Origin of the sequence: Peribacillus sp. NPDC076916 (genome assembly GCF_050269675.1) — a bacterium.
Taxonomy (GTDB): Bacteria; Bacillota; Bacilli; order Bacillales; family DSM-1321; genus Peribacillus; species Peribacillus aracenensis.
The window spans coordinates 1-57,518 of the sequence record NZ_JBNNIU010000008.1 but is presented as its reverse complement, the minus strand read 5'-3'; the positions used below and the strand labels follow the sequence as shown (position 1 = coordinate 57,518).

Genomic DNA, 57,518 nt, shown 5'->3' with positions numbered 1-57,518 from the left:
CATTTAAAGTAGTAACCGAAAAAACGATAAAAAAATTATTTCCTAAAGCAAAGAAATTAAAAGTCCCTTTGTTGGAAAACATTGATTTGAGAGAGATTTCATATTTGGGATGGGATGATGTCGGTTCCGGGAAGAAATTCATCATTGCACCCCATCATAATAAACTCACCGGATTGCATGGAACCATTAAACCTGCCAACAAAAAAGGGATCTGTGCCATATGCAGCCGCTTTGAAGAAGTAGGAATGTTCATGTCTGAAACAAAAGGAACCGTCCAAGGGACATTTATTAGAAAAGGGAATTATATTTGTCTGGACAGTATGAAATGCAACCAGAACGTAACCACTTTGGATAAAATGACCGACCTAATCGAGCGGCTGAAATAATAAGGAAAAGCAATCCTTCAATGGCGAAGGATTGCTTTTTAGTTCTTGCTAAGCACGAAGCGGTCAGTTTTAAATATTCTCATTTTGTCCCGCTTATGGAATTCAAGAACAACTTCGAATTCTATTGTTCAAGCGGCAGTTATCATCCTCCTGAAATCGAAGAATACTTTAATGAAACGGTACAGCCCCATGTGGAAAATAAAATCTCTTTCCAATCATGGTCATGTTGAATGGGCAACCATGGAAGAGCCGCTGCATATCATAGAGGATTTTGAGAGAACAGTAGATGAAGCTGTTAATCTGCTGTCGTTTCCATTAATTTGTGCGTACAAAGGTGAGAGGATGCCAAACTACCTGAAAACCATATTATTGGAAACACATCCTTATGTCCTAAAAGACGATGATATCATCATCTGTGAACTCCTTTGCATTGATCATGAATCCCACTTGTATTTATACGGCAGCCATTCATCGGTTTTCACCTTGACCGTTTCCCCCATTAACACTCAGTAGGACAAAGCACTCTTTTGCATAATCCGAGATTAATTCCCGACACATCTCGTGAGTTTCTGCGTTTTACTCATGTGTTCGTGCATTTACTCGTGAGTTTTGGCGTTTTACTCGTGAATTTCTGCCTTTTACTCGTGAATTCCAACCATTTACTCGTGAGTTTCTGCGTTTTACTCGTGAATTCCAACCATTTACTCGTGAGTTTCGACGTTTTACTCGTGAATTCCAACCATTTACTCGTGAGTTTCGACGTTTTACTCGTGAATTCCAACCATTTACTCGTGAGTTTCGGCGTTTTACTCGTGAATTCCAACCATTTACTCGTGAGTTCCACTTTTCCCACCACACAAAAAAAGAAGCACCATTATGGCACTTCCTTTTTAAAAAATTAAGGCAAAACCGTTGCACCCATCAAGTAGCGGTCCACTTCTCTCGCTACTTCACGGCCTTCATTGATTGCCCAAACGATGAGGCTTTGCCCTCTCCTTGCATCTCCGGCAGTGAAAACCCCTTCGACATTCGTTTTGTATTCGCCATAGACGGCATCAATTTTTTGATTTACTGTTTCTACGCCAAATTGAGTTAATAGCGGCATTTCGGTTCCTTCAAATCCGATTGCGATGAAAACGAATTGTGCAGGCCATACTTTTTCAGTTCCTGGAACTTCCTTGAAGATGTACATTCCGTCTTCGCTTTTGATTTTTTCCATTGAGATTGTGTGCAGTTCTTTAACGTTGCCATTTTCATCGGCTACGATTTTTTTTGTTTGGATTGAATATTGTCGCGGATCTGCACCGAATTTCGCTTCCGCTTCTTCATACGCATAATCAAGGGAAAATACATTCGGGTAGGCTGGCCACATATTATCGGATGTACGGGCCGTCGGAAGGATTGGGTGCTTCCCGAATTGCACGACGCTCTTACATTCCTGGCGAAGGGCTGTTGCGACACAGTCAGCTCCTGTATCCCCGCCGCCGATGACGATGACGTCCTTCCCCTTTGTGTCTATGAACTTGCCGTCTTCAAAATTGGAGTCCAATAGACTTTTAGTCGAAGTCGTCAAGTAATCCATTGCAAGGTGAATGCCTGATGCCTCGCGTCCTTCAATTACCAGGTCACGCTGCTTTTGGGCGCCTGTGCACAGGATGACCGCATCATATTGATTTTGCAGTTCTTCGGCTGTTATATCTTTGCCTACTTCTGTATTGGTAATGAAATCGATGCCTTCCTGGGTCAATAATTTAATTCGGCGTGCAACGACATCTTTTTCAAGTTTCATGTTCGGGATGCCGTATGTCAACAGCCCCCCTGCACGGTCTGAGCGCTCATAAACCGTGACCGAATGACCTGCCTGATTCAACTGGTCGGCACTCGCCAATCCAGCCGGGCCTGAACCGATGATGGCAATTTTCTTGCCTGTTCTGCTTTCAGGGATGCGAGGCGTGATCCAGCCATTTTCAAATCCTTTGTCGATGATGGTCCTTTCAATGTTCTTGATGGTAACGGCAGGATCGCTTATCGCTACCGTACAAGACCCTTCACAAGGGGCCGGGCAGACGCGCCCGGTGAATTCAGGGAAATTATTCGTTTTCAATAAACGGTCCAATGCTTCTTTCCATCTGCCGCGGTACACCAAATCATTCCACTCCGGGATCAGATTATGAATCGGGCAGCCTGTTGTGACCCGGTTCAATTCCATGCCCATATGGCAGAAAGGGGTGGCGCAGTCCATACACCGCGCTCCCTGTGTACTTAACTTTTCATCAGAGAAAGGAGCTGTATATTCTCTCCAGTCACTTAAACGAGTGAGAGGATTCCGGTCTTTTGGTTTTTCCCGCGGGTAATCCATAAATCCTGTTGCTTTTCCCATCTTTCTCTCCCCTTCCTTACTGCATCACAGCTTGTTTAGTGATTTTTTTATCTTGAACGGCATTTGCTTGGAATGCACTCATGATCGCTTTTTCATCCGTTAGCCCTGCACGCTTCTGCTCATTGATGCTTTTGATCATCCGTTTGTAATCTTTCGGAATGACTTTTACGAATTTCTTGGCAAAATCCGCCCAGTTCTCCAGTACATACGATGCTTTGGCACTTTCAGTATAATGAACGTGGCTGTAAAGCATTTCTTTTACTTCGTTTGCATCATCCATATCATCAAGCGTCTCGAATTCTATCATTTCACCATTGCATAATGCCTTGAATTCTTCTGCATCATCAGCAAGTACATAAGCGATGCCGCCTGACATGCCTGCCGCAAAGTTTTTGCCGACGTTGCCCAGAATGACCACGCGTCCGCCTGTCATATACTCACAGCCATGATCGCCAATTCCTTCAACGACGACGTTGACTCCACTGTTCCGTACTGCAAATCGTTCTCCCGCACGGCCATTCATGTAGGCCTCGCCGCTTGTTCCACCATATAAGGCGATATTTCCGGCAATTACATTGTCCCCAGCCTCAATCTGATTGCCAGCAGGTGCCGTGACAATGATCTTTCCGCCAGATAATCCTTTCCCAACATAGTCATTGACATCACCTGTCAAATACATCGACATCCCTTTTGGAATGAACGCTCCGAAGCTCTGGCCCGCCGATCCCGTAAAACGGAGTGTGATCGTATCTTCAGGCAGCCCTTCTTCCCCATAGCGTTTGGATACTTCACTGCCGACAATCGTTCCGACCACACGGTTCACGTTTGTAATCGGGAAGCTGACGTCCACCTGGGTTTGGTCATCCAAAGCAGGCTCCACAACCGGTAAAATCTCACGGATATCCAGGGATTCATCAATTTTATGATTTTGAGGAAGTTGATACGTACGTATCCCCTCCGGTTGGAAAAGAAGTGTCGTCAAGTCCAGATGCTTCGCTTTCCAATGGTTTTGCGCCCGCTCGCTCACTTGTAAAACATCAGTGCGGCCGACCATTTCTTCCAGTGTTCTAAATCCAAGCTCGGCCATCGTTTCCCGCACTTCCTCAGCGATGAAGCGCATGAAATTAACGACATGATCCGGATCTCCTGTGAATTTGCTGCGAAGCTCAGGGTTTTGAGTAGCTACCCCGACTGGACATGTATCCAAATGGCAAGCACGCATCATGACACAGCCAAGGACCACAAGCGGTGCTGTAGCAAAGCCGAATTCTTCCGCTCCAAGGATAGCTGCCATGACCACATCGCGTCCCGTCATTAACTTTCCATCCGTTTCAAGGACTACACGGCTGCGCAGGCCATTCAGCATCAATGTTTGGTGTGCTTCGGCAAGGCCCAGCTCCCAAGGAAGACCTGTATGTTTGATACTCGTTTTTGGTGATGCCCCTGTACCGCCATCATACCCGCTGATAACGATGACATCTGCGGCTCCTTTGGCCACACCGGCTGCAATCGTGCCTACGCCTGCTTTTGATACAAGTTTGACGCTGATCCTGGCATCACGGTTCGCATTTTTTAAATCGTGAATCAGCTGTGCCAGATCTTCAATCGAATAGATATCATGATGCGGAGGCGGTGAAATCAGGCCGACACCTGGTGTGGAACCACGGACCTCTGCGACCCAAGGGTATACTTTGTTCCCTGGCAGCTGGCCGCCTTCACCCGGCTTTGCACCTTGCGCCATTTTAATTTGAAGTTCATCTGCATTAACAAGGTAATGGCTTTTCACTCCAAAACGACCGGATGCAATTTGTTTAATTCCGCTGCGGCGGTCATCGCCGTTTTCATCCAGTTGGTAACGGCTAGGATGCTCCCCGCCTTCACCGCTATTGCTTTTTCCGCCTAAACGGTTCATCGCAATCGCTAAAGTTTCATGTGCTTCCTGACTCAAAGAACCGAATGACATCGCGCCCGTTTTGAATCGGCTGACGATGGATTCCACGGTTTCCACTTCATCTATGGAAATGCTTTGGCGTTTCTGATCGAACGAGAATAAATTCCGTAAAAACCCGAGTCTCTCTTCATTCGCCATGTTTGAATATTGCTTAAATAAATTATAGTCGCCTTTCCGGCAGGCCCATTGCAGAGTATGGATCGTTTTAGGATTGAAAGCATGATGTTCCCCTGTTTTTCTCCATTGAAAATCACTTCCGCTTTCAAGAGTTCGGTCAAGTGAATCGGCTGCAGCTTTCCTATGGCGAATCAACGCCTCATCTGCGATCGTTTCCAAATCGATCCCACTAAGCTGCGATGCCGTACCGCTGAAATAGCGTTCGATCACTTCAGCACCGATTCCAACCGCTTCGAAAATTTGTGCGCCGCGATAACTTTGAATCGTTGAAATCCCCATTTTCGACATCACTTTTACGATGCCTTCTGTCAACGAGCGTACATATTTCCTTACCGTTTCTTCGTAGCTGATGGACAAACTGCCTTCCAATACCGCCTGCTTATATGTTTCATAAGCAAGGTATGGGTAAATCGCATCCACTCCATACCCGATCAGGGACGCATAATGATGGACTTCCCTTGCTTCCCCCGATTCAACGATAATGCTCACTTTCGTACGGTTCCCATGACGGATCAGCTCTTGATGCAGGGCGCTCGCAGCCAGCAGGGAAGGAATCGCAGCTTTTTCTTTGCTCATATCCTTGTCAGATAATATCAAAAGGCTGACACCATCAGCGATTGCTTGTTCCGCTTCACGGCAGATGCGATCGAGTTCGATATCTAAATCTTCTGAAAATAGAGCGTGAATGACTTTGCTCCTGAATTCAGGATAGGCATTTTCTTTCAACTGCTGCATTTGACCTGGCGTCAATACAGGTGAATCCAATTGAATGCGGCGGCTGTTCGTTTCATCCGGTTTCAGCAAATCTCCTTCCGCACCCAGAAATGTCATCGTTGACGTGACGATCTGTTCACGAAGGGAATCGATTGGCGGGTTGGTTACCTGTGCAAAAGATTGCTTGAAATAGTTGAATAGCGATTGCGGGCGATCTGATAAGACCGCTAATGGAATGTCATTCCCCATGCTGCCAAGTGGATCTTTGCCTTCGTTAATGACCGGCAGTAAATATTTTTGGACATCTTCATACGTGTATCCGAACGCTTTTTGCCTGAATAACAAATCACTCAATGGCTCCCCTTCGAGCACAGGTTCTTCGTCACGCAATTGAACAAGCTGTTCGTCCAGCCATTGCTGGTATGGTTTTTCCTGAGCCATTTCCGACTTGATCTCTTCATTGGAAACAATACGGCCTTCCTCTAAATCGATTAAAAGCATTCTGCCTGGGCTTAAACGATCTTTATATAATACATTCTCCGGCTCCACATCGATCACGCCGACTTCGGATGAGAAAATGATGTAATCATCTTTTGTCACATAATACCTTGCCGGCCTTAAACCATTTCGATCAAGGATGGCACCGATTTGCTTGCCATTCGTAAAGGAAATGGCCGTCGGACCATCCCATGGCTCCATGAGCATGCTATGATATTCGTAAAATGCCTTCTTTTCCTTCGTCATATGCGGATTCTCCGTCCATGGTTCTGGAATGAGCATCATCGCCGCATGTGCCGGCTTACGCCCGGCAAGCACGAAGAATTCAAGTGCATTATCAAGAATCGAGGAATCACTGCCGTCTATATCAAGAATAGGCAGGACCTTTTGCAAGTCATCCCCGAATGCTTCCGACACGAACTGCTGCTCACGCGCTTTCATCCAATTCACATTGCCCCTAAGCGTATTGATTTCGCCATTATGGATCAGGTAACGATTTGGATGTGCCCGTTCCCAACTAGGAAAAGTATTCGTGCTGAAGCGGGAATGCACTAAAGCGAAAGCCGAAACGAAAGACTCCTGTTGAAGGTCAAGATAAAAAGCATCCACCTGCTCTGGCGTCAATAATCCTTTGTATACGATCGTAGCACTTGAAAGGCTGGCAAAATAAAAACGTTTGCCGCGTTCACGGGCCCAGTTTTCAGCTTGTTTTCTGATAATGAACAATTTACGCTCAAAAGCTAAATCATCTGTCAGCCCAACGCTTGCCCCGATGAATACTTGGCGGATCGTCGGACATGTCTCCTTGCCGACCTCCCCGATTTTCGTTGCATCAACAGGAACCGTTCTCCAGCCTAATAGCGTTTGGCCCTCTTGTTCGATAAATGCATTCAAACGAGTTTCGATTTCATTCCGTTCATCATCATTGTTAGAGAAAAAGAGCATGCCTACACCATAGCGTCCTTTTGCCGGCAAGTTCATTTCCGGGCATGCCAGCCTGAAATATTCATCAGGAATCTGCACCATTAATCCTGCGCCATCTCCTGTAAGGGGATCGCTGCCTTGTCCGCCGCGATGATCTAATTGGCACAGCATATCCAGTCCTTGTTTGACGATGTCATGTGTAGCAAGCCCTTTTAAATGAGCGTATAAACCGATCCCACATGCATCATGTTCAAATTCAGGATGGTAGAGCCCTTGTGCTTTTGGTATTTGATTGTATGTCATATTAATCGCCCCCATCGTATTCTTACACCGTTATGTCACTTACATTTATTCTAGGTTTTCAAATCGATATAAACAATATATAATTCTAGTAGAATCTATCTCACTTTGAGATGAATGCCAGGAGGATGAATAAATGGAACTACGACAATTACGTTATTTTGTTGAAGTCGCCGAGAGAGAACACGTCTCTGAAGCCGCAGAGCACCTGCATATTGCACAATCAGCGATCAGCCGGCAAATCTCCAGACTGGAAGATGAGCTTGGCGTTCTTTTATTCGAGAAAATCGGCCGTAATATCCAGTTAACTCCAATCGGTAAAATTTTCTTGATTCATGCAAAAACGGCGATACAGGCGATAGAATATGCCAAATATCAAATTGATGAGTTTTTGGACCCTGAACACGGAAGCATTAAAATCGGGTTCCCGACCAGCCTTTCCACCCATTTACTTCCTACCGTCATTTCCGCTTTTAAAGATGAGCAGCCGAATATCGGCTTCCATTTAAGACAGGGATCTTATTCCTCGTTAAAGGACGCTGTCAAAAATCGCGAAATCGGATTAGCCTTCCTTGGACCGATCCCGACAAACGATCCAGATATCGATGGTCATATCCTGTTCACGGAAAACATTTCCGCTTTACTGCCGATAACGCACCCATTGGCCGAAAGGAAAAGTCTGCGTCTAAGTGACTTGCGAAATGATCCCTTCGTCTTGTTTCCAAAAGGATACATCTTTCACACTATCGCTCTCGAAGCATGCAAAGCAGCCGGTTTCACACCGAACATCGCCTCGGAAGGTGAAGACATGGATTCCATAAAAGGGCTCGTATCTGCCGGAATCGGAGTCAGTCTGCTCCCTGACAGTACCTTTTATGAAGTCATTCCAAGACTGACTGTCAAAATCCCGATCGATTCACCCGAAGTCAAACGGACTGTCGGCATCATAACTTCCAAAAACAGGGAGTTGGCACCATCAGAAAAACTTTTTTACCAATTTACCAAAAAGTTCTTCTCTGTTCTCGAGCAATATCAATAAAAAACGGCGATCCTCCTTCCTAACCTGTGAATGTGAAGGAAGATGGGACAGCCTTTTCCATAAACAAATAACGTAACAAGATTATTCGTTCAGGAGGAATATACAAGAAACACTTGAGCTTCATGAATTGGTCGCCGTCCAATGCTCTTATGAAATTAAAAAAAGCTTATCCGAAAATAAAAGACCCCATTTAAAAAAAGATATATAGGCAAACGATTGATTCCATTACTCAAAACATCATGGATCTGCTGCAATTTTACCCATTGACGCCTAAGACGGGCCGGGATGACGATGTAACAAGGGATGACGCATCAGCGCTGCTGTTAGGGAATTGCTGATCTTTGCGAAATCATTCATCAAAAATTATGCGGGTGCCATTACTGAAACAGCCACCCCTTCCCTTCGAAAAGTATTTAGGAAACATTTAAATGGAGCCATCGATACCCGCACCAAGATATTCCACTACCTTTATGAAAGAAACCTCTATCCTGCATACGACTTGAACCAATTGCTTCGAAATGACGTCGATGTTGCCAATAAGGCTCTTTCCCAACCATTCTAAATCAACAAAAAGGCAAGCATACCGATTGCTTGCCTTTTTGCCGTGTCCTAATTTCACTATAATGTTATAATATACAAGAATTGGTTTTAATTAGGTAAATAGTATACAAGAGGTGAAAATCATGAAAAAGATTTTTTTATCCATCATCCTATCCCTGACCTCATTTTCGTTAGTCGCCTGTAAAGCTGATGAGCCAAAATCCGGGAATGACCTTTCAGTTCCTGAGTTGACTGCAAGGGAAAAAGCCATCCTGGAGAATTCTAGTGAACATTCCTTTCTTATCGATTTCAATGTTGATGATACATACAAGGAGATGTCCGTCTGGGTCGAAAAATATGAATTTGGCAAACTTGTCGAACCTGAAATGGGACGCATGACAACTGCCGTCAGTGATAATGGGACAATTATCTTTACGACCTCCAAAACGGTTGCTGATCAAAATCAATCGATGTTCAACATCAGCATTCAAAACGACGCTGGTACGGATACAGCTACTTATCCTGAAACCATTGGTGAAATGGAGTCCAGCGTATGGGACAGTGCTGATAAACTCAAAATAAACAGCGAAAAAAAGCTTGTATTGGCGAGTATTTGTTATTCAAAGGGAAATGAAGGCATACGTTCACTTTCCACTGATTTTTATGGTGATAGTGATGGCCATATGGACGAGTTGAAGAAATACGATGTCGTCTATCTTCTGAGAAGTGAATTCACTAAATGAGCTGACAAATGATGGGGCAAGATAAATCGAACTTGCCCCTTCATTTTTTTCCATTCCGCCCTATTTACCGCATCGAGACCTCCCCGCCCAGTCATCTCCCTAGCCTTACAGTAATCCCAATTTTCCCATATTCCACATCAAGCTAGAGAAAAACTCATGCTTTAAGAGCAATTCAAGATCGAAGTGGCGGAGTTGGCGGATTCACAAGCAAAAGAGAGTCCGCCTAGGGCTGACTCCCATAATTCACAGCCACTTATTATTCTTATCTATATTATTGAATTTTTCACTTCTAAATGAATACCAGCTACTTTATCTTTGGTCATCTAATGTTCGTCACAATTAATCCACCATCCATAAAAAGGGGGTTGAAGGAATCAGCATTTGGGTGTAATCTTTAAAAATAAAAAAACGGAAAGAAGATATTTAATTGAAGAAAATCATCCTCCTCTTTGCAGCAGTAGTCATCGCGAGCTCTCTCGGACATCAAATAACAGGCGGCTATGTGGACCCTCGGAAATCCCGCCCTAGGTATTTACATTTAAAATAAGGAATCCGCTTTTGTGCTGGATTCCTTATACTTTTGGAAGTATTTTATCCCCTTAAATTAATCACTTTCCTCATTATTTCTCTCTAATATCAGATCACCCTCATTCGATATATAACCATCATTATCTATTTTTTCAATATACACGTTATCGCCATTTTTCAGTTCTATCTCGACTGTTTTTTTCCATTTTCATCAATTTCCCACTGAATGGTTTGCAAACTTTCGGTTTCCTTTTCATCCTTTATATCGACAAACACTCTGATGTTATCGGATGTCCTTGATAGTACATAATTCCCCGCTTGTATTTCTGTACCGACCACATAATAACCAGGATCTTTAAGGATGATTTTTTGACCCATTTTCGCTGCTTTTTCAAATTTAGATGGCATGAATTCAATTTCCCCTTCAATCGAGAGCTTTAATCACATAATAGCCTGGATCGATATCTTTACCGACCATGATATTTTATGATTCACCTCAACTATTGAACTGATTAATGATATAAGAACGGCGAGTACGTGAAGTTTCAGAATTAAAACGTAAAACTCCAGATCCTTACATCATGCAGTGACAATGCACAGATGAATACTCTTAAACAAAGCTTGGCAAAAACACCGCTCATCATCGAGCGGTGTTTTCATTCATTTTCTCACAAAAAAAGCCGTTTAACCTGTAAGTTAAACGGCCTTCACTGCTATTTAGATTTTTTAACGGTTACTTTTGTTGCTTTTCCTGTATTGCCCGCTTTGTCTTTTGCTGAGACGTATAATGCGGACCCAGCTTTTTTCTTGCTGATTTTGATGGAGAAGTTCCCTTTACTATCAGCTTTGGCCGTTCCGATGTTTTTATTGCTGTACTTAACGGTTACGCTTGAACCGATTTCCGCTTTACCAGTTACTTTTGTTGCTTTGTCGTTTACTTCATTCACTTTCGGTGCACCTGGAGCGGTTTTATCTTTAACCGTTACTTTTGCCGCTTTTCCTGTATTGCCCGCTTTGTCTTTTGCTGAGACGTATAATGCGGACCCTGCTTTTTTCTTGCTGATTTTGATGGAGAAGTTCCCCTTACTATCAGCTTTTGCCGTGCCGATGTTTTTATTGCTGTACTTAACGGTTACGCTTGAACCGATTTCCGCTTTACCAGTTACTTTCGTTGCTTTATCGCTTACTTCATTCACTTTCGGTGCATCTGGGGCTGTTTTATCGAGAACAGTCACGGTTGCCGCCTTGCTTTCACGTTTCGCTAAGTCTGTAGCTGTGACCGAAAGTTTAGTGCCAGCCTTTTGCTTGCTGATTTTCACTTTGAAATTCCCTTTGCTGTCCGTGTTTACTGAACCAATCACTTTTTTTGCGCTATTTTTGATCGAGATTTTCATGTCCGCTTGTGATTGACCCGTTACATACGTATCTTTGTCACTTACAGCTTTAACAGTTGGTTTGTTAGGGGTTGCACCCTTATTCACGAATACTTTGATTGAAGATACTGCCAGTTTGGAAGAATCAGAGATATTCACCGTAAGCTGCTGCGCAGCTTTTTGGACCGGAATCGTAACGGTGAACGTTCCGTTAGCTGCCGCCGTTCCTTTACCGAGTGTTTTGTTTCCGCTTTTCACTTCGATTACTGAACCTTTTTTAGCTGAACCAGTCAGTTTTGTTTGCGTGTCCATCACAAGATTGACTTTAGCTTGTAAATCCACGGCACTAAGAGCACTGTACGCATTCAGTCTTCCATATCCAGATACTAAATCTTTTCCGACAGGCAGCTCTTCTTCCGGCATTATGATTTCTCCATCTTCTGGTTGATAGTCCTCATAAGGGTCTACATTATCTTCTTCTTCAAAAGCGACATATTCCGATGTCTCATGAAGGATTTCCCTTACTTCATTCACTTTCAACCCAGGGTTTCCGGATAATAAAAGAGCTGTAGCTGCTGCAACATGGGGAGTTGCCATTGATGTACCATCCATGTAGGTAACATTCCCATTAGGCACAAGGCTCGGGATGCCTGTACCTGGAGCGACCATGTCCAATTTCGATCCATAGTTGGAATAATCGGATACTAAATCAAGGGCATTGGTTGCACCGACGGATATGGCGTATTTAGATGATGCAGGATAAGAAAGGCCCTCCATCCCATCATTTCCGCTTGCTACGACAACCATTACATTCTTGGCAGCGGCATGTTTCAAGGCATATTCAATTGTCCTGCTATATTCTCCGCCCAAGCTAAGGTTTATGACCTTTGCACCATGATCCACGGCATATTTAATACCTAGTGCAATTTTCTCATTGTCTCCATATCCTGAAGAGTCCAAGACCTTCACAGGCATGATTTTAGCTACTGGATTGATTCCTTGCATGGAATATCCATTATCCGCTTTGGCAGCGATGATTCCGGATACATGTGTACCATGGCCATTGTCATCGATCGCTTTTTCTTTCTTATCGATGAAGTTCCTACCTGACTCCATTTTAACGACACCCTGTAGGTCTGCAAGTGAATCATCGACTCCTGTGTCGATGACAGCTACCAATGTATCTTTTAAATTACGTTTCTTAATAAGGTTCTGCAGTTTTTCGTTATCGATGTCCGCTCCTTTTATGCCTTCTTCCCCACCGGCGTTAGCTAAAGACCATTGATACGGTGATTGAATGTCGGCAGAAAATGCTTTGTACGTTTTTACCGGCTCGATATATTCCACTTCTGGAAGTTTTTCGATGGATAGAGCTGCTGTGCTCATTTTAGCTTTGTTCTCTAACTCTACAACATACATATCATCATACAGAACCTCTTGTTGCTTAGGTGCCGCCGATAATTTTCCATATCCTTCTCCGCTTATCTTGGATTGGACAGTGCTTAATGACTTCCCTGGTTTAAGTTTGACAATATATTTATTCTTTATATTCTTCGAAGCTGGAAGTTCGATTCCCGCTTTGCTTGCGATATCGACGATTCTCTCTCCTACTAGATTATCAAGGTTGATTTTCTTTGCTATGCTGTTCATTTCTTTTTTCAAACCAGCAGGTGCTACGTCTGCCGACTTATTGAATAAAGCTTTAATTGATTCTTGCTGTTTCTTGTCAATGACTGCCGTACTGCTTGCTCCATTCTCATTAAGATCCTCAATGAGGGGCTTAATCTCGACTAAGTGTTTATAGACAGCTTCCCTGGCCGTTTTATTACCAGCCAGATGAATGGCCAGGAATGGGGACGCCTTATAGTATAAAGAGGAAAGGGAGCGACCCTCAGACGACTTGGTGAGAACTTCATCTCTAAACACACGGAGTGTTTTTAACATGGATTCTCCCGTTTTCTTATCGTTTACACTCACTTCAACCGGGCATGATTCGAGATCCTCCCCTTCGTCCCCGGCAGATGGCGGCAATGTTACTGAATGCGCATTGATGGAGTATTCAGCTACATTTTCCGCATCCGGGATCGGATTTCCCTCATCATCCGTATCGCCGAAATATTCAACTTTAACATAATATGTGCCTTCCCAAGCATATGGGAAATCGACTACGGCTTCTTCATCAGGATAAGAAGAGACCATATAATTGCTCTCATCTTTTTCTGCTTTTTCTTTATCTTGATATACGGAGATATTCAAGATTTTGTCCGAATTGACTTCGAACTCAATATGGGAGAACTTTTGTATTTCTTCTGTTGTGGGACTGATTTGATACCATTGAACATCCGGTTTTTCAAACTTTCCGTCCAAAGTGTCCCCATTTTTGATCGTTTTTACATTTTCAACGGGTATTGCTGGTGCAGCTTGAGAATTTAGCGGAATCATCAAGCTGAAAATCAGTGAAAAAATTAGTACACACGCCGTAATTCGACTCACATTCTTAAATTTCACGGTTTCCCCTCCAATAATTGGTTAAAAAATAATAGTACTATACCAAACTATCACACTGTAAAATTTTATCAACCAATTTTTTTCCTTTTTTATGTCAAATGCTTGATTTATTTGTCCATCAAGCCGAAAAATGATTCACATGTACCAATTAAGCAAGATATTTGAGTTCCGATGGTCATCTCATGACGATAGTCGTTGCCAATATTCGATAGATTCAAATCGGTGAAAATCCTAACATGACCTATTTCCTATGGCCGGTCAATGACTGCGAAAAAAAGCTGCCCCGCAGTAAAAGTATGCGGGACAGCTTCCAATCATTATTATTTAGTTGGCGACGATATTGACTAATTTGCCTGGTACGGCAATCACTTTACGAATGGTCTTCCCATCGATTTGTTCTTTGATGGAATCATCACCCATCGCGATTTCTTCCAGTTTTTCTTTCGTAGTGTCAGTCGGCACCATTAATTTCGCTTTGACTTTTCCGTTGATTTGGATGACGATTTCGACTTCGTTATCCACTAACTTCGCTTCGTCGAAAGCCGGCCATGTTCCGTACGTGATGCTTTCGGAATGACCCAGTTTAGACCAAATTTCCTCGGCGATGTGCGGTGCAACTGGTGCAAGCAGCTTTACGAAGCCTTCGATATATACTTTAGGCAGCGAATCCGCTTTATAAGCATCATTAATGAATACCATCAATTGTGAAATCGCCGTATTGAATTTCAATTCTTCATAGTTCTCGGTCACTTTTTTAACCGTTTGATGATAGACTTTTTCGAGCTTGCCCGTGTCATCCGTTTCTGTCATCTTATCTGTGATCGTACCGTCATCGTTGACCAATAAACGCCAGATACGGTCAAGGAATCTGCGAGAACCGTCCAATCCGTTTGTGGACCAGGCAATCGAAGCATCCAATGGTCCCATGAACATTTCGTACATGCGAAGTGTATCGGCACCATGGCTTTCAACGATATCATCCGGGTTCACGACATTCCCTTTGGATTTACTCATTTTTTCATTATTCTCGCCAAGGATCATTCCTTGGTTGAATAGGTTTTGGAATGGTTCCTTCGTTGGCACGACACCAATATCATACAGGAATTTATGCCAGAAACGAGCGTAAAGCAAGTGAAGCACCGCATGCTCGGCGCCGCCGATATAAATGTCGACCGGCATCCATTCTTTTAATTTTTCAGGATCCGCAAGTGCTTCCTTGTTGTCAGGATCGATATAACGTAGGAAGTACCAGCTGCTGCCTGCCCACTGTGGCATCGTGTTTGTCTCACGGCGCCCTTTTCGTCCATTTTCATCCGTAACATTCACCCATTCCGATATGTTCGCAAGTGGTGATTCGCCTGTACCTGAAGGCTTGATGTCCGTAGTTTTTGGTAAAATCAACGGAAGATCTTCTTCCTTCACTGGAGACATCGTGCCGTCTTCCCAATGGATGATTGGAATCGGTTCACCCCAGTAACGCTGACGGCTGAATAACCAATCGCGAAGGCGGTATGTTATTTTCTTCGTTCCGATTTCTTTTTCTTCCAGCCATTTGATCATGGTCGAAATGGCTTCTTCTTTATTCAATCCATCAAGGAATTCCGAATTCACATGAAGTCCATCGCCTGTATATGCTTCACTTGTCACGTCTCCGCCAGCTACGACTTCCTTGATCGGCAAGTCGAACTTGACTGCAAACTCATAATCACGCTCATCATGGGCAGGAACGGCCATGATTGCTCCTGTTCCGTAGCTGATCAACACGTAATCGGCAATCCAGATCGGCATTTTTTCGCCGTTTACCGGGTTAATGGCATAAGCCCCCGTGAACACGCCTGATTTATCCTTTGCCAAGTCTGTTCTTTCCAAGTCGCTTTTATGTTTCACTTCATCTAAATAGGCCTCAACTGCCGCCCTTTGATCAGCCGATGTAATTTTATCGACAAACTGATGTTCAGGTGCCAATACGGCATATGTTGCACCGAATAACGTATCCGGACGAGTCGTGAACACCGTGAATGTTTCATCAAAGCCATCGATATTGAATGTAACCTCCGCTCCCTCGGAACGGCCAATCCAGTTACGCTGCATATCCTTGATGTTTTCCGGCCAATCCACATCATTCAGATCGTCGATTAAGCGGTCTGCATACGCCGTGATACGAAGCATCCACTGTTTCATCGGACGGCGCTCCACCGGATGGCCCCCACGCTCACTTTTCCCATCGATGACTTCTTCGTTAGCCAATACCGTACCAAGTGCCGGACACCAGTTAACGGCCACTTCATCAATATATGCAAGGCCCTTTTCATATAATTTCAAGAAGATCCATTGCGTCCATTTGTAATAGTCGGGATCTGTCGTGTTTATTTCGCGATCCCAGTCATAAGAAAAACCAAGGGCTTTGATTTGGCGGCGGAACGTGTTGATGTTGTGCTCCGTGAATTCAGCTGGATCATTTCCCGTATCGATCGCATATTGCTCTGCTGGAAGTCCAAAAGCGTCCCAGCCGATCGGGTGCAATACATTATATCCCTGCGCCCGTTTCATCCGTGCCAGGATATCGCTTGCCGTATAACCTTCCGGGTGCCCTACATGAAGACCGGCCCCTGAAGGATACGGGAACATATCCAGCGCATAGAATTTGCGTTTGCCGCTTTCTTCACCCGTTTTGAATGTCTTATTGCCTTCCCAATACTTTTGCCATTTCGTTTCTATGCTTCTATGATCAAAACTCATATCATTTCCTCCTAATTTCCGTATAAAAAAACAATAAAAAACCCCTCATCCCAAAATAGGGACGAGAGGATTATGTATATCTTCCCGCGGTACCACCCACATTGGCGATAGCTAAAATCCGCCCAGCTTAAAACATCCGTAACATGGATTAAAACGCCAGGCATTACTTTTCACCTTCACACCCGGGACTCCAAGGCGAGTTCACGACCATCCCAGGTTGACTTGCACCACCCGTCAACTCTCTTTATTGGTTTAAACCGCTACTATTCCTCATCACAGTCTTTATGAGAATATTGCATTTTATTTTATTCTAGTCAATTTCACCGACAATTGCAATAGCCGTACATAAACATTATCGACAGGTTTTTCATTATATATGCGATTTAAAGAAAAATTGTGCAAAAAAGGGAGCTATTCATTCATAGCTCCCTTGCTTCCATTTAATGCCGCAGTAAGATCATTTCATTCCTCAATTGATTCAACTGCTGCTTCATCCGCGAAAGCATTTCCCGTTGCTGGTCATTCGAACTGGCATACAATCGCTCCATATCCGTCAAAGCCTCTTCGATATACTTTTGCGAATTTTGAAATTGTTCATCATCATAATGCTCCTGCCGTGAGGCCTCGTTAAATTCATACTCTGCAAAATGGAGAGCCCCTTCACATTGCTCTAAAAAATGATCGACGGATTGTCTGGTTGCCATTTCAAACCCTCTCCTTCGCGTCTCATTTGGATGATTCGGAATCATCTTGTCTAGTTTGAGCAAATAACGGTTGGATTATCATTTTTTTTGAGCATTCAACCTTTATCCCAAAACTTCTCACCTTGATGGGAAATGAACTGCTCGATCCATTCAGCAAAGCCCATATGGAGTTTCTCGCCTTCTTCAAAATCGTCGATATGGCCTTTTACCATTAAATACTCCTTATCGCCTTTAGCGACTGCTTCCCCATCGATGACGATATTATCTTGATAAATGCAGGCCACTTTATAGCATCCCTCGTAGGAATTTTCATATGTGTAATTAATAATATCATCCAGACTGTATAAATCATTTTCCCCACCCGATTCCACATTATCGAACAGACGGCATCCATTGGTTATTTTTAAAAACTCCTTATAATCCTCGGGCAGAAGCAGTCCGGTTTTCTTTTCAAAGGAATGAATTTGTTCATCCGAAGCAGGTGAATTGAAGGTGCAAGTGGCTTTGTAGATGAACCCATCTTCATTTACTTCGATCACCTGATTATTTTCGGCTAATTTCTTTTTCATTTGATTAATCGCTTCTTCAACTTGACCGGTCATGTCCATCAGCTCCCGATTGGATATAGTCATTCAAAGATATACTGGAAATAGCAGCAAAATGTTTAGCCTTCAAGTATACAGTATACGCTTATTTTTCGAAAAAAGACCTAGCTGCGAGAATGTTGTATAATATATGTTGCTCTTTATTTTATTTAGGAGGTTGCTGATTTGAATCAAGCAAACCCATTTATATATGCAACAGATAACAAACGATATCATACATGGAATTACCACCTGAGGGAACATTTTGGACATAAGGTCTTTAAAGTTGCCCTGGATGGCGGTTTTGACTGTCCGAACCGTGATGGCACCGTCGCACATGGCGGCTGTACCTTCTGCAGTGCCTCAGGCTCTGGTGACTTTGCGGGCAACAGGGTTGAACCCCTCGACGTACAGTTCAAGAAGATCAGCGAACGGATGCATCATAAATGGAAAGATGGAAAATATATGGCCTATTTCCAAGCGTTCACGAATACGCACGCACCCGTGGCAGAGCTTCGCGAGAAATACGAAAGTGTATTGACCCAGGAAGGTGTCGTCGGACTCTCGATCGCGACACGCCCGGATTGCCTTCCAGATGATGTAGTCGAGTATTTAGCGGAATTGAACGAACGCACCTACCTTTGGGTGGAGCTTGGTCTCCAGACCGTTCATGAAAAGACCGCAACGATGATCAACCGTGCCCACGACTTCGATTGCTACAAAGAAGGCGTCGATAAACTGCGTAAACACGGCATCCGCGTATGTTCCCATATCATCAATGGCCTACCTCAGGAAGATTACGGCATGATGATGGAAACAGCCCGTGAAGTCGCCAAACTCGATGTGCAGGGGATAAAGATCCATTTACTTCATCTATTAAAAGGGACACCGATGGTCAAACAATATGAAAAAGGCCTGCTCGAATTTCTTGACCGTGACGATTATGTCAGCCTGGTATGTGACCAGCTCGAAATAATCCCTCCAGAAATGATCGTCCATCGCATTACGGGTGACGGTCCGATCGATTTGATGATCGGTCCAATGTGGAGCGTCAATAAATGGGATGTCTTGAATGCCATTGACGCCGAATTGAAACGCCGCAACAGCTGGCAGGGAAAAAATCATCACACGGAGGTACAATCATGAAGCTTGATCGAATTTTGCCATTCGCCAGGATTCTGCTGGAAAAAGCGGTCCGCCCCGGGGATATAACCATGGATGGGACGATGGGCAACGGTTTTGATACGGCCTTTCTTGCAGGGCTTACAGGTGTAAATGGACATGTCTATAGTTTTGATATTCAGAAAGAAGCGATCCAAACCACAGCGGCGAAACTGGACGCCGAGAATTTACAAGAGCGCTGCACCCTCATTCACGATGGGCATGAACATATAAGCAAATACATCAAGAATGAACATTCCGGAAAGATCACAGGTGCCATTTTCAACCTAGGCTACCTTCCTGGCGGAGACAAATCAATCATTACCCAAGCCGATACGACAATATCAGCCATTGAACAGCTGTTCGGACTGATGGCGCCTGAAGGCATCATCATCCTCGTCATTTACCATGGTCATCCGGGGGGATCGGTAGAACGGGATGCATTGATGGATTACGTAGAGAACTTCCCTCAACAGAAAGCCCATATCCTGAAATACGGGTTCATCAACCAAGCAAATAATCCGCCATTCATTGTCGCGATTGAAAAAAGATGATGACTTTTGACACCGTTCGCCACGAACGGTGTTTTTTCAATCCCAACTCGCAGGCAGCAGAATTACCAACCATAACTTTTTGAATTTTTCGTCTATAATGATTATAATGATAGAAAATAGATAAGAGGGTGCAGAGAATGGAACATTTGCCTACTTCATTACTGACGGATATATTGACTGAAAAAATCAAAAGGGATTCAAATGAGCAATACGGGGATTTTGTCAGCTCGCTTAACTCGTTGACAGAAAAACAAAAAACCATGGAGGACCTCAAACAATTCGATCATCATTTTGATAAGTTCCTGCCACAGCTCGATTTAATGATTTCCACCCAAAACCATGAAGCGATCATGAATATGAAAGCGACTCTTTTGGACCTATTCGCCAATGACTTGACCTTCAAATCCATTTATCTTCTATCGACCGCATTATCCAATAAAAAAGAATTTACACATTTAAAACAATTTATGTATCCGGTTACTTTCTGGGCACCGGTCATCAAATCGAATGAAATGCTTAAAAACGCAGGCTGAACCAAATAAAAAAAGCTGCCGAGATTTACATTCGGCAGTTTTTTCATTTATCGTGAAAGTATGTACTGATCAAACGACATACCCTAATATCTTTAAACGGTTTTCAACAAAACTCAGCGCATATTGAAATACATCATCCCGTTCTGGTTCATTGAAGATTTCATGATAAAGCTTCGGCCATTCCTTATATTGCTTTTCACTGGCCAAGTTATAATTAAACCACTCACGAACCGCCTTCTTATTCACGATTCGGTCATCTCCGCCCTGCATGACCAAAAGCGGCACATCCTGAAATTCAGGGATCTCTTCAAAAGCATCCTTCATGGCCTGTGCAAGCTCGCGATACCAGCGGATTGAAACCTTCGTGATATATAATGTATCGTTTCTATCGGATTCACGGATTTCCGCACTTCTCGTCGCCATTTCAGGTGTCAATCCGGAATCTACCCTGAACTGAGGCATCACGATGTTCAAACCATGCGAGATGGTTGTAAGGAACTTCCGCGGCTTCGTTACGAGGCCCAAGCATGGAGAAGAAAGAATCACCCCTGCAATGTCCCATTCCTCTTCCTGAAGAAGGCGTATCGAAATTAAACCACCCATGCTGTGTCCAAGCAAAAAGACCGGCAACGAATATTCGTAAGCCTCTTCTATCCAGCTTTTCACTTCGTCCAAATACTCATCAAAGGAATCGATATGTCCCCGGTAGGCGCGAGTTGTCATACCCTGCCCAGGAAGGTCGCCCATGACGACATGGTATCCAGCTGAAAGCCACATTTGTGTTACCCACTTATAACGTCCGTGATGTTCCATTGCCCCATGAATGATGACAATGACTCCTTTTGCGTCTCCTTCTGTCTCCCATTTCCACATTCGAAATCCCCCTTTCGCTTTTCACTTGTTGTGTACGATTCATGATAGTCAAAATAATATATATAAATTATAACCATATTCGTGATTTTCGACAAAAAAGAAATCTAACAAGTTGTACATTGCTATTATAAATAGCCAAGTGTATTTGCATACGGTATATTAAAATAATACATAAAAACATTCACTTCGGAAAGGAAATGATTGAAATTGATTATTTATCCGTATAAAGGCAAAGAACCTGAAATCGCTGAAAGCGCTTATATCGCTGAGAATGCTGTCGTGACAGGTGATGTCAAAATCGGCGACGAAACATCCATTTGGTTCAATTCCGTCATTCGCGGTGATGTATCCCCAACCATCATCGGGAAAAAAGTCAGTATACAGGATAACAGCGTCCTGCACCAAAGCCCAAATAATCCATTGGTCATCGAGGATGAAGTGACCATTGGCCATCAGGTCATTTTACATAGCTGTAAAATCCGCAAAGGAGCTTTGATCGGCATGGGATCGATCGTGCTAGATGAAGCCGAAATCGGCGAAGGGGCCTTCATCGGTGCCGGCAGTCTAGTTCCCCAAGGTAAAGTCATTCCACCGAACATGCTGGCATTCGGACGTCCAGCTAAAGTCATTCGCGAAATCAACGAAGAAGACCGCCAGGATATGGAACGCATCGTACGTGAATACGCCGAAAAAGGACAATACTATAAAACGGCGGAACGAATAAAGTAACTCACCACCAATTGACTGAAAGTTACGAGTATTATACTGAAACTCACCAGTAAACGTTACAGACTCACGAGTAAACTGCTCTTACTCACGAGTAAAACGCTCTAACTTACGAGTAAATGCTACTAACTCACGAGTAAACTGCTCTAATTCACGAGTAAACTGCTCTTACTCACGAGTAAATGCTACTAACTTACGAGTAAACCGCTCTTACTCACGAGTAAATGCTACTAACTCACGAGTAAATGCTACTAACTCACGAGTAAACTGCTCTAACTCACGAGTAGTTGACCCAAACAAACTTGTAAACGCCCCTGACTCACGCGTATTGCACATAAGTTGAATTTTTTTGGGATTTCTTGAATTATTCCCGCTGACGGCAAAATTAATCCATAAAAAAGGTGCCCCGCTAATTGCGGGACACCTTTTTTTATATGGATTACGCTTGTGCTTTTAATGTTTCTGCTTTGTCCGTGCGTTCCCATGGAAGATCGACATCTGTACGGCCAAAGTGTCCGTAGGCAGCTGTTTGTTTGTAGATCGGGCGACGAAGGTCAAGCATTTTGATGATACCTGCTGGACGAAGGTCGAAGTTAGCGCGAACTAGGTCAACAAGGACTTCTTCGCTAACTGTACCAGTTCCGAACGTATCAATTGAGATAGATACTGGCTCTGCAACACCAATTGCGTAGGCCAATTGAACTTCCGCTTTGTCGGCAAGTCCGGCTGCCACGATGTTTTTCGCAACATAACGAGCAGCGTATGCAGCAGAACGGTCAACTTTAGTAGCATCCTTACCAGAGAATGCACCGCCGCCGTGGCGAGCGTATCCGCCGTAAGTATCAACGATGATTTTACGTCCAGTAAGACCAGCATCCCCTTGAGGTCCGCCAATTACGAAACGGCCAGTCGGGTTGATGAAGTACTTAGTATCGGCATCGATCAATTCAGCTGGAACGACTGCCTCGATCACGTGTTCTTTTAGATCGGCTTGAATTTGTTCAAGCGTAATTTCTGCATCATGCTGTGTAGAGATAACGATCGTATCTACACGAACAGGAACGTTATTTTCATCATATTCCACAGTTACCTGTGTTTTACCATCAGGGCGCAGGTAAGCAAGAGTTTCATCTTTACGGACTTGAGCCAAGCGGAATGAAAGTTTATGCGCCAATGAAATCGGAAGCGGCATAAGCTCTTCTGTTTCATTACAAGCAAATCCGAACATAAGACCTTGGTCCCCTGCACCGATTGCATCGATTTCTTCCTCTGACATGTTTCCTTCACGAGCTTCCAATGCTTTATCGACACCAGCTGCGATATCGGCAGACTGCTCATCAATGGAACTCAACACTGCACAAGTTTCAGCATCGAAACCGTATTTCGCACGTGTGTAGCCAATTCCTTTAATCGTATCACGAACGATACGCGGAATATCTACGTAAGCGGAGGTTGTAATTTCACCGGCAACAAGTACAAGACCTGTAGTTACGCTAGTTTCACACGCAACACGTGCATTTGCATCCTTAGCTAGGATAGCATCTAAAATGGAATCTGAAATCTGATCACAAATTTTGTCCGGATGGCCCTCTGTAACAGATTCAGAAGTAAATAGACGTTTCTTTGACATCGTATTTCCTCCTTGGAAGTTAGTATGTTGCAGGCAAAAGCCTGAATTTTACGGAACTCGTTTCCCTCATTAGTTTCAACTATAGACACAGAATTACTTATTAAAAAACACAAAAACCTTCCCTGGCAAATGAGGAAAGGTTTAACATTCTGTCTTCTATCCTTTCACTCTTATCGTTCAAGGGTTTTTTACCTTGCTCAGGTTAGCACCATCACCACTATTCCTTGAAGACCTTCGCTTTATTTTCGGCGATCGATCTTGGAGTCAAGTTCAATATGGCAGGTTGCTGGGTTTCAAAGGGCCTGTCCCTCCACCAACTCGGGATAAGAGAATCCGTACAATTTAAGATATTATCGTATCTGGCTGGAACTTGTCAATGCTTTTCTAAAAAGATGATATCCATCCAGAATGGCGTTCATTTGAAAAAACATGTTGATGCAGCGTCCTAGAAGGGCTTACAATGCAAAATACGAATAGAAATGTTGTAAATTGCCATTAATAATAAAGTAATGAGCATCCGAAAAGGAACGAAATCCTGACTTTCCCTTTAGTCATATATTGCTTACTTACTTCCTATTAAAATAAAATTATCTTCATGAAAGTTTATGCGGTCATCCTGAATCGGTTCCTGCCGGATTAAAATGATTAATGCAACTAACTGAAAATAATCACAAATTAAAAGAAATAGTATAGACTAATTAAATGAATGTGTTATACTAATTGTAATCTAAAAACTTAAACAAAGGAAGGTACCTCATATATGAATTCTGTAGACGTTTCTAATGAGTTACACCAATTATTAACAGGAAACAATGTGCAAACTCAACTTTCAGTTCCTCAATTGGTCGAAAAAGTATTAAGCAGAAATGAAGGCGTTCTAACATCCACCGGTGCGGTAAAAGCTGAAACTGGCAAATATACAGGTCGTTCACCTAAAGATAAATATATCGTTGAAGAAGCATCAGTTAAAGATAAAATCGATTGGGGTCCAGTGAACCAGCCAATTTCCGAAGATGTATTCAATAAACTATATAATAAAGTAGTTGACTACCTAAAAGCAAAAGAAGAGATTTTTGTTTTTAAAGGTTTCGCTGGTGCAGATGAAACATCACGTCTTCCGATCCGTGTTGTTAATGAATATGCTTGGCATAACCTTTTCGCCCATACTTTGTTCATCCGTCCAAACGAAGAGGAATTGAGAGGTCACGAAGCTGAATTCACAATCCTTTCTGCACCTAACTTCAAAGCAGACCCGGAAGTTGACGGAACTACATCCGAAACTTTCATCATCGTTTCATTTGAACGCCGTACCATCCTGATCGGCGGAACGGAATATGCAGGAGAAATGAAAAAATCGATCTTCTCGATCATGAACTACTTACTTCCAGAGGCTGGAATACTTCCAATGCATTGCTCTGCTAACGTAGGACGTGAAGGGGACGTCGCTTTATTCTTCGGTCTGTCCGGTACAGGCAAAACGACTTTGTCTGCAGACACGAGCCGTAAACTGATTGGCGATGACGAGCACGGCTGGTCTTCTAACGGCGTATTCAACATCGAAGGCGGCTGCTATGCGAAAACGATCAACCTTTCACGTGAAAAAGAACCACAAATTTTCGATGCGATCCGTTTCGGTGCCGTACTGGAAAATGTTGTTGTTGATCCGGATACACGCGAAGCGAACTATGATGACAGTTCATTGACTGAAAACACTCGTGCTGCTTACCAAATGCAAGCGATCGATAACATCGTGAACCCAAGTATTGCAGGACATCCAAATACAATCATTTTCTTGACAGCTGATGCTTCAGGCGTTTTGCCTCCAATCAGCAAGCTTTCCAAAGAACAGGCAATGTTCCACTTCCTAAGCGGATACACTAGTAAATTGGCTGGTACTGAAAGAGGCGTAACTTCACCGGAAGCTACATTCTCCACTTGCTTCGGTTCACCATTCTTACCGCTTCCAGCTACACGCTATGCCGAGATGCTTGGTGATAAAATCGACGAGCACAATGCAAAGGTATACCTTGTCAACACTGGATGGACTGGCGGTGCATATGGAACTGGAAGCCGTATGAAACTGGCTTACACCCGTGCAATGGTACAAGCTGCACTTGAAGGTGAATTAGCGAACATCGAAACGATCAAAGATGATATCTTCGGTTTGGATATCCCGCTTCATGTTCCTGGTGTTCCTGATGAAGTGCTTCAACCAATCAAGACTTGGGCAGATCCTGCAGCTTATAAAGAAGCAGCAACAGACCTTGCCGCTCAATTCCGTGCAAACTTCAAGAAATTCAAAAGCGTTCCAAGTGAAATCGAAGAACTTGGCGGACCGACAGCTTAATAAATTTCACACAAAAGGATCAAGCCCTTGGCTTGGTCCTTTCAGTTTGTCGAAAAGAAAGTATCTCTTCCCGAACCAAGAATATGTTTTCCTTCATGGTTTCTTTATTAAGCAAAATAGGGCGAAAAATGGCGTCTACGGTCGTATATAATGCTGGGCAGGGCGAAAAACGGCGCTTGCAGTCGAATAACTGGCTTCCCTCCCCAGGTGCCCAGTACGAGAGGCTTGGTCAGACACAGACAGTCTCGGCGGAAAGGAATGTTTCTACAATTTGTCTGAAAGGATCAAGCTCTTGCTTGGTCCTTTTCTTCATTGGAAAAAGGGCACTGTCATAGACAGCGCCTCCTTTATCCTTATTCCATTAACGATGTTTGTCCAAGTTTTTAGATGATCGCTTTATTCCTGGCTTTTTTCATGGACATCGTTTTGTATTCATATATATTGCCCAGGTTGGCCACCGGGACTTCTGTTTTAGTTGCATCAATGCAATTGCGTGTATCCAAAATCAATTTATTGCTCATGAGATTCGATAGCTTATCATAGTCCATCTGTTTAAATTCATCATGGTCAGTCAGGACAAGTATCAAGTCGGCATCATTTACTGCGTCTTCGACAGATACGACTGGCATCTTTCCGGATTGGACATGCGGGTCATGCAAGGCTACATCCATGTTGTCCATCCCCATCAAGATATTGACGACATCAATGGCGGGACTTTCTCGAATATCATCTACATTTCCTTTGTATGCAAGACCGAAAACAGCTACTTTTGGATTCCGGATCCCCTCTAGCATCATCCTTACGGAATTAACGATATAATAAGGCATCGATACGTTGGTATCACGGGCCAATTTAATGATTCTCGCATACTCTGGTGCCTTTGCAACGATGAAATATGGATCGACCGCCAAACAATGGCCGCCAACGCCTGGCCCAGGTTGGTGTATATTCACACGAGGGTGTTTGTTTGCCATCGATATGACATCCAAAACATTGATGTCAAGCTCGAAACAGATTTTCGTCAGCTCATTCGCAAGGGCGATATTGACATCCCTGAAGGTGTTTTCCATCAGTTTGGACATTTCAGCCGTTTTCGCATCCGTCTGAATGATTTCCCCTTGAACGAAGGTTTTATAAACAAGACTTCCTTTATATGAGCATGTTTCCGTGATGCCTCCGACGATACGGTTATTATGGACCAACTCTTCAAGAATCCTTCCAGGTAAAACACGTTCCGGACAATGAACGAGGAAAATGTCTTTTCCGATGGTAAGGCCCGTCCTCTCGATCAGCGGTTTAATATGATCATCCATGCTTCTCGGCGCTATCGTCGATTCGATAATGATGACATTCCCTTTTTTGATAAAAGGAAGAATGTTGGAGGTTGCATCCATGACATGAGTTAAATCACAAGATTGATGTATGTCCTTTTTATTTGGTGTAGGCACCGCGATAATGAAAACATCCGCATGTTCCGGGCTTAACGCAGCTCTGAACTTATTGGAAATAAGCACTTCTTGCAATACCTCTCCTAAACCTGGTTCTTCGATATGGAGCCTGCCGCTATTCAAATTGGAAATAATCTCAGGATGGATATCCACGCCGACAACATCGACACCGTGTTTCGCAAACATTAAAGAAGTTGGAAGTCCTATATAACCAAGTCCGATTGTACAAAGTTTCATATAAACCACTCCTATCTATTTTTCTGCTATACTCACATTCGTTAGGCTGTTTGATAGATTTCGATAAAGATTTCCTTCTCTTGTTTCCAATTGTACTTTTGTCGCGCCTCCAGGCAGTTATTACTCATTTCCGCCCTTTTTTCAGGATGTTTCAATAAGTAATTGACGCCTTCGGCAATTGATTTTGGATCATGTGAATCGACACACACACCGATTTTTTCTGTATCGACAACCTTTTGTATTTCAGGAAAGCTGCAGGCAACCACAGGCACACCGCTCATCATGTATTCAAACAATTTATTTGAGGATGCGGAGTAGTGATTAAAGCAGACATTATTCAATATCTGAAAACCTAAATACGCATTTTTTGTATAGTGGAGCAGCTCGTCGACCGGAACCTTCGGCAGGAACTTCACACGATGCTCCAGATTCATGTCTCTTACTTTTTTCATTAATTCGTCCTTGATTCTTCCATCCCCGATAAAAACTACCGTCCCGCCTTCGATCATCGGTACAGCATCAACCAATTGCTCCAATCCTCTTCCCATTTGCACGCCGCCTTGGTATAACAATATCGGTTCACCCTCTGGCAAATCGAGCAGCTCATGCAAATTCACGGCCGTACTTTCCTCAGGATTGGTTGGTATCGGGTAGTTATGGACCACCTTGGGATACAGACCATATAAGTCTTCGTTATACTTAGCTCTCGTATGGTTCTCGGCAATCATTTCATCGACGAACATTAATAGGAATTTCTCCATCAGCCCGTAAATCCGGCTATTATATCCCGTTCTGCTCGTTTGCACCTCATGCGAGTCATAAATCAGCTTTTTTCTTCTCAACCATTTACTGCTGATCGCTCCCTGCATGAGCGTATTCAAGTCATTCGAATGATAAAAGTCATATTTCCTTTTCCGGCCATGATAGATCATTTGACCAAAAATATAGCTCCTTGTTAATAAGGTCGGCAGCTTCGTTTTAGTGATGATCATGGTGCACATCGCAAGGAGTGCAAGGGAACCGAACAGTATTCCCGATCCCAGCCAGCCGTTGATCAAGTTCAAGTTCCACAACGTATTCCAGACCAATAAGGCCAATAGAACGATTTCAAACTTCTTTTTCTTCAATTTGCCTACGATCCTGAGAACCCTATGAAGCCCCTCCCAGCGGTTATTCACCCTAGTGACGGAGAAACCATTTTGGTGTTTCTCCTTTTTGGGCAAGCCCTCGATTTTCCAGTTATGAATGGCAATTAAATCGACTTCATAACCAGCTTCAGTAAGTGCTGTGCACTCTCTTAGAACCCTCGCATCGTTTGTAAAGTGATTCCACACGAACATACATACTTTCTTCGCCATGTTGTCCTCCACTTCCGGATTTTTCAGCCTGACGCTTCCATCACATTGATGAGACCTTTAATATTTTTAGACCATTGAAAATGTTGTTTAGCATACCGATGACCATTTTCTCCCAGTTCTTCGCGAAGGGCTGGATCTGAGGCCATGGTCAAGATATGTTGACAGATTTCATCAACATTCCTGCTCTCTGCCACCAACCCGCATTTCGCCTCTCTGAGCATCTTCTTGGCCCTGCCGTCCACATCACCGACAATCGGTTTTCCGACACACATATAATCGATGATTTTACCAGGCAAAACTTTATTGAATACTTCTTTTTCAACCAAGCTCACATAGGCAATATGGGATGTTGAAACTTCATGAAGGGTCACTCTTCGATTCATCGCATTAATCATCTTAATATTAGTCAGCCCTCTAGAGCTTATCTCTTTCTCCACTTCGGATATCCGATATCCATATCCAATCATCGAGAACTCGATTTGTTTATGTTCCCTTAGCTTTTCAGCCACGGCTATTAGTTTTTTCAAGTCCTGAGCCAGTCCGATATTCCCCGCATAAACGACCTTGATTACGTTTTCCGATACGGGTGTAAGCAAATTCTTTAACGTCAGCTCATCCGCAGTAAGCGAATTAGGGATGAATTGGATGGCCTCTTCCTGGACTCCCTTTGCAACGATATAATCCCTGAAACCAGGACTATTGATGATAATAAAATCCGAATGCCGATATAGCTTCCTTTCCAGGAAGAAGGCGATTTTCAAAACCCACTTATTAGTGAATACCCCAACTCCTATCAACGATTCCGGCCATAAATCCCTGACATCGGTAATGAGTTTCGCCTTCATCTTCTTCTTGGCGATCAATGCCGCAAATGTCGGGAAGATCGGCGGGGTCGTGGCGAACACATAATCATATTTTTTTTCGAGACGGATAATTGTATAAATGAAAAGCCACATTGCTTCAAGATAATGAAGCAACCGCTTCCCCATATTGCTTGTATACCTCTTCACTTTGTCCGGTTTAATCCTGATGACATCTTCTTCAATGCTTTCTTCATCCCAAAACTTTGTATCTTGATATAAACTTTGATTAGGATAACTCGGCTTCAATGTGATGACCGTTACCTCAAATCCGTTTCTTTTCAAATGGAGATATATATTTTTCATTCTATTTCCCGCACTTCCGATTTCCGGATAAAAGTTTTGTACGATCATCAGGACGCTTTTCATATTCGCCTATCACCTCTATTCTGCTGAGCTATGCTTCCTGCTTTATATTGTAAATGCCAGATATTAACTGAAGGTTAAAGAATTATAAAGTCCTCATTAATATTGTAAAAATTCTGTTAATAATTGTTTCATTTTTAAATTTCCCATGAACTTCCCGTTATAATGGGGGAGACATTCAGAAGAGGAGGAAATGAGCATGCCTAATCAACGTATAAAGGTCATGACCGTATTTGGTACAAGACCAGAGGCTATCAAAATGGCACCAGTCGTTTTGGAACTGAAAAAGCATCAAGAAGAAATAGAAACCATCGTGGTGGTCACTGCCCAGCATAGGGAAATGCTCGACCAAGTCTTGCAATGTTTTCAAATAAAGCCAGATCACGATTTGGATATGATGAAGGATAGACAAACATTAGAAGAGATTACGACTCGAGGGCTTGAAAAATTGAGTTCGCTCATGAAAGATATAAAACCGGATATCGTCCTCGTACATGGGGATACAACGACAACTTTCATCGCAAGCTTGGCAGCTTTCTATAATAAGATACAGATTGGCCACGTTGAAGCTGGTCTCCGGACTGGTAATAAGTATTCTCCATATCCTGAAGAAATGAATAGGCAGCTGACGGGCGTCTTGGCTGATTTGCACTTTGCCCCAACTAATCAGGCGGCAGAGAATCTGATTTTGGAAAATAAAAAGAGTGATAGTATCCATATTACTGGAAATACGGCTATCGATGCTTTGAAAACAACAGTACGGAAAGACTATGAACATCCGATTCTATCTGGCTTGAATGGAGATCGTATGTTATTGATGACAGCGCACAGACGAGAAAATATCGGAAAACCAATGGAAGAAATATTCCGTTCCGTCAAACGGCTGCTTGAAGATCACACAGATATCCAAGTCGTTTTCCCGCTTCATAAAAATCCAGTAGTCCGTGAAATTGCTTACCGGATTTTTGGTGAAACGGAAAGACTTCACTTAATAGAGCCGCTTGAGGTGCTTGATTTTCATAATTTTGCGGCGCACGCCCATCTAATATTGACAGATTCTGGAGGCGTGCAGGAAGAAGCCCCATCACTAGGCGTTCCCGTTCTCGTGCTGCGCGATACGACGGAACGTCCGGAAGGAATCGACGCTGGCACTCTCTTATTGGCAGGGATTGAGGAAGATCGAATTTATCAATTAGCCTCAGACCTACTTACAAATGAAGAAACCTATAAAAAAATGGCGACAGCTTCCAACCCATATGGAGATGGATTCGCTTCACAGCGGATTGTCGAAATCCTGTTAAAGCATTGCGGAATGAAATCCCCCCTTCCGTTATGAAAAAGCAGAAGAAAATAATGAGAAAAGCCTGTCACATAAGCGGCAGGCTTTTTCTATTCAGCCAGATTAACAAAGAGTACAAAACTAATCCTAATTTGAATTTGAAAATGTTAGATACCTATGTGATAGTTTGGGTAGATCAATAACTTTACATTGCTTGGAGGTGTTTAGATGTTTGGGGAAGATCCCAAGTGTGTTAAATGTGGTAAAGAAATTAAGGGGGACGAAGTCGTTCTTGTGAAAATGCGTTATCCAAAGCGTAAAGGGATGACTGAAATAAAGGCATATTTAAAAAATGAAGGAAGCTTCATCTGCGAAGTTTGTTTTGATAAAGAGGATAAAATCTCCCTGCCGAATTGATAGTCATGATACGCAACAGGAGGATTACATGAAAAATCAAGCAAGGTCAAGGATCAGTTTGGCGTTCAATGGGACTTGAATTTCACAAAATGAATGTAAAAATGGCCGAAAATACAACTTGTATCTCCGGCCATCTTTTATCTCATCCAAACACATGAAAATAATTCAAGACATTTTTTCCAATCAATAAAATCGTGACGCAAATGAATAATATCCGTACATATGAAGCACCTTTCTTAATTGCGAAGTTCGTTCCGACCAATGCTCCTGCGACCATTGCCAGACCCATCGGAATTCCATAGGCAAAATTGACGGTCCCCATGGATAAGAAAATGATAAGTGCGGCAATATTGCTTCCGAAATTCAATATTCTTGCATTTCCGGCAGCCTGGACAAAATCAAACCCGATGATCAAAAATGAAAATAATAAAAAGGACCCTGTGCCTGGTCCAAGAAAACCATCATAAAAACCAATCGCAAATATTATGAGTATCAAAAGAATCATTTTCTTCCTTTTCAGCCCTTTATACTTTGCATCTTTACCCCAATCCTTTTTTACCAACGTATAAATCGCGACAATGACCAGCAAAATCAAAATGAGGGGCTTCAGTATCTCTGCGGAAACGAAATGTACAACGTATGCTCCTAACGCCGCTCCAATCACAGTAATCGGAAACAGCTTGATGACGAATTTGAAATCCACTTTTCCAGCCCGAATGAATGAAATCGTACTCGTTAAAGATCCCATTGTACCCGCCAGCTTGTTAGTGGCAAGTGCCGCTGAAGGCGAAATCCCCGTGAACAATAATGCCGGAATGGAAATCAATCCGCCCCCGCCCACAACGGAATCGATGAATGCGGCAATAAAACCGGCAAGTACTAAAAATAGCAAAGTATAAAGATTGATATCCTCCATGTATTCCCCTTCTTTCAAAAGCACTATCTATAATGCCTTACTCATTGTCCATCCAGATAATCGAATAACCTTTCCTCTGAAATGACCGTGAATCCATGCCGCCTAAGCAAAGCCGCGGTCACTCCATTCCCGACCTTCTTCTCCCCCTTGAATTCCCCATTATAAATCGTGGCACTTCCACAGGATGGACTATTTTCTTTTAAAACGACTAACGTCGCCCCTAACTCCTGGGCTTTCAATAACGTAAGATTCGCTCCCTTTATGTACAATTCCGTTACATCCCTGCCCGACTTTTCGATGATCTTCGCTTTTCCATCAAGGACATCCCCACCTTCACCGCCAACTATCTCCGCAGGATCCCTCGGTGTCAAAAAACCGCCAAGCAACTCAGGACAAACCGCTATAGCCTTTTTCTCCTTCACCAATTCCATAATTCTTTCATCCAAGCTGTGTGTACCATTGTATCTAACCTCAAGACCCGCTAAACAAGAACTCACCAAAATCATCAAATCACCCAACCTTATGCGCTTTACACCATTTTACCATTTTTTAAATGACAATCATTTCGAAGATTGAATCCACCAGGGATAAGATGTCGGTTGAAATATTGGCGTGTAAGCCGAATGATGTGCGTTTACGGTCCATTTCTTTGGTGCACAGGTCGAATTATGCAACAAATCAAAAAAAGCGCTTGCTGCGAGACGATTCCCGGCAAGCGCTTGTCTATTTAGTTAGTAGAGTTCAGTGATAGTAGTTGGTACGTAATGATGGTCTTTTCACTTGTCCATTCAATTTTTTGAATAACGGCTGTTCCGCTTGAGTCAGATTGAATCGTCTTGCGGACATCGATTGGAATATCGATAGGGTATAACCTGTAACCATCTTTCGACAGCCGAAAAATGTTTTCTTCTTCACGGGTTTCGTTCCCTTTTGTAACGATCATGGTATTTAGCTCCATAGGCATGCCCATGTGTATCTCCTCCTCTTGCCAATATATATTTCATTCTATCATTTTTCGGTTTTACTTTTCATCCAAGATGTTAAATCTTCGACTACTTTTCTGTTCACGGCGGGTGGGAAGTAATGCGTGAATTGAGGGAAATACCAGCTTTCGACCTCTTTGTCGTGCATTTTCAACCTTTTTTCCAACCGGTACGCGTGTTCAATGGCGACATTGTCATCTTTTTCACCATGAATGATCAGAACGGGTACATTCAAATCTTCAATTGCAAACAATGGCGTACGGTATTCATATTGATCGGGGCATTTTTTAGGTGTTCCGCCGATGACCCGCTTCATCATCCGACGCATATCGACACGCTCGACATATGTTAAAAACATATCCGATACACCACCCCAGGTGACGATCGACGCTGCATTCCTGCAGTATATCCCAGTCCAAAGCGCCATGATGCCGCCACGGGAAAATCCGAGGATATGAATGTGATCCTTGTTCACCCGGGGGTGCTGTTCAAGAAGATTGAATCCTGCTATCGCATCGAATCTATCTTCGCCTCCAAAATCCTCATCTCCCTCCCCGCCTTGATTTCCACGGTAGAAAGGGGCAAAAACGATGAAGCCTTCAACAGCATACTGCACGATCCTTGCAGGCCTCACCTTGCCGACATTTTTTATCCCGCCGCGTAAATATAAGAAAGCGTCATGTATTTCACCATCAACCGGTTCAGCTAGCAGCCCCTTTACTTTCAGGCCTTGTGATATGTATGTGACTGAATAAAGATGGATTCGTGGATGCGGTGATGGAAACCGCTGTTTTGAAATAATCGTTCCGTTCTCCAATTTCCACTCTCCTTTCTCTTTATTCTTATTGTAAAACATCCGCTTGTTTTTATCCCCTGAGAGGCATTCACATTTTTTTCATCCGTTCATACGATAAGGTAGGCAAAATACCTATATATCAAGGAGGAAGGAATTTTGAAAAAATGGTGTAAAGCAGGTGTCGTATTTTTACTTCTGTGCATGCTGGTGATCCCGCTTGGAGCATGTGGCAACAAGGAACAGGAAACAACGAAAGTCAGGGTTGCCGAAGTAACCCGCTCCCTTTTCTATACACCGCAATATGTAGCGATTGAAAAAGGATTTTTTAAAGATGAGGGTCTCAGCATTGATTTGAAAACGACGGCAGGCGGCGACAAGACGATGACCACGCTTCTGTCCGGTGGGGCTGATATTGCTCTCGTTGGCTCTGAAACATCGATTTACGTTCGGGCACAAGGTTCGAACGACCCGGTCATCAATTTCGCTCAATTAACACAAACGGATGGGACGTTTCTTGTTTCACGTGAAAAAATTGACAACTTCAATTGGGATATGCTGAAAAACTCTACATTCCTAGGCCAGCGAAAAGGCGGGATGCCGCAAATGGCCGGCGAGTTCGTCTTGAAAAAACATAACATAGACCCGAAAAAAGATTTGAACCTCATACAGAATATTGATTTTGCGAATGTCGCAACTGCGTTCGCTTCCGGTACCGGCGATTTTGTTCAACTGTTCGAACCAACGGCCAGTGTGTTTGAAAAAGAAGGAAAAGGCTATATCGTCGCTTCTTTCGGCTCCGAATCCGGGCATCTTCCTTATACGGTTTATATGGCTAAGGAAAGTTATTTGAAAGAAGACAAAGAGACGGTCAAGAAATTCACGAAAGCATTGAAGAAAGCACAGGATTGGGTTCAGGAAAATGACGCTGCCGAAATCGCCAAAGTCATTCAGCCGTATTTTGAAGATACCAATCTCGAGACGATGGAAACAGTTATCAACCGCTACAAAGAACAAGGTTCATTTGCCACAGATCCCATTCTTGATGAAGAAGAATGGATCAATCTGCAAAACGTCATGGATGAAGCAGGCGAGCTGCCTTCACGTATAAGCCATGATGAGCTGGTCAATACCGATTTTGCTGAAGAAGTCACAAAATAGCATAACTTAAGGTAAGGAGGATGTCCGATGAGCTTTTTAAAGATCCAAGACATTCACCATACTTATTTTTCAAATCAGACGGCAGCGACCGCACTGGCGGACATTTCCCTCGACATTGAAAAAGGTGAATTCGTCTCTTTTCTAGGTCCGAGCGGCTGCGGAAAGACTACCCTGCTTTCCATCATCGCTGGACTATTTTCGCCTACTTCGGGAAAGATCCTGCTCGAAAACAAACCGCTGAAGGCCAACAGTGACCTTTCAATCGGCTATATGCTGCAGCAGGATTATCTATTTCCATGGAAGACGATAGAAGAAAATGTTTTATTAGGATTGAAACTAATTAAAAAGGATGAAGGTCTTGAGAGAATAAAGACGCTGAAACTATTAAGTGACGTTGGATTGGGAGGCACCGGAAAATCATATCCACGCGAACTCTCAGGCGGAATGAGGCAAAGGGCCGCACTGGCACGGACACTGGCGGTCGACCCAAAAATCCTTTTGCTTGATGAACCCTTCTCGGCCCTTGATTACCAAACGAAGTTGAAGCTGGAAGACCTTGTTTTTGAAACCCTGAAATCCTTCGGAAAGACAGCCGTGCTCGTCACCCATGATATCGGTGAAGCCATCGCAATGAGTGACCGCATTTACCTGTTTTCCGCGAACCCGGGAAGCGTGCACAAAACATTCGAGGTACCCGATGAACTGCGTGAACTGACGCCTTTCCATGCACGCAACCACCCACATTATCCAATGCTATTCCAAACGATCTGGAAGGAGCTTGAGAGCCTTGAATATTGAACAGCTTCATAACCAATATAAAACCAAATTAAAAAAGGAAAACAGGCTCATTCGCTTTTATCAGATCCTGATTTTCATCGTTTTCTTCAGCAGTTGGGAACTTTTTTCCCGGATGGAATGGATTGATCCGCTCATCTTCAGCTCCCCAACCAAAGTGTGGCACCTTTTCATTCAAAAATTGGGTGATGGAACACTTCTATCCCATTCCGGAGTGACGCTATTCGAGACCGTTCTCGGCTTTATCATAGGGACATTGCTTGGAACCGTCCTGGCATCCCTGCTTTGGTGGTCACCAAGATTATCCAAAACACTAGACCCCTATCTCGTCATTTTAAATGCCATGCCGAAAGTGGCACTCGGCCCCATCATCATCGTTGCATTCGGTCCTGGCTTTCCATCCATCATCTCGATGGGGGCGATCATCTCCATCATCATCACCACCATCGTCGTCTACACTGCATTTCGCGAAGTGGACCCGAATTACCTGAAGGTACTCCAAACTTTTGGCGCCACAAGAACACAAGCTTTTCGGGAAGTCATCTTACCCGCCTCTTTCCCAACGATCATCTCGACATTGAAAGTGAATGTCGGCCTCTCCTGGGTCGGCGTCATCGTGGGGGAATTCCTAGTTTCGGCCAAAGGACTCGGCTACCTCATCATTTATGGCTTTCAAGTCTTCAACTTCACCCTCGTAATGCTTGCCTTGATGATCATTGCCGTCTTTGCCACAATCATGTATCAACTAGTAGAACTTCTCGAGCGAAAATTAATCAAAGACTAACCAAACTGCCGATAACCCTCGGCAGTTTTTCATTCGTGCTAGAATGAATTGAGTCTTTGGCGGTTTACTCGTGAGTTTCACCCATTTATTCGTGAGTTTCGACCGTTTACTCGTGAAATTTGGCGGTTTACTCGTGAATTCCGCACTTTTACTCGTGAATTTCGGCGGTTTACTCGTGAATTCAACAGATTCACTCGTTTCTCAGCAAAATGGCATCATCCAGTCTTGATAAGCTCAATGGTACAATCTCGTCTTTCATGATGAAGCTAAACTCCTCACCGAGTACATCCGGCAATGCTTCCAAAAAGATCGGGCCTTCCGTTTCCAGGTAATCCTGTTTTTTCTCTACTTCACTTAATGCAGCGTAGTATATTGATTTAACGAATGGCTTCACTGGATCATGTACTTTATATTGTCCCAAAAATCGCAGCTGGCCCACAAAGCCTCCTGTTTCTTCATACACTTCCCTTATGGCCGTTTCTTCAATCGATTCCCCTGCTTCCCGCTTTCCTCCGGGGAACTCCAATCCCCGCTCTTTGTGTTTGGTCAATACCCACCTGCCTTTATATCTGCTGAGCACTAAAACATGCCAAGACTCTCCAAAGACAGGATTCTCGGAGTATTCCACCTTATATCCGTTCTTATCAAGAAAACGCTTCATTTTTCCCCTTCTCTCCGTTTAAGAAATAATGCTATGTCCTTCTTTCATTATATGGGTAAAAGCTAGAATCTGCATCACATCAAAAAAACGATGGACCCTCAATATTCGAGGCCATCGTCAGTTGGTTTTGCCTGTAAAATCCCCATGCTTTCTATATGCCGTTTTCCTTCATCGGTACCTAGAGCATAAATCATCTCGTAAATTTTTTGGAGCGTGATATCCTGTTTATCATTTTCACGGTCAAAATGGTATTGAAGGTATGGGACATGTGAGCGGTAAAAATTTTCTTCGCCTATTGAATAATTATAATCAAATAATTCACGTAACTTGATGATTTCATTATCGGTCGCCTCGATTTCGAAATTCCATGGAGAGCTTTCCCTATCTTGTGTTATCTGCCCATTCGGAAGCCAAATGTAATATTTTTTCCTGTTTTCGGACACATTCATCCACCCTTTCCATATATCCTACGCTTATTTTTCACGTATTTCTCTACTTCATACAATGGAAAATTTTGTTTACAGAAGAACAAAGATGTTAAATAATAGATTAAAGTATCTTTCAAAGGGTAAAACATATAATAAGCCCAAGCATCCCTTAAGATTTTTATATGCACCCAGAGTTTTTTTTGATAACCTACATATAAAGAGATAACGGATTCTAATAAATGTGAGGTGAGAGTTTTGAAGTTAATTGAAGAATTATACAATATGTACCGCGATAAGATGACTGGTGATGAAGAAGATATTGATATGCTCACTTTTGCGGTCCTGGAACAGCTTGACCGTAAGGAAATTTTCGAATTGCTTCAAGAGATGGATGATCAAGAACTGACCAATTTAATGGGCCTTTACATTATTGAAACGTTAAAAGGGAAGTTCGCCCAAAATAGTTTGAACGATACGAAACCTACACATTTTCCGCCTAGGAATATTCATTAATACATACTTTGTCCGGTGTCCCTCTTATGATGGATGCCTTTTTTATTGTTTTAACCTAAAAAAAAGCCCTGCCGAAGCAGGGCTTTTCCTAAATCTTAATGTCCTAAATACGCACGCAGCATCCAAGCATGTTTGTTTAGGCTTTTCTTCATGCCTGTCAGCATATCAGCCGTAACGGGATCTTCTTCTTCGGCAACTTCGATGATTTCCAGGAACTCTTCGGAAAGCTTCTCAAAATCACTGATGACGCTTTGAACCATATCTTCTGTATTTTCATTACCTGTCGCTTCTTCGATCGTCGTTAATTCCATATACTCTTTAAGTGTAGCGACCGGTTTTTCACCAATGGCCAATAACCTTTCAGCCAATTCATCATAGTTGGATGTCACTTCTTTATATAACTCCTCCAATTTTTGGTGAAGTTCAAAGAAGTGCGGTCCATTCACGAACCAGTGGTAATTATGAATTTTCGTATAAAGAACACTGAAGTTTGCAATTTCCTTATTTACTAAAGTTCCCAATTTTTTCTGAACCATGAATATCTACCTCCGTAATTTGGTTATACCTTTATAATTCCCTCTATTCGAAAATTGAAACATTATCTGATACGGTTCTTATGCTAAAATGAATCTAAATTGTGAACGTTAGGAGCTGTGAAGTATGATTACGGTTTTAGTCATCTCCATCATTGTGATTCTGATTGTATTGGCCTTATCGGTCCTAACAATCGGAAAAGGGTACAGCTACAAGCATACAGTGGATCCCATCGATCCTTTGCCTAAGGAAGAGGGGGAAAAAGGAGAACCCGAAAAATGAAAAAAGTTCCTGTCACAATAAGACAGGAACTTTTTTATTAACCGAAAACTTTATGAAGATCTTCTTTATCTTGTGCAAGCCAGAAATTCATTAATTTCTTGGCCCCTTCAAGATCATGCAATTTTGCTTGGCCGCATTGTTTTTCGTTTGCCGCTGGAATTTCAGTAATTGTAACAGCATCCTTGAATGTATCTTCAAGAACATCGATGATTTCCGTCACTGTCGGCTCACCGCTGACAACAAGGTAATATCCTGTTTGACATCCCATTGGCGAAATATCGATAATATCAAAGTGATCGTAGCGCTCGGAATGTTTACGGATATTGAATGCAAGCAAGTGTTCCAGGGTATGGATCGTATCCGGCTTCATCGCTTGTTTATTCGGCTGGCAAAAACGGATATCAAATTTATTAACAAGACCGTCTGTTCCTACCTTATGGACACCGCAATGTCTAACATATGGGGCTTTAACAGCATTATGATCTAATTCAAAGCTTTCAACTGAAGGCATTTAATTCACTCCTTAATTGTATGTCATCTCTATTTTACCTTGAATAACAATATATTTCATCCATTAAAATTAATTCTTATTATATCTATCGGATTACCCCAATGCTTATTCCTTTTTTACCCTTATTGGAAACCTAGAAAATATGCTATAATGAAGGGTAGTGAATATACTCGAAAAGAGATGAAAGCCTTGTGTTGAAAAAAATATTAATGGGAATCATCCGTTTTTACCAAGTTGCCATTTCTCCATTAAAACCGCCTACTTGCCGTTTTTACCCAACTTGTTCCCATTATGGTTTAGAAGCGATCAATCGTTTCGGACCTATAAAAGGAAGCTGGTTAGCACTCATCCGGATTCTTAAATGTCATCCGTTTCATCCAGGGGGCATTGACCTTGTTCCCGAGAAAAAAGAAAAAAGTGAGGGCCAATAGAAAAAAACCTTGCTTTCTATTGCAATTTTTTGTATCATACAGAAGTCAAATCGTAATCATTTCGTTTTTACCACATAACATTCAAATCGTAATCAATACGAATTACAAAGGAGCATTTCATATGAAAATTCGAGCATTGCTCTCACTTTTCCTTGTTACTGCGGTATTTCTGTCAGCCTGCGGCAACTCAAAGGAAGAATCGAGTAAAGATGAAACCAAGGATGCCTTAGATATATATACGACGGTTTACCCTTTACAGTACTTCACGGAGGCCATTGGCGGGGAGTACGTAAATGTCGAGACGGTTTATCCTCCCGGAACGGATGAACACTCATTCGAACCCTCTCAAAAAGATATTGTAAAAATGGCTGAGTCAGACCTATTTTTCTATATTGGCTATAATCTAGAAGGCTTTGTAACCAAGGCTGAACCAATTCTAAGCAAAGAAGGCGTCAGAACGATCGCGGTGGGTGAAACGGTTCATCTTGATGAAGATGAGCATGCACACGAAGAGGAACATTCACATGAAGAAGACGGTCATGATCATGGGGGCGTTAATCCGCATTTGTGGTTAGATCCCATCTATTCCATTGACATGGCTAAAACCATCAAGGACGAATTAACGAAAAAAATGCCGGAACAGGAAGAATATTTCAACAATCATTTCAAGGAGCTTTCCGAAAAGCTTGAGGCACTTGATAAAAATTTCGCGACGACGATCGAGTCGGGCCGTACCAATAAGATCATCGTTTCCCACTCTGCATATGGTTATTGGGAGGAGCGCTATGGATTGAAACAAATCGGCGTCACAGGACTAACGTCTTCAAACGAACCTTCTCAAAAGGAACTGGGAAAAATCGTGACCATGGCTGAAAAAGAAGACTTGAATTACGTCATCTATGAGCAGAATATCAGTTCTAAACTAACCGAGATCATCCAAAAGGAAATGGGAGCGAAATCACTTGAGCTCCATAACCTTTCCGTGTTGACGGACAAGGATATCGAAGCCGGTGAAGATTACTTCAGTTTGATGGAAAAGAATATCAAGACACTTCAAACTGCATTGCAATAGAAAAAAGAGCGGGCCCATTGGGTCCGCTCTTTTTTTGTCCCCTGCTATTTAATGCGTGTTTTCGTTATTCGTTTAAATGCTTATCACGGATCTTTTCCATCTTCATCATCAATTCTGTTCCGATCGTTGATTCGAATTCCGGATAGATGACGGTCATCTCATCCATCCATTCCTTCTTTTCTTCATCTGACAGTGTATAGATGTCGATATTCGATTTTTGCTGGATTTCCTTAAGCTGTTCCTGATTCATTTCATTTGATTTGATCCATAGCCATTTCGTTGTATCATCCATCGCCCGTTGGATTTGCTGCTGAATGTCCAACGGGAGTTTGTTCCAAAACGGCTTATTTATCATGACGACATAGCCTAAATAGCCATGATCACTGATCGTTAAATATTTTTGCACCTCATATAATTTCTTGGAATAGATATTCGAAATCGTATTTTCCTGGCTGTCTGTTTCATTGATTTCAAGACTTTTAAACGTTTCATTAAACTCCAGCACAGAAGTTGTCGCCCCAAAATGCTTGAATTGGCTTTCCAGGACTGCACTTGGCATGATTCTAAAATTCTTTCCGGCAAAATCCCTTGGATGCCGTATCGGTTTACTGCTTGTAATCTGTTTATAGTTATTCGACCAAAATGCGAGTCCCTCTATATCGATGGTATTCAGCTGCTTAAGCAGCTCTTCCCCCACTTCCCCATTCAATGCTTCCTGCAAAGCAGCGTCCGTCGGAAAGACGTAAGGAAGGTCCAATAGCATCCATTTCTTTGATATGCTCGTAATTTTAGATGTAGTTGGAGCAATCATCTGCACTTTGTTTTCTTGTAATGCCTTGATTTCTTCATGGTCACTATATAATGACTGATTAGGGTAAACTTCAATTTTGACACGATGATCTGTATATTCATCGACAAGTTGGGCAAACCTGATCGCAGCTTGCCCTTTAGGTGTATTTTCGGCAACGACATGACTGAACTTAATCACGATTTGATCCTTCATCCCGACCTGCTCCTCATCCTTCGGCAAATTGAAACCGAAGCTTGTAAAGAAAGATTGAAACGATATATACACTGCTATCAACAGCCCCAGGCCAATTAATAATAAGTACCCCCATAATGCACGCATACCGACAACTCCTCACCGCTCACTTCACATTATTACTATTCTATCACAGCTTTTTACTGTCGTAATACAATGCGCGAAAAATGGCGAAAAGTAATAGAAATTCTGTTACTATAAAGTATAGAAGTAATGGAGGAAAAACAATGGATAAATCCTTTCATATGCCCATTCAAATTAAAATCACCCTGCTATCATTCGTAATCGTCGCTTTTTCGATACTAATAGGCGGGATTTTTATATTCGGAAACATCGTTTCAGTCAAGGAAGATGAAATCGGCAAACGATCCATGATCACTGCCCATACCATTGCCGAACTCCCAGAAGTACAAAAATTGGTCCGAGAGCCCGAAGGATGGACTCAGCTCAATCCGATTATTGAAAACTTAAGGAAAATCCATCAAGCAGATTATATAGTTGTGCTCAACAATCAGCATATACGTTATTCCCATCCGGTGTTCAGCCAATTGGGGACCCCTTCGGAAAGCGGTGATGAAAGCGCTGCTTTCGCTGAGCACGAGTATCTTTCAAAGGCGGCTGGCGAACTTGGCATTTCCGTCCGCGCCTTTGTCCCGATCCTTGATAAAGATAGAGAGCAAATCGGCGTCGTCCTGGTTGGGAATATCTTGCCTACGATACCGGAGTTAATCAAGGATCTGAAAGGCGAAATCGCGATTATCCTAGTCCTTACACTTCTATTCGGGGTATGCGGCTCATGGCTCATGGCAAAAAGGATAAAAAAGGAGACCTTCCAACTTGAACCACATGAAATTTCACGGATGCTGGTTGAAAGGACAGCCGCATTCAATGCGATGCATGAAGGGGTCATCGCCATAGATAATAATGAAACGATCACGATTTTCAATGAAAAGGCTAAGCAAATATTCAATATCAACGGTGAAGTCATAGGCAAGAACATCAATGATATTATACACGATACCCGTCTCCCGGAAGTGCTCGATCGGACATCTCCCATCTTCAATCAGGAAATCTCCGTTCAAAACAGGAATATTGTAAGCAACAGGGTACCGATAAAGATTGCGGATAGAACGATCGGTGCCGTAGCCATTTTCCAGGATCGCACCGATGTGACGAAGCTAGCTGAAGAGTTGACTAGTGTCAAAGCATTCGTTGAAGCCCTGCGTGTTCAAAACCATGAACATATGAACAAACTTCATACGATAGCCGGATTGATCCAGCTAGGTAATCTTGACGAAGCACTGCATTACATTTTTCAGATCACGGAAGAACAAGAGGAATTGACCAGGTTTTTAACGAAGCACATTCACGATGATAATTTAGTGGGGCTGATATTAAGCAAGATCTCATTGGGACGGGAACTCGGAATCGAGCTCATCATGGACAAGCACACGAAATTGGACCGATTCCCCGCTGATTTGGATCATCACGATTTTGTTTTGATAATCGGAAACCTGATCGAAAACTCATATGCAGCGCTAAAGCATTGTTCTGAGGAAACAAAACAAGTTTATTTATCCATCTACCAGGATGAACGTCATTGTCAAATCGTGCTTGAGGATAATGGTCCCGGCATTCCCGAGGACATTCATAAAGATATATTCGAGTATGGTTTTACAACAAAAGGTGCGGAAGGATCAGGAATTGGTCTTTATCTAATAGACCAAATTGTAAAAAAAGCGAACGGCGAGATGAAATTCACGACACGCCCTAACGAAGGAACAAGCTTTTTTCTTTCTTTTCCCATGCACGATATAGAGGAGAACCAAAATGACTAACCAAATTCGTGTACTTTTAATTGAAGACGACCCAATGGTCCAAGAGGTCAACAAACAATTCATTGAGCGCCTGCCTGCTTTTAAAGTCGTTGATACAGCTTCAAATGGGCTTGAAGGTCTGGAAAAAATCAGGAAGTCTAAACCCGACCTTGTCATTTTGGACATCTTCATGCCTTCTTTAAACGGGGTTGATACACTTTATCAAATCAGAAAAGAGCAAATTGATGTGGATGTCATCATCATTTCAGCGGCAAATGATCAGAAAACGATCCGAAAAATGATGCAGAACGGGGCTTTTGACTATTTAATCAAGCCATTTAAATTCGATAGGCTAAAACATACGCTGGAACAATACTTCGCTTTTCGGATGGAGGTTGAACCTGACCATCAAATTTCTCAAACCCAGCTCGACCGAATACTCTTTCAAAATAAAACACATTCTGAAGCGAGTCCGAAATATGATGTTCCCAAAGGATTGAATGGCGCGACTCTTGAGCAAGTGACAAAGTTCATAAAGACCCAGCCTGGGTCGCTATCTGCAGAAGAAGTGGCTGATGGGATTGGTATCGCCAGAGTTACAGCAAGGCGCTATCTCGAGTACTTGCATGGTGAAGAAGTCCTTCAGCTTGACGTACAGTATGGCAGCATAGGCCGCCCTGTCAATAGGTACCGGCTTAGTAAACCTTAAAACGCATGGGGACCGGCTCGGAACGGTTCCCTTTTTACTTCATTCTTTACGCACCTGTTTTCCGGTCATAGAGGCCCCACTTTCTCTTCAAAAGAAACAGCTCGCATTCCTTTAAAGCCGTCACTTCTTTTATGACATAGTCAGGCATGCCTCTTCTCAGTAGAATTTCCGCAATTAGGTACGGTTTTTTCATACACGCTCCCCTCCCTTTCCCTTGTTTGCCATTCTTTTGATTTCATTATACAAAATAATCCAATAAAGAAAAAATAGACAAAACCCCATTTCCCGAAAAAATATGGTTTATCAGGGCCTAGGTTTACCCCTTTAAAAATCATGGTTGGGGGGATGCCGATCGAAACTTCAAACTTATATTTTATTTATCCTATTAAATCTTTTACCAAAAGGGTGGGATTCCTGTCAAAAAAATACTAAAAGAGTGAGTTACATGAAACGTGGGAGGTAAAAAGGAAGATTATCAATATTTTAATCAAAAGAGGCCGTAATGCACCTCTTTTGATGTTTTCATTTGTACAGTTTACTATATGTAGTCAATTCCTTTAATCGCTTTTCATTGATGGCAAAACCGATTCCAGCTTTATCGGGAACTTGGATCATGCCATTTTCGACAATGACTTCGGGATCGATTATATCCTCTTCCCAATAACGGGATGAAGATGATATATCCCCGGGAATGGTGAATCCTTTTAATGTGGCAAGTGCGATATTATGTGCACGTGAAATGCCAAATTCAATCATACCGCCGCACCAAACGGGCACACCATTACCCAGGCAAAAATCATGGATTCTTACAGCTTCCATCCAGCCGCCGACTTTAGCCATCTTAATGCTGATCACCCCACAGCTTTGGAGCGACAGTGCACTTTTGGCATCATGAAATGAATTTATGCTTTCATCAAGGCAAATGGGTGTCTGCAGTTGTTTCTGCAAAAAAGAATGTTCCACAATGTCGTCATGTCCAAGCGGCTGCTCAATCATCATCAGCTTAAACGAATCAAGCTTCTGAAGATGTTGGATGTCATCCAGACTGTACGCTGAATTGGCATCTGCCATTAGCGGGATATCGGGATAGGCCCGACGTATTTCCCCTAAAAACTCCAGATCATTTTGAGGATTGATTTTTATTTTATAACGCTGATACCCAGATCCGGAAAAATCCTCGATCTGGCGCATCGCATCTTCTATGTCATTGGATGCAACGACTACTCCAGCGGCCACTTCACTTCGTTCGCCGCCAAACAGCCGCCCGAGGTAGACTCCTTTCTGCTTCGCATATAAATCAAGGATTGCCTGCTCTAAAGCCGACTTCGCCATCGCATTCCGTCTGATTCCGCTCCATAAGTTCGGCAGCTCATCAGGATGCTTGATCTGACTGGCCAATGTCAGCGGAATTAAGAAATCATCCAGCATATGAAAGCATGTCTTGATCGTTTCCTCGGTATACCAAGGACTTGTAAAAGGAACAGCTTCCCCGTATCCAATCAATCCGTCTTCATCCATGGCTTCGACAATTATCACTTCCCGATCGCTTACCGTTTCGAGATGCGTCTTGAATGACCGCTTTAAAGGGGCCTTAATGAGCTTAAGGGAAATGGAGGATAACTTCATTGCCATTCCCCCATTTCCTTCTTCAGTTCCCGTCTCAAAAGCTTGCTTGCGCCATTCCGGGGAAGCTCCTTACAAAAAATCACATTCCGGGGAATTTTATAAGATGCCAAATATCCCCTGCAATATTCCAGCAGTTCGCTCTCATCAAGTTCTGCACCTTGATGCAAGACGACAAAGGCAAGTGGGACCTGTCCCCATTTTTCATCGTCAGTCCCCGTTACTCCCGCTTCGAAAACATCAGGGTGCTTACTTAGGACATTTTCGATCTCGGCCGGGTAGACATTTTCACCGCCGGAAATGATTAAATCCGAGCGTCGGTCAAGCACATATAAAAAGCCTTCCTCATCGAGATAACCAAGGTCCCCAGTATAAAGCCATCCATCGGTAATGGCCTGCTGTGTAGCATCCAGCCGATTAAAATAGCCTTTCGTCACATTCGGACCTGAAACCACGATTTCGCCCACTGCAACCGGTTCACACATCGTTCCGTCTTTCTCTATCCGTAACTGCGAAGGAAACAAAGGCTTTCCCGCCGAGCCGATTTTTGTCATGCTATACTCCGGTGCCAGTGTTACAATCTGTGAAGACGTTTCGGTCATCCCATATGTTTGATAGACGGGAATCCCTTTCTCCTTACATACCTCAAGTAAATGGACGGGTGCAGGGCCGCCGCCCAACAGGAAACAGCGAAACGTTGCCGGATAGCTTGCTCCCTTCAAATCCTGCACCATCCTATTCAGCATTGTCGTCACGACCGAAATGATCGTCACGCCATTTTCCTGGATACTCCGGTTTGCCTCCCGTTCATCGAAACGTTCTGCCAAAACGACCTTCATGCCATATATCACATTTTTCATCAGGATGGATAAACCGCTAATATGAAAGATGGGAACAGCACAATACCAAGAATCTTCCTCATGCAATCCAAGGTTCAGAACCGACCCGACGGCACTCCACCAATGGTTGCCGAATGTTTGGATCACTCCTTTTGGATTTCCTGTCGTACCTGATGTGTACATGATCGTCGCGGTATCCTCAAGGTAAAACTCTTGAAGTATCTCCGCAGTGCCATCCGGCAATTTTTCCATTAAATGAAGGTTCAATTCTGGGAGAATCTCACCAATATCAGAGAGTTTGCCGGAGAAGGAGCCTTCTGAAACCAAATGGGCAGATCCACTATCCCCGATCTGCCAGGACAGCTCTTTTGCCGTTAGCTTATTATTCAGCATCACAATCTTCACACCGAGATAAAGTAGTGCATGGATAACGACAACACCATCAATATGGTTACGGAGCAAAACCGCACATGAATCGCCAGCGCCCAGACCAACGCTTGCCAGCTTACCAGCCATTTTCTCCGATAATGTATGCAGTTCAAGAAAGCTATACGTATGACCTTCAAACTCAATTGCCGGGCGATCCGGTGAAAGATGCGCCCGATTTTTCAGCCAGTTCGGCAACTTTTCTTCCGCCATTGCTGCTTACCCTCTTCCATTTTGATATAGAAAACAGCCCGGCGATTTTCCGCCAAGCTGTCAGTCTCATCGATTCACGCGTTTCATTAAGGGAAACGAGGGAATTGCCCAAAGTCCGGTGTGCGTTTTTCTTTGAATGCATCGCGGCCTTCTTTTGCTTCTTCTGTTGTATAGTATAAAAGTGTAGCGTCACCAGCCAATTGTTGAAGACCTGCAAGGCCATCCGTATCAGCGTTCATTGCCGCTTTCAAGAAACGAAGTGCAGTCGGGCTCTTCTCAAGCATTTCTTCACACCATTTAACCGTTTCCGTTTCCAATTCGTCCAAAGGTACAACCGTGTTGACCAATCCCATATCCAATGCTTCCTGTGCATTGTATTGACGGCATAGGTACCAGATTTCGCGCGCCTTTTTATGACCCACGATACGTGCAAGGTAGCCAGAACCATAACCAGCATCAAAGCTTCCCACATTCGGTCCAGTTTGTCCGAAAATTGCATTGTCAGCAGCAATCGTCAAGTCACATACCACGTTCAAGACATTTCCGCCACCAATTGCATATCCCGCAACCATGGCTACGACCGGTTTTGGAATTACACGGATCAAACGTTGCAAATCAAGAACATTTAGACGCGGAATGTTATCTTCACCTACATACCCGCCATTTCCGCGTACTTTTTGATCTCCGCCTGAACAGAATGCTTTGCCGCCTACACCTGTTAAAATAATGACACCAATGCTTGAATCGTCACGCGCCCTTGCGAATGCATCAATCATTTCAGCAGTCGTTTTTGGCGTGAATGCATTATGTACATGCGGTCGGTTGATGGACACTTTAGCAATCCCGTTATATTTTTCATACAAAATTTCATCATACTCACGTATTGTTTCCCATTGTATCGTCAACTTAATTCCTCCTTATATTTCGCTTTAAAAACTCACTTATTATTTTACCAAACTTTTCTCCAACTTCCACATGAATCGCATGTCCCGCATCATTTATTATTTTCCACTCGGCCCGCTTCAGCTTTCTCATCATTGAGTCCGCAATGTCACAAAACTTACGGTCGAGTTCACCGGTTACAAGGAGCACAGGGAAATCAAGAGTTTGCAGTTGTTCCCAGTATGAAGCCTGACTGCCTGTCCCCATACCAAGAAGGCTTTTGGAAAGGCCGGCAGGGTCATTTGCCAACCGCTGCTCCCGAATGGCCGACCTCGTTTTGGCCGACAACCGTTTTTGACTTTCAAATAACGGGATGTTTTCCCATTGATCCACAAATGATTCCATTCCATTTACAAGAATCCGTTCGGCAAGCTTCCTATCATTTTCCCTTCGGATTTCCCGTTCCCCTTCTGTTGAAAGGCCTGGTGAAGCGCTCTCCAATATCAGTGTATCAACATACTCGGGATACAAACAGGCAAATCCCAATCCGAGCCTTCCGCCCATCGAGTATCCAAGGATATGGGCTTTCGGGAAATGTAACACATCCAAAATATACTTGATATCCTCAGCCACACGCTCCATCTCATACCTTCGATGATCGGCTGGTGACGCAGACATGCCATGACCGATGATGTCGACCATTATCATGGTATACCTGTCACTCAGTAGCGGAATGAGGAATTTCCATGTATCCCGATTTCCCGTAAATCCATGTAAAAGTACAAGAGGATCTCCATTTCCCGTTATTTCAACAGCATACTTTACATCCTTGCTGACAATATTCATGATATTTCCCTATCTAACACCATTTTTATTTCCTGGGAAACAAAGCTCCACAAATTTCGATGCTTTTGTAAATTGGACTCTCTTTCTGTCGGTACTTCGATGATTTTCAGACCTTGGATTTCAAATGACTCCGTAAATACCTTCTCAAACTCATTCCAACTTTGGACCTTGCTGTATTTACCGCCATAAAGCTTTGAAGTATGGGAAAAATCAAGCCCATGAGGCGTGCCGAATAGCGTTTCGAAATGTTCCCTCTCATTCGCCTGCGGCAAGAAGGAGAATATGCCGCCGCCATCATTATTAACCAACAATATCGTGATATTTTGTTTTTGAAGTTTTGCCGCAAGCAAGCCATTCATATCATGGAAAAAACTTAAATCCCCGATTGCCAGCACTGTATTTTTCGATACCGTGCTTACGCCAAGAGCAGTGGAAACGACACCATCAATCCCGTTCGCACCTCGATTTGCCATGGTTTTGATTCCTTTTCCATTATTCAAAAAGAAGGTATCCAAATCACGTATGGGCATGCTATTCCCGACAAACAGCGTCGATTCCAATGGCATCATATCAGCAAGCAGGGCGAACAGCTTGCCTTCACTTAACTCCGATTCATCCCTGACGGAGGCCAGGGCATCCTTCGTCGCTCCGTTGACGGTCTGCCATAAACGAAGCCAATCATCATCAGGGGAAGAAATAATTTTATCAGCCATTTTCAAACAAAAATCTTTCTCTTCGCTGTAAATCATATTCGTTGCCAATCCGGCTGGTTCACGCCAGCCTGCTCCGCCATCGACGACCAAAGTGATTGCCTGTTTTTGTTTTTTCATGAATAACAATAAGGGTTTAGAAACAGGCATTGCCCCGAAACGCAAGATCACTTCCGGCCTGAAAGCCGCTTTTGCCGTTTCATCGCGCAGAAATGTATCGTACGCATCAATTATGACGGCTTTGTCGTGACTACCGCTCCTTAACTGCGAAAGGGGATCAGCCAGTATAGGATAAGCAAGTTTTTCCGCTAATGCGACGATGGCTTCCTTCATCTCGGGATGCGCTAACTCGCCACATACGATGATACCTTGCTTAGCTTGTGACAATGTAGTTGCAACAGCTTCTATTTGTGATGCGGACAGTGACCGTTCTCCACTGTCAATCAACACTGCAGGCGTCAGTTTATTTTGCCTGTACTCCTTTGCTTTCTCCAGATCCGGAATCAATGGTTCACGAAGCGGGAAATTCAAATGTACAGGCCCTGCAGGTTCAGCTGCCGCTGTAGCCACCGCCCTTGCACCGACCGTTCTGGCATACCGCATCATCCCATCCGTGCTTTCAGGAAGTGCCATTTCGACAAACCATTTTACATGTCTTCCGTAAAGATGTATCTGATCGATCGCCTGCGGGGCTCCGACATCACGCAATTCATGCGGGCGGTCAGCAGTAAGTACAATGAGCGGCACTCTTGAATAGAAAGCCTCAATGACGGCTGGGTAATAGTTTGCTGCGGCTGTACCGGACGTACAAAGAAGTCCGACAGGTTCTTTTAAGGCCTTAGCCAAACCAAGGGCAAAAAAAGCAGCCGAACGCTCATCCACATTAATATGAATTTTGATATCAGGATGCTCCACTAGCAACAAAGCTATGGGCGTAGATCGTGAACCTGGGCTCACCACTACATGCTTCACCTCATTTTGTGCCAGCTCATCGACGAATGAAGTAGCATACGCTGTCAATGCATCTCGGTCATTCATTAAGATTTCCTCCTAAAGCACTTAACATCGGATTGAATTTAATCCCTGTTTCCCGGAATTCACTTTCGGGAGTCGAATCTTCGACTACCCCGCATCCGGCAAAGAGGGATGCCTCATTGTTCTGTATAAGGGCAGAACGAATCCCTACAGCGAATTCCCCGTTTCCATACGTATCCACCCAACCTAAAGGACCCGCATAAAAGCCGCGTTCAAGACCTTCCATTTCCCGGATCCGGACAACGGCCTTTTCTTTTGGTAGTCCGCCCATGGCAGGTGTAGGATGGAGATTCTCGACGAATTCAAAAATCGTGACGCCATCCTTGGATATACCGCGGACCGGTGTGTACAAATGCTGGATATGACGGTTTTTCATAAGTGTCGGTTCGGCAGGAACCATCACCTTTTCGCATACAGAATCAAAAGCATTGGATATCATCGACACGACATATTGATGCTCTTGTAAATTCTTTTGGTCATGAAGCAATTCTTCACCAAGACAAACATCTTCCTGCTCATCTTTCCCTCGCCCCATCGATCCGGCAAGACAGGTTGAAAAAACTTCATTTCCCTGTTTCTTAATTAAACGTTCAGGGGTGGCACCTACAAAACAGTCACCGCCAGCCTCCAAACTGAAAATATAGCTTAAAGGCTGCTCAGCAATCAATTGTTCAAGCACTTTCCCTGAATCGATGGAACGTTCAAAAGCAAGTCGAAGCTCCCTTGCCAAAACGATCTTGTCGAGATCTGTCGTCTTGATTTCCTGAACAGCCTCTTCGACCGTCCGCTTCCATTCCTCAGGTTCGACTTCCCTCTGCATAACCAGGGAATTTACACCCGATCCATTTCCATCCAAGCTTTCGAAAAGGAAAGCTTCCCGTTCATTTATCATATCTATGAAGAGTTTTTCTGAATCATCAGGCGAACAAAGTAAGTTTGTCGTTAAGTAAGCTTGTTTCCCCACTATTGTCAGCATGAAGGCAGGTATATAAAACAGGTTGTCCCCGAACTGATTCCACAGGAGCGTACTGTCCGTTTCATAATCAAAAGAAAAGCCCCCAAACAGTAACGGACCTGTCGCTTCTACATCGGTCACTCCTGTTTTGACAGCAGTATTCTGCAGTTTGATCCAGCTCTTTTCGACTTCTCTATAACGTTCGGCATTCGATGCCGCTTTGAGTTTCTTAACATTGCCTAAACCGGTGATGGTTATATCCTTTGCAGGGTCCTCCCAGAAAAAGCGTTCACCCGCGTACCGTTCTCTTCCAGCTTGATAAAATGAAAGGGGGTTGTTGCAATTAACTTTCTTAATATGACTGAATAGAACTTGATCATTCAAGTCCTTCGCCTTTTGTATAGCTGAAGCCAGTCCCTGAAACTGTTCAGTTTCCTCTGAGATAGCCAAAAAAATCCCCCCAAATGTACATTTTAAAAGCTTTTTAACCTATTTAAAGATACACCTCCCTTGAACCTCATGTCAATAAAACGCCCCTTTACCGAACGATTCTTTCCTGCTTTTTTCCTTATTATATGAATCTTAGCGAATGTAGAGAAATATCCTTGATTCTGGAAATGTACCATCCATGGATTCTAAATATACCGTTGCCTACTTTTCCTGCATTTATTAGGATAACCTTTTGTGCAACATTTCAATATTTGTTATAATTTCGAGAGAACCAATAATGATTTTGAGGAGAGAAATAATGCAAACAGAATACGACGGACTTCCCCTTAAACGGACCTGGAAGATTTGGTGGGAGTTAATTCGTCCACATACACTAACCGCAGCTTTTGTTCCAGTCTTGCTTGGAACTGTTATTGCACTTTTGGAGGATGGAGTGAATTGGTTATTATTCGCTGCCATGATGATTGCAAGCATCCTGATACAAGCTGCAACCAATTTATTCAATGAATACTATGATTTCAAGAGAGGCTTGGATACGGAGGAATCCGTAGGCATCGGCGGCGGGATCGTCCGTCATGGGATGACCCCCAAACTAATCATGAACTTGGCCCTTGGCATGTATGCCATCGCCTTGATAATTGGAATCTATATCTGTGCTGCATCATCTTGGTGGCTTGCTGCAGTAGGACTGGTTTGCATGCTTGTCGGCTATCTTTATACAGGCGGCCCCTTGCCCATTTCATATACACCATTCGGGGAACTTTTTTCTGGTTTGTTCATGGGCTTTTTGATAATCCTGATCGCCTTTTTCATTCAAACCGGTGATGTTTCTTCAACAGCCATCTTAATTGCCATTCCAAGTGGAATATTGGTCGGGTTGATCAACTTATCGAATAACCTACGTGACCATGACGGAGATAAGGCACATGGCCGCAAAACGATGCCGGTAGTCATGGGCCGGAAAAACGCCCTGACATTCATGGCAATCATGTTCGCATTCTCTTATCTATGGCTAGTTGGGCTAGTCCTTACCGGAAGCGTAACGGTGTGGATCCTCCTTGCCTTCCTAAGCATCCCGAAAGCCCTGGCCGCAATCAAAGGCTTCGTAGGTAAAACGCAGCCGATCACGATGGTGCCAGCAATGAAAGCCACGGCCCAAACGAACACCTTCTTTGGCTTACTCATGGCCATTGGATTATTCATCAGCTATCTTATATAATCTCCTGGGACTGAGCTCATTTGCTCAGTCCTTTTTTCTATAATCCGTTCCTTATTGTTTTCCTATACTCCGATTCGGGTAATAGATAATACAACCATCTTACCAATATAATTGAAATTTAGACTTTAGAAGGAGTGAATCCGATATGGCAACGAAACAACAAACACAAAAATTCAAAAAAGAACTGCTTCAAGAAAAAAATGAGCTAATTAATAGAATTCAAAATGATGAACAATCCGTTCTGGATAAAAGCCAGACTGAATCCGTAGGGGAATTATCATCCTATGATAATCATCCTGCTGATCTTGGTACCGAATTATTCGAGATGGAACGGAATCAAGCACTCGATGAGCATGCACAATCCGAAATGGAGAAAATCGATGAAGCTTTGAAAGCCATGGAAGAAGGCTCGTATGGCCATTGTAAAACCTGCAATAGGGAAATCCCCATCGAGAGGCTTGAAGCGATCCCAAGCACCCTCTACTGTGTCGAGCATGCTCCAGAACGGTCAATTTCACAAGACCGGCCTGCGGAAGAGGATATACTAATCCCATCCATGGGTGATCATTTTGAAAATCGTCATGGAATCGAAATGGTGGATAAAGAAGATAGCTTTGGTGAAGTTGCCAAATTCGGTACATCCGAAACACCATCCGATTACACAGGCGATCATGACAATTATAATGATCTATATAAAACCGAGGATGAAACGAACGGGTTTCCTGAAGACTATGAAGGTTATGCCGCAAATGATATCGAAGGAAAAAATAGAGTGAACATACCGAACAAAAAGCAAAAGGTATATGAAGATACACTGGAGGAAGAAAATATAGAATCCAATCTTGGAGACATTCCCTATAAACAAAAAGATAGTTATATCAATGAAAAGAAATGAAAAAAAAGAAGCATACATTCATGTATGCTTCCCTTTTTGTTATGACCCGTACGGGATTCGAACCCGTGTTACCGCCGTGAAAGGGCGGTGTCTTAACCGCTTGACCAACGGGCCAACTGGCGGAGAAGGAGGGATTTGAACCCTCGCGCCGCTCGCGCGACCTACACCCTTAGCAGGGGCGCCTCTTCAGCCTCTTGAGTACTTCCCCATGGCTCCGCAGGTAGGACTCGAACCTACGACCGTTCGGTTAACAGCCGAATGCTCTACCACTGAGCTACTGCGGAACAATGAATATGGTGGGCCTAAATGGACTCGAACCATCGACCTCACGCTTATCAGGCGTGCGCTCTAACCAGCTGAGCTATAGGCCCATATTTGGAGCGGGTGAAGGGAATCGAACCCTCATCATCAGCTTGGAAGGCTGAGGTTTTACCACTAAACTACACCCGCGAAATGGGGCGACTGATGGGAATCGAACCCACGAATGCCTGAACCACAATCAGGTGCGTTAACCACTTCGCCACAATCGCCGTAATTTTTTAGAATATGGTGGCTCAGGACGGAATCGAACCGCCGACACAAGGATTTTCAGTCCTTTGCTCTACCGACTGAGCTACTGAGCCACATATGTATTGAATTTTAAAAATGGCGGTCCCGACGGGAATCGAACCCGCGATCTCCTGCGTGACAGGCAGGCATGTTAACCGCTACACCACGGGACCTAATAATTGCGGGGACAGGATTTGAACCTGCGACCTTCGGGTTATGAGCCCGACGAGCTACCGGACTGCTCCACCCCGCGACGGTAATAATGAAACGATTTGCATCAAGTTTTCGTGTATAACGTTTCGTCCGCATCCTTTATGTAAGGGTGTTTCAAAACAACTTGCTGCTTTTTGAAAAAATGGAGGAGGTAGAGGGATTCGAACCCCCGCGGGATTTGACTCCCCTGTCGGTTTTCAAGACCGATCCCTTCAGCCGAACTTGGGTATACCTCCATGGCTTTTAAAAAGTGAATATGGTGGACCTTGTAGGACTCGAACCTACGACCGGACGGTTATGAGCCGTCTGCTCTAACCAGCTGAGCTAAAGGTCCTTATATTTATTGGTAGCGGCGGAGGGGATCGAACCCCCGACCTCACGGGTATGAACCGTACGCTCTAGCCAGCTGAGCTACACCGCCAATATAATATAAGTTTCTGATTGAAAAATGGTGGAGCCTAGCGGGATCGAACCGCTGACCTCCTGCGTGCAAGGCAGGCGCTCTCCCAGCTGAGCTAAGGCCCCATTCATTAAAAATCACGTGGTCGGGAAGACAGGATTCGAACCTGCGACCCCTTGGTCCCAAACCAAGTGCTCTACCAAGCTGAGCTACTTCCCGCAATAAAAACATGGTGCGCCCGGCGGGAGTCGAACCTACAACCTTCTGATTCGTAGTCAGATGCTCTATCCAATTGAGCTACGGGCGCATATTATGATGGTGCCGAGGACCGGAATCGAACCGGTACGGTAGTCACCTACCGCAGGATTTTAAGTCCTGTGCGTCTGCCAGTTCCGCCACCCCGGCACATACGAAAAGTGGAGCGGAAGACGGGATTCGAACCCGCGACCCCAACCTTGGCAAGGTTGTATTCTACCACTGAACTACTTCCGCATGAAAGATGCGGGTGAAGGGACTTGAACCCCCACGCCTTGCGGCGCCAGATCCTAAGTCTGGTGCGTCTGCCAATTCCGCCACACCCGCATATAAAATGGTGAGCCATGAAGGATTCGAACCTTCGACCCTCTGATTAAAAGTCAGATGCTCTACCAACTGAGCTAATGGCTCGTGCTTGTACTATTTTAAAATGGTGCCGGCAAGAGGACTTGAACCCCCAACCTACTGATTACAAGTCAGTTGCTCTACCAGTTGAGCTACACCGGCAGGTGTAAAATGGTGGAGGATGACGGGATCGAACCGCCGACCCTCTGCTTGTAAGGCAGATGCTCTCCCAGCTGAGCTAATCCTCCATATGAAACCTGCTTGGCGACGTCCTACTCTCACAGGGGGAAACCCCCAACTACCATCGGCGCTGAAGAGCTTAACTGCCGTGTTCGGAATGGGAACGGGTGTGAC

At 43.5% G+C, this 57,518-nt stretch carries 53 protein-coding genes, 21 tRNA genes, 1 rRNA gene, 1 riboswitch and 1 other annotated feature (1 of these 77 running past the window's edge); of the genes, 24 read left to right on the top strand and 51 right to left on the bottom strand.

Annotation, left to right across the window (positions count from 1 at the left end; all coding sequences use genetic code 11):
• Positions 1-386, top strand: partial view of a FusB/FusC family EF-G-binding protein gene (locus tag ACQKFG_RS20335; protein ID WP_349729882.1) — the 3' portion only. Its footprint begins 250 nt before the window's first position; only the last 386 of its 636 coding nucleotides appear in the window; its start codon lies off the left edge, out of view; its stop codon occupies positions 384-386.
• Positions 387-557: 171 nt separating this feature from the next.
• On the top strand, positions 558-899 hold the full coding sequence (locus ACQKFG_RS20330) for a hypothetical protein (protein ID WP_427562193.1): 342 nt from the start codon (positions 558-560) through the stop codon (positions 897-899).
• 67 nt (positions 900-966) lie between these two features.
• Here the strand turns inward: ACQKFG_RS20330 and ACQKFG_RS20325 are convergent, their stop codons facing one another.
• The 3 genes from ACQKFG_RS20325 to gltB are packed head-to-tail and all read right to left on the bottom strand — an operon-like array spanning position 967 to position 7,333.
• Positions 967-1,230, bottom strand: a complete 264-nt coding sequence (locus ACQKFG_RS20325; protein WP_427562190.1) for a hypothetical protein — start codon at positions 1,228-1,230, stop codon at positions 967-969.
• A 54-nt stretch (positions 1,231-1,284) separates the two neighbouring features.
• The gene (gltD, locus tag ACQKFG_RS20320) at positions 1,285-2,766 is read right to left on the bottom strand and encodes a glutamate synthase small subunit (RefSeq protein ID WP_353872629.1); all 1,482 of its coding nucleotides are present in this window, start codon (positions 2,764-2,766) and stop codon (positions 1,285-1,287) included.
• Positions 2,767-2,782: 16 nt separating this feature from the next.
• Complete coding sequence (gltB, locus tag ACQKFG_RS20315) at positions 2,783-7,333, bottom strand: glutamate synthase large subunit (protein ID WP_427562186.1); 4,551 nt, start codon at positions 7,331-7,333, stop codon at positions 2,783-2,785.
• A gap of 133 nt (positions 7,334-7,466) precedes the next feature.
• Here gltB and ACQKFG_RS20310 point away from each other — a divergent pair, with 133 nt between their 5' ends.
• The 3 genes from ACQKFG_RS20310 to ACQKFG_RS20300 all read left to right on the top strand — a co-directional run bounded on the left by ACQKFG_RS20310 (position 7,467) and on the right by ACQKFG_RS20300 (position 9,652).
• The gene (locus ACQKFG_RS20310) at positions 7,467-8,369 is read left to right on the top strand and encodes a LysR family transcriptional regulator (RefSeq protein WP_192206801.1); all 903 of its coding nucleotides are present in this window, start codon (positions 7,467-7,469) and stop codon (positions 8,367-8,369) included.
• A gap of 331 nt (positions 8,370-8,700) precedes the next feature.
• Positions 8,701-8,931, top strand: coding sequence for a spore coat protein (locus ACQKFG_RS20305; protein ID WP_427562181.1), 231 nt, complete (start codon positions 8,701-8,703; stop codon positions 8,929-8,931).
• Between the two features lie 121 nt (positions 8,932-9,052).
• A complete protein-coding gene (locus ACQKFG_RS20300) occupies positions 9,053-9,652 on the top strand; it encodes a hypothetical protein (protein ID WP_427562178.1) in 600 nt (199 codons plus the stop codon).
• Between the two features lie 711 nt (positions 9,653-10,363).
• Here the strand turns inward: ACQKFG_RS20300 and ACQKFG_RS20295 are convergent.
• From ACQKFG_RS20295 to ACQKFG_RS20275, 5 genes are all read right to left on the bottom strand, one after another.
• The gene (locus ACQKFG_RS20295; RefSeq protein WP_427562175.1) at positions 10,364-10,588 is read right to left on the bottom strand and encodes a hypothetical protein; all 225 of its coding nucleotides are present in this window, start codon (positions 10,586-10,588) and stop codon (positions 10,364-10,366) included.
• Positions 10,589-10,893: 305 nt separating this feature from the next.
• Complete coding sequence (locus tag ACQKFG_RS20290) at positions 10,894-14,061, bottom strand: Ig-like domain-containing protein (protein WP_427562172.1); 3,168 nt, start codon at positions 14,059-14,061, stop codon at positions 10,894-10,896.
• 324 nt (positions 14,062-14,385) lie between these two features.
• On the bottom strand, positions 14,386-16,800 hold the full coding sequence (gene leuS, locus ACQKFG_RS20285; protein ID WP_342614713.1) for a leucine--tRNA ligase: 2,415 nt from the start codon (positions 16,798-16,800) through the stop codon (positions 14,386-14,388).
• 54 nt (positions 16,801-16,854) lie between these two features.
• Positions 16,855-17,086 (bottom strand) — a binding site (T-box leader).
• A gap of 154 nt (positions 17,087-17,240) precedes the next feature.
• A complete protein-coding gene (locus ACQKFG_RS20280; RefSeq protein WP_192206805.1) occupies positions 17,241-17,504 on the bottom strand; it encodes a DUF2524 family protein in 264 nt (87 codons plus the stop codon).
• 95 nt (positions 17,505-17,599) lie between these two features.
• On the bottom strand, positions 17,600-18,106 hold the full coding sequence (locus ACQKFG_RS20275) for an SMI1/KNR4 family protein (RefSeq protein WP_063234889.1): 507 nt from the start codon (positions 18,104-18,106) through the stop codon (positions 17,600-17,602).
• A 168-nt stretch (positions 18,107-18,274) separates the two neighbouring features.
• Between ACQKFG_RS20275 and ACQKFG_RS20270 the strand changes: the two genes are divergently transcribed.
• The 3 genes from ACQKFG_RS20270 to ACQKFG_RS20260 all read left to right on the top strand — a co-directional run bounded on the left by ACQKFG_RS20270 (position 18,275) and on the right by ACQKFG_RS20260 (position 20,336).
• Positions 18,275-19,234, top strand: coding sequence for a TIGR01212 family radical SAM protein (locus ACQKFG_RS20270; RefSeq protein ID WP_353872633.1), 960 nt, complete (start codon positions 18,275-18,277; stop codon positions 19,232-19,234).
• Positions 19,231-19,803 carry a class I SAM-dependent methyltransferase gene (locus tag ACQKFG_RS20265; protein WP_427562166.1) on the top strand — a complete coding sequence of 191 codons (573 nt, stop codon included), beginning with the start codon at positions 19,231-19,233 and terminating at the stop codon, positions 19,801-19,803. The genes ACQKFG_RS20270 and ACQKFG_RS20265 overlap by 4 nt, the downstream gene beginning before the upstream one ends.
• A 137-nt stretch (positions 19,804-19,940) precedes the next feature.
• The gene (locus tag ACQKFG_RS20260) at positions 19,941-20,336 is read left to right on the top strand and encodes a hypothetical protein (RefSeq protein WP_427562163.1); all 396 of its coding nucleotides are present in this window, start codon (positions 19,941-19,943) and stop codon (positions 20,334-20,336) included.
• Between the two features lie 69 nt (positions 20,337-20,405).
• Here the strand turns inward: ACQKFG_RS20260 and ACQKFG_RS20255 are convergent, their stop codons facing one another.
• Positions 20,406-21,209, bottom strand: coding sequence for an alpha/beta hydrolase (locus ACQKFG_RS20255; protein WP_192206809.1), 804 nt, complete (start codon positions 21,207-21,209; stop codon positions 20,406-20,408).
• A gap of 210 nt (positions 21,210-21,419) precedes the next feature.
• Between ACQKFG_RS20255 and ACQKFG_RS20250 the strand changes: the two genes are divergently transcribed.
• A complete protein-coding gene (locus ACQKFG_RS20250; protein ID WP_192208059.1) occupies positions 21,420-21,938 on the top strand; it encodes a gamma carbonic anhydrase family protein in 519 nt (172 codons plus the stop codon).
• 436 nt (positions 21,939-22,374) lie between these two features.
• Here the strand turns inward: ACQKFG_RS20250 and metK are convergent, their stop codons facing one another.
• Positions 22,375-23,565: a methionine adenosyltransferase gene (metK, locus tag ACQKFG_RS20245; protein ID WP_192206810.1), complete on the bottom strand. Its 1,191-nt coding sequence runs from the start codon at positions 23,563-23,565 to the stop codon at positions 22,375-22,377.
• A 167-nt stretch (positions 23,566-23,732) separates the two neighbouring features.
• Positions 23,733-23,895, bottom strand: a riboswitch (SAM riboswitch).
• 430 nt (positions 23,896-24,325) lie between these two features.
• On the opposite strand from metK, the gene pckA reads away from it, so the two are divergent.
• Positions 24,326-25,912 (top strand): phosphoenolpyruvate carboxykinase (ATP), encoded by a 1,587-nt coding sequence (pckA, locus tag ACQKFG_RS20240; RefSeq protein WP_427562158.1) that lies wholly within the window; start codon positions 24,326-24,328, stop codon positions 25,910-25,912.
• 383 nt (positions 25,913-26,295) lie between these two features.
• On the opposite strand, the gene ACQKFG_RS20235 is transcribed toward pckA, so the two are convergent.
• The 3 genes from ACQKFG_RS20235 to ACQKFG_RS20225 are packed head-to-tail and all read right to left on the bottom strand — an operon-like array spanning position 26,296 to position 30,184.
• Positions 26,296-27,597 carry a nucleotide sugar dehydrogenase gene (locus tag ACQKFG_RS20235; protein ID WP_342614715.1) on the bottom strand — a complete coding sequence of 434 codons (1,302 nt, stop codon included), beginning with the start codon at positions 27,595-27,597 and terminating at the stop codon, positions 26,296-26,298.
• Positions 27,598-27,638: 41 nt separating this feature from the next.
• Positions 27,639-28,955, bottom strand: coding sequence for a glycosyltransferase (locus ACQKFG_RS20230; protein ID WP_427562155.1), 1,317 nt, complete (start codon positions 28,953-28,955; stop codon positions 27,639-27,641).
• Positions 28,956-28,978: 23 nt separating this feature from the next.
• Positions 28,979-30,184, bottom strand: coding sequence for a glycosyltransferase family 4 protein (locus ACQKFG_RS20225; protein ID WP_353872637.1), 1,206 nt, complete (start codon positions 30,182-30,184; stop codon positions 28,979-28,981).
• Between the two features lie 196 nt (positions 30,185-30,380).
• Here ACQKFG_RS20225 and wecB point away from each other — a divergent pair, with 196 nt between their 5' ends.
• A complete protein-coding gene (gene wecB / locus ACQKFG_RS20220; RefSeq protein ID WP_427562152.1) occupies positions 30,381-31,517 on the top strand; it encodes a non-hydrolyzing UDP-N-acetylglucosamine 2-epimerase in 1,137 nt (378 codons plus the stop codon).
• A 171-nt stretch (positions 31,518-31,688) separates the two neighbouring features.
• Complete coding sequence (locus ACQKFG_RS20215; protein WP_141994705.1) at positions 31,689-31,877, top strand: Fe3+ hydroxamate ABC transporter substrate-binding protein; 189 nt, start codon at positions 31,689-31,691, stop codon at positions 31,875-31,877.
• Between the two features lie 142 nt (positions 31,878-32,019).
• Here ACQKFG_RS20215 and ACQKFG_RS20210 read toward each other — a convergent pair whose 3' ends face one another.
• From ACQKFG_RS20210 to ACQKFG_RS20195, 4 genes are all read right to left on the bottom strand, one after another.
• A complete protein-coding gene (locus ACQKFG_RS20210; RefSeq protein ID WP_192206815.1) occupies positions 32,020-32,793 on the bottom strand; it encodes a sulfite exporter TauE/SafE family protein in 774 nt (257 codons plus the stop codon).
• Positions 32,794-32,834: 41 nt separating this feature from the next.
• Entirely contained in the window at positions 32,835-33,299 is a 465-nt protein-coding gene (locus tag ACQKFG_RS20205) for a DUF523 domain-containing protein (RefSeq protein ID WP_427562375.1), read from the bottom strand.
• A 221-nt stretch (positions 33,300-33,520) separates the two neighbouring features.
• Positions 33,521-33,763 carry a DUF2584 domain-containing protein gene (locus ACQKFG_RS20200; protein ID WP_076370015.1) on the bottom strand — a complete coding sequence of 81 codons (243 nt, stop codon included), beginning with the start codon at positions 33,761-33,763 and terminating at the stop codon, positions 33,521-33,523.
• 38 nt (positions 33,764-33,801) lie between these two features.
• The gene (locus ACQKFG_RS20195; RefSeq protein ID WP_342614718.1) at positions 33,802-34,593 is read right to left on the bottom strand and encodes an alpha/beta hydrolase family protein; all 792 of its coding nucleotides are present in this window, start codon (positions 34,591-34,593) and stop codon (positions 33,802-33,804) included.
• Positions 34,594-34,728: 135 nt separating this feature from the next.
• Between ACQKFG_RS20195 and ACQKFG_RS20190 the strand changes: the two genes are divergently transcribed.
• The 4 genes from ACQKFG_RS20190 (at position 34,729) to ACQKFG_RS20175 (ending at position 37,538) form a co-directional block, all read left to right on the top strand.
• Positions 34,729-35,730, top strand: coding sequence for an ABC transporter substrate-binding protein (locus ACQKFG_RS20190; protein WP_427562146.1), 1,002 nt, complete (start codon positions 34,729-34,731; stop codon positions 35,728-35,730).
• A 27-nt stretch (positions 35,731-35,757) separates the two neighbouring features.
• Positions 35,758-36,528, top strand: coding sequence for an ABC transporter ATP-binding protein (locus ACQKFG_RS20185; protein WP_192206817.1), 771 nt, complete (start codon positions 35,758-35,760; stop codon positions 36,526-36,528).
• Positions 36,518-37,309, top strand: coding sequence for an ABC transporter permease (locus ACQKFG_RS20180; protein ID WP_427562142.1), 792 nt, complete (start codon positions 36,518-36,520; stop codon positions 37,307-37,309). The genes ACQKFG_RS20185 and ACQKFG_RS20180 overlap by 11 nt, the downstream gene beginning before the upstream one ends.
• A gap of 70 nt (positions 37,310-37,379) precedes the next feature.
• Positions 37,380-37,538: a hypothetical protein gene (locus tag ACQKFG_RS20175; RefSeq protein ID WP_427562139.1), complete on the top strand. Its 159-nt coding sequence runs from the start codon at positions 37,380-37,382 to the stop codon at positions 37,536-37,538.
• Here ACQKFG_RS20175 and ytkD read toward each other — a convergent pair.
• Together ytkD and ACQKFG_RS20165 are read right to left on the bottom strand one after the other, a co-directional pair.
• Positions 37,500-37,970 carry an RNA deprotection pyrophosphohydrolase gene (ytkD, locus tag ACQKFG_RS20170; RefSeq protein WP_192206819.1) on the bottom strand — a complete coding sequence of 157 codons (471 nt, stop codon included), beginning with the start codon at positions 37,968-37,970 and terminating at the stop codon, positions 37,500-37,502. The two genes, ACQKFG_RS20175 and ytkD, sit on opposite strands and share 39 nt — an antisense overlap.
• A gap of 98 nt (positions 37,971-38,068) precedes the next feature.
• Positions 38,069-38,419: a hydrolase gene (locus ACQKFG_RS20165; RefSeq protein WP_192206820.1), complete on the bottom strand. Its 351-nt coding sequence runs from the start codon at positions 38,417-38,419 to the stop codon at positions 38,069-38,071.
• Positions 38,420-38,644: 225 nt separating this feature from the next.
• Here ACQKFG_RS20165 and ACQKFG_RS20160 point away from each other — a divergent pair, with 225 nt between their 5' ends.
• A complete protein-coding gene (locus ACQKFG_RS20160; RefSeq protein WP_370662567.1) occupies positions 38,645-38,911 on the top strand; it encodes a DUF6154 family protein in 267 nt (88 codons plus the stop codon).
• 95 nt (positions 38,912-39,006) lie between these two features.
• Here the strand turns inward: ACQKFG_RS20160 and ACQKFG_RS20155 are convergent, their stop codons facing one another.
• Positions 39,007-39,447 carry a Dps family protein gene (locus ACQKFG_RS20155; protein ID WP_192206821.1) on the bottom strand — a complete coding sequence of 147 codons (441 nt, stop codon included), beginning with the start codon at positions 39,445-39,447 and terminating at the stop codon, positions 39,007-39,009.
• A gap of 124 nt (positions 39,448-39,571) precedes the next feature.
• Between ACQKFG_RS20155 and ytzI the strand changes: the two genes are divergently transcribed.
• Positions 39,572-39,727: a YtzI protein gene (gene ytzI, locus ACQKFG_RS20150; protein WP_192206822.1), complete on the top strand. Its 156-nt coding sequence runs from the start codon at positions 39,572-39,574 to the stop codon at positions 39,725-39,727.
• A gap of 37 nt (positions 39,728-39,764) precedes the next feature.
• On the opposite strand, the gene ACQKFG_RS20145 is transcribed toward ytzI, so the two are convergent.
• On the bottom strand, positions 39,765-40,238 hold the full coding sequence (locus ACQKFG_RS20145) for an S-ribosylhomocysteine lyase (RefSeq protein WP_427562132.1): 474 nt from the start codon (positions 40,236-40,238) through the stop codon (positions 39,765-39,767).
• A gap of 209 nt (positions 40,239-40,447) precedes the next feature.
• Here ACQKFG_RS20145 and yidD point away from each other — a divergent pair, with 209 nt between their 5' ends.
• Together yidD and ACQKFG_RS20135 are read left to right on the top strand one after the other, a co-directional pair.
• On the top strand, positions 40,448-40,669 hold the full coding sequence (gene yidD / locus ACQKFG_RS20140) for a membrane protein insertion efficiency factor YidD (RefSeq protein WP_370662605.1): 222 nt from the start codon (positions 40,448-40,450) through the stop codon (positions 40,667-40,669).
• A 121-nt stretch (positions 40,670-40,790) separates the two neighbouring features.
• On the top strand, positions 40,791-41,741 hold the full coding sequence (locus ACQKFG_RS20135; protein WP_427562129.1) for a metal ABC transporter solute-binding protein, Zn/Mn family: 951 nt from the start codon (positions 40,791-40,793) through the stop codon (positions 41,739-41,741).
• Positions 41,742-41,805: 64 nt separating this feature from the next.
• On the opposite strand, the gene ACQKFG_RS20130 is transcribed toward ACQKFG_RS20135, so the two are convergent.
• Complete coding sequence (locus tag ACQKFG_RS20130; RefSeq protein WP_427562126.1) at positions 41,806-42,870, bottom strand: DctP family TRAP transporter solute-binding subunit; 1,065 nt, start codon at positions 42,868-42,870, stop codon at positions 41,806-41,808.
• 140 nt (positions 42,871-43,010) lie between these two features.
• Between ACQKFG_RS20130 and ACQKFG_RS20125 the strand changes: the two genes are divergently transcribed.
• Positions 43,011-44,621, top strand: coding sequence for an ATP-binding protein (locus ACQKFG_RS20125; RefSeq protein ID WP_427562123.1), 1,611 nt, complete (start codon positions 43,011-43,013; stop codon positions 44,619-44,621).
• The gene (locus ACQKFG_RS20120; protein WP_192206828.1) at positions 44,614-45,309 is read left to right on the top strand and encodes a response regulator; all 696 of its coding nucleotides are present in this window, start codon (positions 44,614-44,616) and stop codon (positions 45,307-45,309) included. The genes ACQKFG_RS20125 and ACQKFG_RS20120 overlap by 8 nt, the downstream gene beginning before the upstream one ends.
• A gap of 46 nt (positions 45,310-45,355) precedes the next feature.
• On the opposite strand, the gene ACQKFG_RS20115 is transcribed toward ACQKFG_RS20120, so the two are convergent.
• The 7 genes from ACQKFG_RS20115 to ACQKFG_RS20085 form a co-directional block, all read right to left on the bottom strand.
• Positions 45,356-45,502, bottom strand: a complete 147-nt coding sequence (locus ACQKFG_RS20115) for a hypothetical protein (RefSeq protein WP_153246142.1) — start codon at positions 45,500-45,502, stop codon at positions 45,356-45,358.
• 329 nt (positions 45,503-45,831) lie between these two features.
• The gene (gene menC, locus ACQKFG_RS20110; RefSeq protein ID WP_427562120.1) at positions 45,832-46,935 is read right to left on the bottom strand and encodes an o-succinylbenzoate synthase; all 1,104 of its coding nucleotides are present in this window, start codon (positions 46,933-46,935) and stop codon (positions 45,832-45,834) included.
• Positions 46,932-48,410, bottom strand: a complete 1,479-nt coding sequence (locus tag ACQKFG_RS20105) for an o-succinylbenzoate--CoA ligase (RefSeq protein WP_427562117.1) — start codon at positions 48,408-48,410, stop codon at positions 46,932-46,934. Before ACQKFG_RS20105 ends, menC begins: the two co-directional genes overlap by 4 nt.
• An 86-nt stretch (positions 48,411-48,496) precedes the next feature.
• Entirely contained in the window at positions 48,497-49,309 is an 813-nt protein-coding gene (gene menB, locus ACQKFG_RS20100) for a 1,4-dihydroxy-2-naphthoyl-CoA synthase (RefSeq protein WP_370662606.1), read from the bottom strand.
• Positions 49,310-49,316: 7 nt separating this feature from the next.
• Positions 49,317-50,138: a 2-succinyl-6-hydroxy-2,4-cyclohexadiene-1-carboxylate synthase gene (menH, locus tag ACQKFG_RS20095; protein WP_427562114.1), complete on the bottom strand. Its 822-nt coding sequence runs from the start codon at positions 50,136-50,138 to the stop codon at positions 49,317-49,319.
• Positions 50,135-51,886 (bottom strand): 2-succinyl-5-enolpyruvyl-6-hydroxy-3-cyclohexene-1-carboxylic-acid synthase, encoded by a 1,752-nt coding sequence (menD, locus tag ACQKFG_RS20090; RefSeq protein WP_427562111.1) that lies wholly within the window; start codon positions 51,884-51,886, stop codon positions 50,135-50,137. Before menD ends, menH begins: the two co-directional genes overlap by 4 nt.
• On the bottom strand, positions 51,879-53,288 hold the full coding sequence (locus ACQKFG_RS20085) for an isochorismate synthase (protein ID WP_192206832.1): 1,410 nt from the start codon (positions 53,286-53,288) through the stop codon (positions 51,879-51,881). The genes menD and ACQKFG_RS20085 overlap by 8 nt, the downstream gene beginning before the upstream one ends.
• Positions 53,289-53,586: 298 nt before the next feature.
• Here ACQKFG_RS20085 and ACQKFG_RS20080 point away from each other — a divergent pair, with 298 nt between their 5' ends.
• Entirely contained in the window at positions 53,587-54,507 is a 921-nt protein-coding gene (locus ACQKFG_RS20080) for a 1,4-dihydroxy-2-naphthoate polyprenyltransferase (RefSeq protein ID WP_192206833.1), read from the top strand.
• A gap of 145 nt (positions 54,508-54,652) precedes the next feature.
• The gene (locus tag ACQKFG_RS20075) at positions 54,653-55,402 is read left to right on the top strand and encodes a TraR/DksA C4-type zinc finger protein (RefSeq protein WP_260285260.1); all 750 of its coding nucleotides are present in this window, start codon (positions 54,653-54,655) and stop codon (positions 55,400-55,402) included.
• A 42-nt stretch (positions 55,403-55,444) separates the two neighbouring features.
• On the opposite strand, the gene ACQKFG_RS20070 is transcribed toward ACQKFG_RS20075, so the two are convergent.
• From ACQKFG_RS20070 to rrf, 22 genes are all read right to left on the bottom strand, one after another.
• Positions 55,445-55,516, bottom strand: a tRNA-Glu gene (locus tag ACQKFG_RS20070).
• A gap of 3 nt (positions 55,517-55,519) precedes the next feature.
• A tRNA-Ser gene (locus ACQKFG_RS20065) sits at positions 55,520-55,610 on the bottom strand.
• A gap of 1 nt (position 55,611) precedes the next feature.
• A tRNA-Asn gene (locus ACQKFG_RS20060) sits at positions 55,612-55,686 on the bottom strand.
• Positions 55,687-55,696: 10 nt separating this feature from the next.
• Positions 55,697-55,773: transfer RNA gene (locus ACQKFG_RS20055), tRNA-Ile, on the bottom strand.
• 5 nt (positions 55,774-55,778) lie between these two features.
• Positions 55,779-55,852: transfer RNA gene (locus tag ACQKFG_RS20050), tRNA-Gly, on the bottom strand.
• A 4-nt stretch (positions 55,853-55,856) separates the two neighbouring features.
• Positions 55,857-55,932 (bottom strand) — tRNA-His (locus ACQKFG_RS20045).
• 17 nt (positions 55,933-55,949) lie between these two features.
• A tRNA-Phe gene (locus ACQKFG_RS20040) sits at positions 55,950-56,025 on the bottom strand.
• 23 nt (positions 56,026-56,048) lie between these two features.
• Positions 56,049-56,124 (bottom strand) — tRNA-Asp (locus ACQKFG_RS20035).
• A gap of 6 nt (positions 56,125-56,130) precedes the next feature.
• Positions 56,131-56,204: transfer RNA gene (locus ACQKFG_RS20030), tRNA-Met, on the bottom strand.
• A 103-nt stretch (positions 56,205-56,307) separates the two neighbouring features.
• Positions 56,308-56,400, bottom strand: a tRNA-Ser gene (locus ACQKFG_RS20025).
• Positions 56,401-56,421: 21 nt separating this feature from the next.
• Positions 56,422-56,498 (bottom strand) — tRNA-Ile (locus tag ACQKFG_RS20020).
• Positions 56,499-56,508: 10 nt separating this feature from the next.
• Positions 56,509-56,585 (bottom strand) — tRNA-Met (locus ACQKFG_RS20015).
• 28 nt (positions 56,586-56,613) lie between these two features.
• A tRNA-Ala gene (locus ACQKFG_RS20010) sits at positions 56,614-56,689 on the bottom strand.
• 17 nt (positions 56,690-56,706) lie between these two features.
• Positions 56,707-56,783 (bottom strand) — tRNA-Pro (locus ACQKFG_RS20005).
• A gap of 11 nt (positions 56,784-56,794) precedes the next feature.
• Positions 56,795-56,871, bottom strand: a tRNA-Arg gene (locus ACQKFG_RS20000).
• Positions 56,872-56,880: 9 nt separating this feature from the next.
• Positions 56,881-56,969: transfer RNA gene (locus tag ACQKFG_RS19995), tRNA-Leu, on the bottom strand.
• Between the two features lie 12 nt (positions 56,970-56,981).
• Positions 56,982-57,056: transfer RNA gene (locus ACQKFG_RS19990), tRNA-Gly, on the bottom strand.
• An 8-nt stretch (positions 57,057-57,064) separates the two neighbouring features.
• Positions 57,065-57,146: transfer RNA gene (locus ACQKFG_RS19985), tRNA-Leu, on the bottom strand.
• A gap of 8 nt (positions 57,147-57,154) precedes the next feature.
• Positions 57,155-57,230: transfer RNA gene (locus ACQKFG_RS19980), tRNA-Lys, on the bottom strand.
• Positions 57,231-57,250: 20 nt separating this feature from the next.
• Positions 57,251-57,326 (bottom strand) — tRNA-Thr (locus ACQKFG_RS19975).
• A 10-nt stretch (positions 57,327-57,336) separates the two neighbouring features.
• Positions 57,337-57,412: transfer RNA gene (locus tag ACQKFG_RS19970), tRNA-Val, on the bottom strand.
• An 11-nt stretch (positions 57,413-57,423) separates the two neighbouring features.
• A 5S ribosomal RNA gene (rrf, locus tag ACQKFG_RS19965) occupies positions 57,424-57,518 on the bottom strand; the annotation flags it as partial.

Bases quoted from the DNA above. Each gene is read 5' to 3' on its own strand.
- ACQKFG_RS20330 (WP_427562193.1), top strand. From the start codon at position 558: ATGAAACGGTACAGCCCCATGTGGAAAATAAAATCTCTTTCCAATCAT.
- gltD (WP_353872629.1), bottom strand. From the start codon at position 2,766: ATGGGAAAAGCAACAGGATTTATGGATTACCCGCGGGAAAAACCAAAA.
- gltB (WP_427562186.1), bottom strand. From the start codon at position 7,333: ATGACATACAATCAAATACCAAAAGCACAAGGGCTCTACCATCCTGAA.
- ACQKFG_RS20310 (WP_192206801.1), top strand. From the start codon at position 7,467: ATGGAACTACGACAATTACGTTATTTTGTTGAAGTCGCCGAGAGAGAA.
- ACQKFG_RS20300 (WP_427562178.1), top strand. From the start codon at position 9,053: ATGAAAAAGATTTTTTTATCCATCATCCTATCCCTGACCTCATTTTCG.
- ACQKFG_RS20295 (WP_427562175.1), bottom strand. From the start codon at position 10,588: ATGCCATCTAAATTTGAAAAAGCAGCGAAAATGGGTCAAAAAATCATC.
- leuS (WP_342614713.1), bottom strand. From the start codon at position 16,800: ATGAGTTTTGATCATAGAAGCATAGAAACGAAATGGCAAAAGTATTGG.
- ACQKFG_RS20280 (WP_192206805.1), bottom strand. From the start codon at position 17,504: ATGGCAACCAGACAATCCGTCGATCATTTTTTAGAGCAATGTGAAGGG.
- ACQKFG_RS20275 (WP_063234889.1), bottom strand. From the start codon at position 18,106: ATGACCGGTCAAGTTGAAGAAGCGATTAATCAAATGAAAAAGAAATTA.
- ACQKFG_RS20265 (WP_427562166.1), top strand. From the start codon at position 19,231: ATGAAGCTTGATCGAATTTTGCCATTCGCCAGGATTCTGCTGGAAAAA.
- ACQKFG_RS20260 (WP_427562163.1), top strand. From the start codon at position 19,941: ATGGAACATTTGCCTACTTCATTACTGACGGATATATTGACTGAAAAA.
- ACQKFG_RS20255 (WP_192206809.1), bottom strand. From the start codon at position 21,209: ATGTGGAAATGGGAGACAGAAGGAGACGCAAAAGGAGTCATTGTCATC.
- metK (WP_192206810.1), bottom strand. From the start codon at position 23,565: ATGTCAAAGAAACGTCTATTTACTTCTGAATCTGTTACAGAGGGCCAT.
- pckA (WP_427562158.1), top strand. From the start codon at position 24,326: ATGAATTCTGTAGACGTTTCTAATGAGTTACACCAATTATTAACAGGA.
- ACQKFG_RS20235 (WP_342614715.1), bottom strand. From the start codon at position 27,597: ATGAAACTTTGTACAATCGGACTTGGTTATATAGGACTTCCAACTTCT.
- ACQKFG_RS20230 (WP_427562155.1), bottom strand. From the start codon at position 28,955: ATGGCGAAGAAAGTATGTATGTTCGTGTGGAATCACTTTACAAACGAT.
- ACQKFG_RS20225 (WP_353872637.1), bottom strand. From the start codon at position 30,184: ATGAAAAGCGTCCTGATGATCGTACAAAACTTTTATCCGGAAATCGGA.
- wecB (WP_427562152.1), top strand. From the start codon at position 30,381: ATGCCTAATCAACGTATAAAGGTCATGACCGTATTTGGTACAAGACCA.
- ACQKFG_RS20215 (WP_141994705.1), top strand. From the start codon at position 31,689: ATGTTTGGGGAAGATCCCAAGTGTGTTAAATGTGGTAAAGAAATTAAG.
- ACQKFG_RS20210 (WP_192206815.1), bottom strand. From the start codon at position 32,793: ATGGAGGATATCAATCTTTATACTTTGCTATTTTTAGTACTTGCCGGT.
- ACQKFG_RS20205 (WP_427562375.1), bottom strand. From the start codon at position 33,299: ATGATTTTGGTGAGTTCTTGTTTAGCGGGTCTTGAGGTTAGATACAAT.
- ACQKFG_RS20200 (WP_076370015.1), bottom strand. From the start codon at position 33,763: ATGGGCATGCCTATGGAGCTAAATACCATGATCGTTACAAAAGGGAAC.
- ACQKFG_RS20185 (WP_192206817.1), top strand. From the start codon at position 35,758: ATGAGCTTTTTAAAGATCCAAGACATTCACCATACTTATTTTTCAAAT.
- ytkD (WP_192206819.1), bottom strand. From the start codon at position 37,970: ATGAAGCGTTTTCTTGATAAGAACGGATATAAGGTGGAATACTCCGAG.
- ACQKFG_RS20165 (WP_192206820.1), bottom strand. From the start codon at position 38,419: ATGAATGTGTCCGAAAACAGGAAAAAATATTACATTTGGCTTCCGAAT.
- ACQKFG_RS20155 (WP_192206821.1), bottom strand. From the start codon at position 39,447: ATGGTTCAGAAAAAATTGGGAACTTTAGTAAATAAGGAAATTGCAAAC.
- ytzI (WP_192206822.1), top strand. From the start codon at position 39,572: ATGATTACGGTTTTAGTCATCTCCATCATTGTGATTCTGATTGTATTG.
- ACQKFG_RS20145 (WP_427562132.1), bottom strand. From the start codon at position 40,238: ATGCCTTCAGTTGAAAGCTTTGAATTAGATCATAATGCTGTTAAAGCC.
- yidD (WP_370662605.1), top strand. From the start codon at position 40,448: ATGGGAATCATCCGTTTTTACCAAGTTGCCATTTCTCCATTAAAACCG.
- ACQKFG_RS20135 (WP_427562129.1), top strand. From the start codon at position 40,791: ATGAAAATTCGAGCATTGCTCTCACTTTTCCTTGTTACTGCGGTATTT.
- ACQKFG_RS20130 (WP_427562126.1), bottom strand. From the start codon at position 42,870: ATGCGTGCATTATGGGGGTACTTATTATTAATTGGCCTGGGGCTGTTG.
- ACQKFG_RS20125 (WP_427562123.1), top strand. From the start codon at position 43,011: ATGGATAAATCCTTTCATATGCCCATTCAAATTAAAATCACCCTGCTA.
- ACQKFG_RS20120 (WP_192206828.1), top strand. From the start codon at position 44,614: ATGACTAACCAAATTCGTGTACTTTTAATTGAAGACGACCCAATGGTC.
- ACQKFG_RS20115 (WP_153246142.1), bottom strand. From the start codon at position 45,502: ATGAAAAAACCGTACCTAATTGCGGAAATTCTACTGAGAAGAGGCATG.
- menC (WP_427562120.1), bottom strand. From the start codon at position 46,935: ATGAAGTTATCCTCCATTTCCCTTAAGCTCATTAAGGCCCCTTTAAAG.
- ACQKFG_RS20105 (WP_427562117.1), bottom strand. From the start codon at position 48,410: ATGGCGGAAGAAAAGTTGCCGAACTGGCTGAAAAATCGGGCGCATCTT.
- menH (WP_427562114.1), bottom strand. From the start codon at position 50,138: ATGAATATTGTCAGCAAGGATGTAAAGTATGCTGTTGAAATAACGGGA.
- menD (WP_427562111.1), bottom strand. From the start codon at position 51,886: ATGAATGACCGAGATGCATTGACAGCGTATGCTACTTCATTCGTCGAT.
- ACQKFG_RS20080 (WP_192206833.1), top strand. From the start codon at position 53,587: ATGCAAACAGAATACGACGGACTTCCCCTTAAACGGACCTGGAAGATT.
- ACQKFG_RS20075 (WP_260285260.1), top strand. From the start codon at position 54,653: ATGGCAACGAAACAACAAACACAAAAATTCAAAAAAGAACTGCTTCAA.